General features: G+C 70.7%; 38 protein-coding genes and 1 pseudogene (2 of these 39 cut by a window edge). 19 read left to right on the forward strand and 20 right to left on the reverse strand.

The window, feature by feature from the left end:
• The 4 genes from ABT381_RS01285 to ABT381_RS01300 form a co-directional block, all read left to right on the forward strand.
• Window positions 1–9,239, forward strand: the 3' portion of a protein-coding gene (locus tag ABT381_RS01285; protein WP_351586302.1) for a type I polyketide synthase. The gene continues 4,594 nt to the left of window position 1, outside the view; 9,239 of the gene's 13,833 nt are visible here — the last part of the coding sequence; the start codon falls outside the window, past its left edge; the stop codon is at window positions 9,237–9,239.
• A gap of 51 nt (window positions 9,240–9,290) precedes the next feature.
• Complete coding sequence (locus ABT381_RS01290) at window positions 9,291–12,512, forward strand: type I polyketide synthase (RefSeq protein ID WP_351586304.1); 3,222 nt, start codon at window positions 9,291–9,293, stop codon at window positions 12,510–12,512.
• A 79-nt stretch (window positions 12,513–12,591) separates the two neighbouring features.
• Window positions 12,592–19,215: a type I polyketide synthase gene (locus tag ABT381_RS01295; RefSeq protein ID WP_502965694.1), complete on the forward strand. Its 6,624-nt coding sequence runs from the start codon at window positions 12,592–12,594 to the stop codon at window positions 19,213–19,215.
• Window positions 19,216–19,253: 38 nt separating this feature from the next.
• Entirely contained in the window at window positions 19,254–19,733 is a 480-nt protein-coding gene (locus tag ABT381_RS01300) for a pyridoxamine 5'-phosphate oxidase family protein (protein WP_351586308.1), read from the forward strand.
• Window positions 19,734–19,775: 42 nt separating this feature from the next.
• On the opposite strand, the gene ABT381_RS01305 is transcribed toward ABT381_RS01300, so the two are convergent.
• From ABT381_RS01305 to ABT381_RS01360, 12 genes are all read right to left on the reverse strand, one after another.
• Window positions 19,776–21,098 (reverse strand): MFS transporter, encoded by a 1,323-nt coding sequence (locus tag ABT381_RS01305; protein ID WP_351586310.1) that lies wholly within the window; start codon window positions 21,096–21,098, stop codon window positions 19,776–19,778.
• Window positions 21,099–21,211: 113 nt separating this feature from the next.
• Window positions 21,212–21,808, reverse strand: a complete 597-nt coding sequence (gene ectA, locus ABT381_RS01310; protein ID WP_351586312.1) for a diaminobutyrate acetyltransferase — start codon at window positions 21,806–21,808, stop codon at window positions 21,212–21,214.
• A 3-nt stretch (window positions 21,809–21,811) separates the two neighbouring features.
• Window positions 21,812–22,216: an ectoine synthase gene (locus ABT381_RS01315; RefSeq protein ID WP_351586314.1), complete on the reverse strand. Its 405-nt coding sequence runs from the start codon at window positions 22,214–22,216 to the stop codon at window positions 21,812–21,814.
• Between the two features lie 76 nt (window positions 22,217–22,292).
• A complete protein-coding gene (gene ectB, locus ABT381_RS01320; protein ID WP_351586316.1) occupies window positions 22,293–23,555 on the reverse strand; it encodes a diaminobutyrate--2-oxoglutarate transaminase in 1,263 nt (420 codons plus the stop codon).
• On the reverse strand, window positions 23,552–23,815 hold the full coding sequence (locus tag ABT381_RS01325; RefSeq protein ID WP_351586318.1) for a phosphopantetheine-binding protein: 264 nt from the start codon (window positions 23,813–23,815) through the stop codon (window positions 23,552–23,554). The genes ectB and ABT381_RS01325 overlap by 4 nt, the downstream gene beginning before the upstream one ends.
• Window positions 23,816–23,873: 58 nt before the next feature.
• Window positions 23,874–25,421 (reverse strand): class I adenylate-forming enzyme family protein, encoded by a 1,548-nt coding sequence (locus ABT381_RS01330; RefSeq protein ID WP_351586320.1) that lies wholly within the window; start codon window positions 25,419–25,421, stop codon window positions 23,874–23,876.
• The gene (locus ABT381_RS01335) at window positions 25,421–26,404 is read right to left on the reverse strand and encodes a holo-ACP synthase (RefSeq protein ID WP_351586322.1); all 984 of its coding nucleotides are present in this window, start codon (window positions 26,402–26,404) and stop codon (window positions 25,421–25,423) included. Before ABT381_RS01335 ends, ABT381_RS01330 begins: the two co-directional genes overlap by 1 nt.
• Window positions 26,401–27,702 carry a type III PLP-dependent enzyme gene (locus tag ABT381_RS01340; protein WP_351586324.1) on the reverse strand — a complete coding sequence of 434 codons (1,302 nt, stop codon included), beginning with the start codon at window positions 27,700–27,702 and terminating at the stop codon, window positions 26,401–26,403. Before ABT381_RS01340 ends, ABT381_RS01335 begins: the two co-directional genes overlap by 4 nt.
• Window positions 27,703–27,786: 84 nt before the next feature.
• Window positions 27,787–28,047: a hypothetical protein gene (locus ABT381_RS01345; protein WP_351586326.1), complete on the reverse strand. Its 261-nt coding sequence runs from the start codon at window positions 28,045–28,047 to the stop codon at window positions 27,787–27,789.
• A gap of 133 nt (window positions 28,048–28,180) precedes the next feature.
• On the reverse strand, window positions 28,181–28,495 hold the full coding sequence (locus ABT381_RS01350; RefSeq protein WP_351586328.1) for a hypothetical protein: 315 nt from the start codon (window positions 28,493–28,495) through the stop codon (window positions 28,181–28,183).
• Window positions 28,496–28,669: 174 nt separating this feature from the next.
• Window positions 28,670–29,587, reverse strand: coding sequence for a helix-turn-helix transcriptional regulator (locus tag ABT381_RS01355; protein ID WP_351586330.1), 918 nt, complete (start codon window positions 29,585–29,587; stop codon window positions 28,670–28,672).
• A gap of 679 nt (window positions 29,588–30,266) precedes the next feature.
• Window positions 30,267–30,644: an ArsR/SmtB family transcription factor gene (locus ABT381_RS01360; protein WP_351586332.1), complete on the reverse strand. Its 378-nt coding sequence runs from the start codon at window positions 30,642–30,644 to the stop codon at window positions 30,267–30,269.
• Between the two features lie 215 nt (window positions 30,645–30,859).
• On the opposite strand from ABT381_RS01360, the gene ABT381_RS01365 reads away from it, so the two are divergent.
• Window positions 30,860–31,174 carry an ArsR/SmtB family transcription factor gene (locus ABT381_RS01365; RefSeq protein ID WP_351586334.1) on the forward strand — a complete coding sequence of 105 codons (315 nt, stop codon included), beginning with the start codon at window positions 30,860–30,862 and terminating at the stop codon, window positions 31,172–31,174.
• On the forward strand, window positions 31,171–32,265 hold the full coding sequence (gene arsB / locus ABT381_RS01370; RefSeq protein WP_351586336.1) for an ACR3 family arsenite efflux transporter: 1,095 nt from the start codon (window positions 31,171–31,173) through the stop codon (window positions 32,263–32,265). Before ABT381_RS01365 ends, arsB begins: the two co-directional genes overlap by 4 nt.
• A 146-nt stretch (window positions 32,266–32,411) precedes the next feature.
• Here arsB and ABT381_RS01375 read toward each other — a convergent pair whose 3' ends face one another.
• Window positions 32,412–33,158 (reverse strand): phosphotransferase family protein, encoded by a 747-nt coding sequence (locus ABT381_RS01375; protein ID WP_351586338.1) that lies wholly within the window; start codon window positions 33,156–33,158, stop codon window positions 32,412–32,414.
• An 89-nt stretch (window positions 33,159–33,247) separates the two neighbouring features.
• Window positions 33,248–34,222: an alpha/beta fold hydrolase gene (locus tag ABT381_RS01380; RefSeq protein ID WP_351586340.1), complete on the reverse strand. Its 975-nt coding sequence runs from the start codon at window positions 34,220–34,222 to the stop codon at window positions 33,248–33,250.
• Window positions 34,223–34,659: 437 nt separating this feature from the next.
• Between ABT381_RS01380 and ABT381_RS01385 the strand changes: the two genes are divergently transcribed.
• From ABT381_RS01385 to ABT381_RS01405, 5 genes and pseudogenes are all read left to right on the forward strand, one after another.
• Entirely contained in the window at window positions 34,660–35,322 is a 663-nt protein-coding gene (locus tag ABT381_RS01385) for a UdgX family uracil-DNA binding protein (RefSeq protein ID WP_351586342.1), read from the forward strand.
• Window positions 35,323–35,614: 292 nt separating this feature from the next.
• Window positions 35,615–37,066 (forward strand): C4-dicarboxylate transporter DctA, encoded by a 1,452-nt coding sequence (dctA, locus tag ABT381_RS01390; RefSeq protein WP_351586480.1) that lies wholly within the window; start codon window positions 35,615–35,617, stop codon window positions 37,064–37,066.
• Window positions 37,063–37,272 (forward strand): annotated as a pseudogene (locus ABT381_RS01395) (glycerate kinase); the annotation flags it as partial. The gene dctA and the pseudogene ABT381_RS01395, both read left to right, overlap by 4 nt.
• 69 nt (window positions 37,273–37,341) lie before the next feature.
• Complete coding sequence (locus ABT381_RS01400; protein ID WP_351586344.1) at window positions 37,342–38,268, forward strand: LysR family transcriptional regulator; 927 nt, start codon at window positions 37,342–37,344, stop codon at window positions 38,266–38,268.
• A 210-nt stretch (window positions 38,269–38,478) separates the two neighbouring features.
• Window positions 38,479–39,561 carry a tartrate dehydrogenase gene (locus tag ABT381_RS01405; protein ID WP_351586346.1) on the forward strand — a complete coding sequence of 361 codons (1,083 nt, stop codon included), beginning with the start codon at window positions 38,479–38,481 and terminating at the stop codon, window positions 39,559–39,561.
• A gap of 62 nt (window positions 39,562–39,623) precedes the next feature.
• Here the strand turns inward: ABT381_RS01405 and ABT381_RS01410 are convergent, their stop codons facing one another.
• Window positions 39,624–40,451 (reverse strand): alpha/beta fold hydrolase, encoded by an 828-nt coding sequence (locus ABT381_RS01410; RefSeq protein WP_351586348.1) that lies wholly within the window; start codon window positions 40,449–40,451, stop codon window positions 39,624–39,626.
• 69 nt (window positions 40,452–40,520) lie between these two features.
• Here ABT381_RS01410 and ABT381_RS01415 point away from each other — a divergent pair, with 69 nt between their 5' ends.
• Entirely contained in the window at window positions 40,521–40,976 is a 456-nt protein-coding gene (locus ABT381_RS01415) for a MarR family winged helix-turn-helix transcriptional regulator (protein ID WP_351586350.1), read from the forward strand.
• A 127-nt stretch (window positions 40,977–41,103) separates the two neighbouring features.
• A complete protein-coding gene (locus ABT381_RS01420; RefSeq protein WP_351586352.1) occupies window positions 41,104–41,511 on the forward strand; it encodes a hypothetical protein in 408 nt (135 codons plus the stop codon).
• A 65-nt stretch (window positions 41,512–41,576) separates the two neighbouring features.
• Here the strand turns inward: ABT381_RS01420 and ABT381_RS01425 are convergent, their stop codons facing one another.
• The 3 genes from ABT381_RS01425 to ABT381_RS01435 all read right to left on the reverse strand — a co-directional run bounded on the left by ABT381_RS01425 (window position 41,577) and on the right by ABT381_RS01435 (window position 45,241).
• Window positions 41,577–42,290: a DUF305 domain-containing protein gene (locus tag ABT381_RS01425; protein ID WP_351586354.1), complete on the reverse strand. Its 714-nt coding sequence runs from the start codon at window positions 42,288–42,290 to the stop codon at window positions 41,577–41,579.
• A gap of 85 nt (window positions 42,291–42,375) precedes the next feature.
• Window positions 42,376–42,822, reverse strand: a complete 447-nt coding sequence (locus ABT381_RS01430; RefSeq protein ID WP_351586356.1) for a DUF6153 family protein — start codon at window positions 42,820–42,822, stop codon at window positions 42,376–42,378.
• A 112-nt stretch (window positions 42,823–42,934) separates the two neighbouring features.
• Window positions 42,935–45,241, reverse strand: coding sequence for a heavy metal translocating P-type ATPase (locus ABT381_RS01435; protein WP_351586357.1), 2,307 nt, complete (start codon window positions 45,239–45,241; stop codon window positions 42,935–42,937).
• Between the two features lie 188 nt (window positions 45,242–45,429).
• Between ABT381_RS01435 and ABT381_RS01440 the strand changes: the two genes are divergently transcribed.
• The 4 genes from ABT381_RS01440 (at window position 45,430) to ABT381_RS01455 (ending at window position 52,893) form a co-directional block, all read left to right on the forward strand.
• Window positions 45,430–46,368, forward strand: coding sequence for a DUF8832 domain-containing protein (locus tag ABT381_RS01440; protein WP_351586358.1), 939 nt, complete (start codon window positions 45,430–45,432; stop codon window positions 46,366–46,368).
• A 155-nt stretch (window positions 46,369–46,523) separates the two neighbouring features.
• Complete coding sequence (locus ABT381_RS01445) at window positions 46,524–46,997, forward strand: hypothetical protein (RefSeq protein ID WP_351586360.1); 474 nt, start codon at window positions 46,524–46,526, stop codon at window positions 46,995–46,997.
• 94 nt (window positions 46,998–47,091) lie between these two features.
• On the forward strand, window positions 47,092–51,795 hold the full coding sequence (locus ABT381_RS01450) for a cation-translocating P-type ATPase (protein WP_351586362.1): 4,704 nt from the start codon (window positions 47,092–47,094) through the stop codon (window positions 51,793–51,795).
• Between the two features lie 111 nt (window positions 51,796–51,906).
• Window positions 51,907–52,893, forward strand: coding sequence for a phytoene/squalene synthase family protein (locus ABT381_RS01455; RefSeq protein WP_351586364.1), 987 nt, complete (start codon window positions 51,907–51,909; stop codon window positions 52,891–52,893).
• Between the two features lie 78 nt (window positions 52,894–52,971).
• Here ABT381_RS01455 and ABT381_RS01460 read toward each other — a convergent pair whose 3' ends face one another.
• Window positions 52,972–54,429 carry an aromatic amino acid ammonia-lyase gene (locus ABT381_RS01460; protein ID WP_351586366.1) on the reverse strand — a complete coding sequence of 486 codons (1,458 nt, stop codon included), beginning with the start codon at window positions 54,427–54,429 and terminating at the stop codon, window positions 52,972–52,974.
• Window positions 54,430–54,602: 173 nt separating this feature from the next.
• Between ABT381_RS01460 and ABT381_RS01465 the strand changes: the two genes are divergently transcribed.
• A complete protein-coding gene (locus ABT381_RS01465; RefSeq protein WP_351586368.1) occupies window positions 54,603–56,015 on the forward strand; it encodes an MFS transporter in 1,413 nt (470 codons plus the stop codon).
• A gap of 62 nt (window positions 56,016–56,077) precedes the next feature.
• Here ABT381_RS01465 and ABT381_RS01470 read toward each other — a convergent pair whose 3' ends face one another.
• Complete coding sequence (locus ABT381_RS01470) at window positions 56,078–57,259, reverse strand: phytanoyl-CoA dioxygenase family protein (protein ID WP_351586482.1); 1,182 nt, start codon at window positions 57,257–57,259, stop codon at window positions 56,078–56,080.
• 174 nt (window positions 57,260–57,433) lie between these two features.
• On the opposite strand from ABT381_RS01470, the gene ABT381_RS01475 reads away from it, so the two are divergent.
• On the forward strand, window positions 57,434–57,671 hold the 5' end (the start) of the coding sequence (locus ABT381_RS01475; RefSeq protein ID WP_351586370.1) for a LacI family DNA-binding transcriptional regulator. The gene runs 797 nt beyond the window's last position; the window shows 238 of its 1,035 coding nt (coding positions 1–238); its start codon is at window positions 57,434–57,436; its stop codon lies beyond the right edge, outside the window.

A 57,671-nucleotide genomic window follows, 5' to 3' on the forward strand; every position in this document is an offset into this window, starting at 1 on the left:
CGCCGCACGTGGTGACCGGCACGGCAGGCACCGGCCGTACCGCGTTCCTGTTCACCGGCCAGGGCGCGCAGCGCGCCGGCATGGGCCGCGAACTGTACGCCGCACACCCGGTGTTCGCCGCCGCGCTCGACGAGGTGTGTGCCGCGCTCGACCCGTATCTGAACCGGCCCCTGCGCGAGGTCCTGTTCGCCGGCGAGGACAGCGCCGACGGCCGGCTGCTGCACCGTACGGCCTACACGCAGCCCGCGCTGTTCGCCGTCGAGACGGCTCTGTTCCGGCTGCTCGGCCACCACGGCCTGACGCCCGACCTGCTCGCCGGGCACTCCATCGGCGAGGTCGCCGCCGCCCACGCGGCCGGTGTGTTCTCCCTGGCCGACGCCGCGCGGCTGGTCGCCGCCCGCGGCCGGCTGATGGAGTCCGCACGCAGCGGGGGCGCGATGTTCGCGATCGAGGCGGAGGAGTCCGAACTCGCCGACGAACTGGAGCAGGCCGCCGGTCGCCTGGCGCTCGCCGCCGTCAACGGCCCCGACTCCGTCGTCGTCTCCGGAGATGAGGAAGCCGCCGAGGAGCTTGCCGAACGATGGCGCTCACGCGGCCGCAGAACCCGAAGACTCCAGGTCAGCCATGCATTCCACTCGCCGCACATGGACGACGTACTGGGGGAGTTCCGCACCGTCGCGGCGGGTCTGACCTTCCACGCCCCACGCATCCCCGTGGTCTCCACGGTCACCGGCGAACTCGCCGCCACCGACGAGCTGACCTCGCCCGACTACTGGGCCCAGCAGATCCGCAGGCCCGTGCGGTTCCTCGATGCCGCGCGCACCCTGGAGCGGCACGGCGCCACCGTGTACGTCGAGACCGGACCGGACGCCGTGCTCGCGCCGCTCACGCGCGCCGCGCTGGCCGACGCGGAAGCGACCGTCGTCCCGCTGCTGCGGGCCGGCCGCCCCGAGCCCGAGACGCTGGCCGCCGGGATCGCGGGCGCCTGGGCGGGCGGGGCGCCGCTGGACGCCGCGCCGTTCCACCCCGGGGCCCACCGCGTCGACCTGCCGACATACGCCTTCCAGCGGCAGCACTACTGGCTCGCGCCGCACCGGCCCGCCGACGCGCGCGGCCTCGGCCTCGACCCGGCGGGCCACCCGCTGCTGAGCGCCGCGGTGGAGGTCGCCGGGCACGACGGCCTGATGCTCACCGGCCGGCTCTCCGCGGCCGACCACCCCTGGCTGACCGATCACGCCATCGGTGGCACCGTCCTGTTGCCCGCGACCGCCTTCCTCGAACTCGCCCTGGTCGCGGCGGGCCACTACGGCATCGAACGGATCGACGAACTGACCCTGGAGGCGCCACTGGCGCTGTCCGCGCAGGGCGCCGTACGCGTGCAGGTCGCCGTGGGCGCCCCGGACGCCACCGGGGCACGGCCCGTCGAGATCCACACCTGCCCCGACGGCGGCCCCGGGGGCGAGGGAGAGCGGACGTGGACACGGCACGCCTCGGGCTCCCTCGGCGGCCCTGCCGCACCCGCCGGGCCCGACCTGCGGCAGTGGCCGCCGGCGGGCGCCGACGAGGCCGAGCTGGACGGCATCTACGAGGAGCTCGCGGGTCTCGGCTATGAATATGGCCCGGCGTTCCAGGGCCTGACCGGACTGTGGCGCACGGGCGACGAGCTGTACGCCGAGGTGACCCTGCCCGGCGAACAGCACCCGGAGGCGGGCCGGTACGGACTGCACCCCGCCCTCTTCGACGCGCTCCTCCACCCCCTGGTGCTGCACGCCGCGGAAGCGGCGGGCACCTCGGCGGCCGACAGCATCCGGCTCCCGTTCTCGTGGACGGGCACGTCGCTGTACGCGACCGGGGCCGGGACGCTGCGGGTGCGGATCGCGCGGATCGCGCCCGACACCTTCACCCTGTACGCCGCGGACGCCACCGGAGAGCCCGTCGTGACGGTGGACTCGCTGAGTCTGCGCCCGGTCGCCAGGGACCGGCTCGCGCCGGTGCCCACTGAGCACCACGACGCGCTGTACGACGTGGAGTGGACGGCCGTCGCGACGCCCGTCGTGGACCCCCTGCGGGTGGCCGAGGTGCCCCATGCGGACCTGAGTGCCGTCGAGGCGACCGATGCCGAGGTGGTGTGCGTACGGGCCGACGCGCTGGTCCCCGCGGCGGCGGACGACGCGGCCGCCGCCCACCGGACCACCGCGGCCGTCCTGCGCCTCGTCCAGGACTTCCTCGCCGACGAGCGGTTCGCCACCGCCCGGCTCGTAATCCTCACTCGGGGCGCGGTGGCCACCACCCCCGGCGAGGACATCGCCTCGCTCGCCACGTCCCCGCTGTGGGGCCTGGCCCGTACGGTGCAGTCCGAGCACCCGGACCGCATCGTCCTGCTCGACACCGACACCGACACCGACACCGACACCGACGCTGCCGCCGCTTCGCGGCTGCTCGCCGCCGCCGTGGCTGCCGGAGAACCTCATATCGCGCTGCGCGACGGGGTGTTCAAGGTGCCCCGCCTGAAGCGTGCCGTACGCGAGGACGTCCCGGGCCCCTTCGCCGGCGACCGGGCCGAGCCGGTGCTGATCACGGGCGGCACCGGCGGCCTCGGCGCGCTGTTCGCCCGGCACCTGGTGGCCGAGCACGGAGTGCGCGCTCTGGTACTGGTGAGCCGACGCGGCCCGGACGCCCCGGGAGCATCCGAACTACGGGACATACTGGCCGAGTTGGGCGCTTCCGTGACGGTGGCGGCCTGTGATGTGGCGGACCGGGAGGCGCTCGCGGGGCTGCTCGACCGGGTGGGCCCGCTCTCGGGTGTCGTCCACACGGCCGGTGTGCTGGACGACGCGACCATCGAAGGCCTCACGGCCGAGCGGCTCGCGGCCGTACTCCGCCCCAAGGTGGACGCGGCCTGGCATCTGCACGAACTGACCCGGGACATGGACCTGACGGCCTTCGTCCTGTTCTCCTCCGTCTCCGGATTGCTCGGCACGGCGGGGCAGAGCAATTACGCCGCGGCCAACGCCTTCCTGGACGCGCTCGCCGCCCACCGCAGGGCGGCCGGCCTGCCCGCGACCTCGCTGGCCTGGGGCCTGTGGGACGCCACCCACGGCATGGGCGGCACGCTCGGCGACGCCGATCTGGCCCGCTGGGCACGGGCCGGATTCCGTCCGCTCACTCCGGAGCAGGGCCTCGTCCTGTTCGACGCCGCGCTCGCCGCTCCGCTCGCGCTGCGCGTCCCCGCGGCCCTCGACCCGCGGGCCGTGCTCGCCGCCGACGGCGAGCCCCCGGCGCTGCTGCGCGGTCTCGTCCGTACCCGCCCCCGGCGCGCCGCCGCGAGTGCCGCCACGGCACACACCGGCGGCACCACCTGGGCCGAGCGGACCGCTGCGCTCCCCGAGGAACAGCGGCGCGAGGCGGTCCTCGATCTCGTACGCGGCACCGTGGCCGGTGTCCTCGGCCATGCCGACCCGCACCGCCTCGACCCGAAGCGCGCCTTCAACGAGATCGGCTTCGACTCGCTCGCCGGTGTGGAGCTGCGCAACCGCCTGAACGCCGCCACCGGTCTCCGGCTGCCCGCCACCGTCGTCTTCGACCACCCCTCGCCCGAGGCCGTCGTGGACCACCTGCTGTCCCGGGTCACGGCCGACGCCACCCCGGCGAAGCGCCGGACGGCGCACGCCGTCGCCCAGCTGAACGAGCCGATCGCGATCGTCGGGATGGCCTGCCGCTATCCCGGCGGAGTGTCCTCGCCCGACGACCTGTGGCGCCTGGTGGCGGACGGCGCGGACGGCATCACCGGGTTCCCGGACAACCGTGGCTGGGACCTGGACGCGCTGTACGACCCGGACCCCGAGCACACCGGTACCTCGTATGTGCGCCACGGCGGCTTCCTGCACGACGCCGACCGGTTCGACCGGGAATTCTTCGGCATCTCGCCCCGCGAGGCCACCGCGATCGACCCCCAGCACCGGCTGCTCCTCGAAACGGCCTGGGAGACCTTCGAGCACGCCGGCATCGACCCCACCGGGCTGCGTGGCTCGCGCACCGGCGTGTTCACCGGCGCGATGTACGACGACTATGTCTCCCGCCTCGCGGCGGCCCCCGAGGAGTACGAGGGCTTCCTGCTGGCGGGCAACCTCTCCAGCGTCGTATCGGGCCGGCTCTCGTACACGTACGGATTCGAGGGCCCGGCCGTCACCGTGGACACCGCGTGCTCCTCGTCCCTGGTGGCCCTGCACCTGGCGGCGAACGCGCTGCGCAACGGCGAGTGCGATCTCGCCCTCGCCGGCGGCGTCACCGTCATGGCCGGTCCGCACGTCTTCATCGAATTCTCCCGGCAGCGCGGACTGTCGCCCGACGGCCGCTGCAAGTCCTTCTCGGCCGGCGCCGACGGCACCGGCTGGTCGGAGGGCGTCGGCCTGCTCCTGGTGGAGCGGCTGTCGGACGCCCGACGCAACGGGCACCGCGTGCTCGCCGTCGTCCGCGGCAGCGCGGTCAACCAGGACGGTGCGAGCAATGGTCTGACGGCACCGAACGGACCCTCGCAGGAACGGGTGATCCGGCAGGCGCTGGCCGCGGCCGACCTCGAACCGGCGGAGGTGGACGCGGTGGAAGCACACGGCACCGGAACGCGCCTCGGTGACCCCATAGAAGCCCAGGCGCTGCTGGCGACCTACGGTCAGGAACGCGAACAGCCGCTGCTGCTCGGGTCGTTGAAGTCCAACATCGGGCATTCACAGGCGGCGGCCGGCGTCGGCGGTGTGATCAAAATGGTGCAGGCCATGCACCACGGCGTCCTGCCGAAGACCCTGCATGCGGACGAGCCGTCGCCGCACGTGGACTGGACCGCGGGCGCCGTGGAACTGCTCACCGAGCAGACCGCGTGGCCGAGCGTCGGCCGACCCCGGCGGGCCGGTGTGTCCTCGTTCGGCATCAGCGGCACCAACGCCCACGTGATCATCGAGGAGGCCGCCGCCGAAGAAACGCCGGCCACGGCACCGGAGCCGATCGCCCCCGCGCCCTTCGTGCTCTCCGCGCGCGGCGAGGACGCCCTGCGCGCCCAGGCCGGGCGCCTGCGAGAGCATCTGAGCACACACCCGGGGCAGAGCCTCGCGGACACCGGCTGGTCGCTGGCCACCACCCGAGCCCGCCACGACCGACGGGCCGTCGTCGTGGCCACGACCCGGGACGAACTCCTGGACGCCATGGACGCACTGGCCCGAGGCGAGACCACCCCGGCCGTCCAGCGCGCCGGCTCCGCCCCGCGTGGCAAAACCGCCTTCCTGCTGACCGGGCAGGGCTCGCAACGCATCGGCATGGGCCGCGAGTTGTACGAAACGTCGCCGGTGTTCGCCGCCGCGCTCGACGAGGTGTGCCGCCACTTGGACCGCGAACTCCTGCGGCCCCTGAAGTCCGTGCTCTTCGCGCCCGAAGGGGCACCCTCGGCGGCGCTGCTCGACCAGACGGCCTTCACCCAGGCCGCCCTGTTCGCCCTGGAGACCGCCCTGTTCCGGCTGGCCGAACACTACGGCCTGACCCCGGACTTCCTGCTCGGCCACTCGGTGGGCGAGGTCACCGCGGCCCATCTCGCGGGCGTACTCGACCTGCCGGACGCCTGCGTCCTGGTCGCCGAGCGCGGCCGGCTGATGCAGGCCGCACGGGAAGGCGGCGCGATGGCGGCCGTCGGGGCCGCCGAGGACGAGGTCCGCGCCGCGCTCGCCGGACACGGTGAACGGGTGACCGTCGCGGGCGTCAACGGCCCCCGCTCCACCGTGATTTCGGGTGACGCGGACGCCGTGGAAGAGCTGGCCGCGTACTGGAAGGAGCGGGGCGCGCGGACCAAACGGCTGCCGGTCAGCCACGCCTTCCACTCGCCGCACATGGACGACGTACTGGCGGAGTTCCGAGCCGTCGCCGAGGGCCTCACCTTCCATGAGCCGCGCATTCCGATCGTCTCCAACGTCACCGGCGAGCTCGCCGGCAGCGACGAGCTGGCCTCGCCCGACTACTGGGCGCGGCACATCCGCGAGGCGGTCCGCTTCCTGGACGGAGTGCGACTCCTCGAAGCCCGCGGCGTGACCGAATGGGTCGAACTGGGCCCCGACGGAGTGCTGAGTGCGCTGGTCACCGAGTCCCTGACCGTCGACCCCGGCACGGTCGTGCCCCTGCTGCGCAAGGGCCGCCCCGAGGACCGCACAATCGCCGCGGCCCTCGGCCGGCTCGCCGCCCGCGGCGCCGCACTGCGCTGGGACACCGTCTTCCCCGGCGCCCGCAGGGCCGAGCTGCCGGGGTACGCCTTCCAGCGGCAGCGGTACTGGCTCGAAGCGCCCGCGACGGTCGGCGACGCCGCCGGCTTCGGGCTCGCGGCGGCGGACCACCCGCTGCTCGGCGCCACCACCTCGCTCGCCGACCGCGACGAGCACGTCCTCACCGGCCGCCTGGCGCGCGGCACGCACCCCTGGCTGACCGAGCACACCGTCGCCGGGACCGTGCTGGTGCCCGGCACCGGACTGCTCGAACTCGCCCTGCGCGCCGGGGAACAGCTCGGCGTCACCACCGTCGACGAGCTGACCCTGGCCGCGCCCCTCGTACTGCCCGAACGTGGCGGCGTACACCTCCAGGTGCACATCGGCGCCGAGGAAGCCGACGGCGGCCGTGCCGTCCGCATCCACTCGCGGCCCGACGGCGACCCGGCACAGGACGAGGACTGGACCCTGAACGCCCACGGCACCCTGCGCGCCGAGAGCGGCACCACGCGCGGCGACGACCTCACGGTCTGGCCGCCGGCCGGCGCCGTCGAGACCGATCTGACCGGTGTGTACGAACGGCTCGCGGAGCGGGGATACGAGTACGGTCCCGCGTTCCGGAACCTGCGCAGGCTGTGGGTCGCCGGTGAGGACCTCTGCGCGGAGGTCGCCCTCGCCGACGGACAGCGCACCGAAGCCGCCCGCTTCGTCCTCCACCCCGCGCTGCTCGACGCCGCGCTGCACCCGCTGCTGCCCGGTGTCGTCAGGCAGGAGGGGGCCGCGCTGCTGCCGTTCGCCTGGGCGGGGGCCACCGTGCACGCCACCGGCGCTTCGGTGCTGCGCGTCCGGCTCGCCGGGGCCGTCGTGCCCGGAGCCGGGGGCGACCGCACCACCACGGTCGCGCTCAGCGTGGCCGACGCCACCGGCGCGCCCGTCGCCACCATCGAGGAACTGACCCTGCGCCCGCTCAACACCGACACCCTGCGCACGGCGGGTGGCACCGACGCCGACGGGCTGCTGCGGGTCGAGTGGGCCCCGCTGCCCGAGGGCGACGCGAGCAGGGATCTCCCGACAGGCGGTGGGGCCGTGGACCTGTCGGCCTGGGCGCTGGTCGGCCCGGCGGCCGGCCTTGGGACCGTCACCGAGCGGATCCGGGCATACGAGGACCTGGCCGCGCTCGCCCGCGCCATGGACGAGGGGGCGCCCGCGCCCGCCGTGCTCCTTGTGCCGCGGATGGCCGACTCCGGCCGCCCGGCCGCCGGACCGGGAGCCGGGCCGCTGACGGCGGCGCTTCCGGAGGCGACCCGCGAGGCAGCGCAGGAAGCGCTCGGGCAGGCACAGGCATGGCTCGGGGACGACCGGTTCGCCGGTACCCGCCTCGTGGTCGTGACACGGGGTGCCGTCGCCACCGCACCCGGCGAGGACGTGCCCGACCTCGCGCACGCCCCGCTGTGGGGACTGCTGCGCTCGGCACAGACCGAGAACCCGGGGCGCGTCCAACTCGTGGACACCGACGCCGGCACCGAAGCCACCGGCACGGCAGCCGCCGACCTGCTCGTACGCGCCGTGGCCGCCGCCGAGCCGCAGACGGCGATACGGGCGGGCGCGCTGCTGGTGCCACGCCTCGTCAAAGCAGTGGCACCGCAGCCGCCGACCGCCCCCGACACCGGGTCCCCGTGGGGCGACGGCACCGTCCTGGTCACCGGCGCCACGGGCGCGCTGGGCGGCGTACTCGCCCGGCACCTGGTGTCCGAGCACGGAGTGCGCGATCTGGTACTGGTGAGCCGACGCGGCCCGGATGCCCCGGGAGCGCCCGAACTACGGGACACGCTGGCCGAGTTGGGCGCTTCCGTAACGACGGTGGCCTGTGATGTGGCGGACCGGGAGGCGCTCGCGGGGCTGCTCGACCGGGTGGGCCCGCTCTCGGGTGTCGTCCACACGGCAGGTGTGCTGGACGACGCGACGATCGAGGGCCTGACGGCCGAGCGGCTCGCGGCCGTACTCCGTCCCAAGGTGGACGCGGCCTGGCATCTGCACGAGCTGACCCAGGAGATGGACCTCAAGGCGTTCGTCCTGTACTCGTCCGTCGCCGGGCTCCTCGGCACGGCGGGCCAGGCCAACTACGCCGCGGCCAACGCCTTCCTGGACGCGCTCGCCGCCCACCGCAGGTCGGCCGGCCTGCCCGCCACCTCACTCGGCTGGGGCCTGTGGGCCGAGACCAGCGCCCTCACCGGCCGGCTGTCCGACACCGATCTGCGCCGGCTCGCCCGTTCCGGCCTGCTGCCACTGGCCACCGACGACGCCATGGCCCTCTTCGACGCCGCCCTGGCGGCCGACGAGAGCGGGCTCGCCGTCACCAGGCTGGACACCAGGGCGCTGCGCAGCCTGGGCGACCAGGTGCCGCCGATGCTGCGTGGCCTGGTCGGTACGGCACCGAAGCGCCGGGCCGGCTCGGCAGCCGGCGCGGGCCGCAACGCCGACGAGTACAAAGGCCCCGGCCTCGCCGAACGACTCGCAGCCCTGCCTCCGGCCGAACGGGACCGCACGCTGGTGGACCTGGTGCGCGGCAAGGTGGCCGCGGTGCTCGGCCACAGCGATCACACCGCGATCGACGCCGACCGGGCGGTCCAGGAACTCGGCTTCGACTCACTGACCGCCGTCGAACTGCGCAACCAGCTCGGTGTCGCCACCGGCCTCCGGCTGCCCACCACGCTCGTCTTCGACCACCCGACCCCCAGGACGCTCGCGAAGTACCTGGCCGAACAGCTCGCGGTGGACGAGATCGCCCCCGACGAGCCGGTGCTCGCGGAACTGGCCCGGCTCAAGACGGCCATCGAGGCCGTCGCGGCCGACGAGTCCGCACACGGCCGGGTCACCGCGCGGCTGCGCGAACTCCTCGACGCTGCGGACAGCGCGGCCGGGGCCACCGCCGAGGATGAGGACGACGACCTGGAGACCGCCACGGACGAGGAGTTGTTCGCCCTCGTCGACAGTCTCGACTGATCCGCCGCCGACCAGGCCGACCACCATACGAATTACGGGAGTTGACAGAACATGGCGGGCGAGGACAAGCTCCGCGACTATCTCAAGAAGGCCGTCGCCGAGGCCCGTGACGTGCGCAGGCAGCTGCGGGAGATCGAGGAAAAGCGGCGCGAGCCGATCGCGATCGTGGGCATGGCGTGCCGCTATCCCGGCGGTGTCGCGTCCCCCGACGACCTCTGGCGCTTGGTCGCCGACGGCACGGACGCGGTGTCCGGGTTCCCGGACAACCGCGGCTGGGACCTGGACGCGCTGTACGACCCGGACCCCGAGCGCACGGGAACCTCGTACGGGCGCGAAGGCGGCTTCCTGCACGATGCCGACCGGTTCGACCCCGCCTTTTTCGGCATGTCGCCGCGCGAGGCCACGGCGATCGATCCCCAGCAGCGGCTGCTCCTGGAGACCACCTGGGAGGCGTTCGAGCACGCCGGCATCGACCCCACAGGGCTGCGCGGCTCCCGCACCGGCGTGTTCACGGGGCTGATGTACAACGATTACGGCTCCCGCCCGCATCTGCCCCCGGAGGACTTCGAGGGCTACCTCTTCAGCGGCAGCGCGGGCAGCATCGCCGCCGGCCGGCTCTCGTACACGTACGGATTCGAGGGCCCGGCCGTCACGGTGGACACGGCGTGCTCCTCATCGTTGGTGGCCCTGCACCTGGCGGCGAACGCGCTGCGCAACGGCGAGTGCGATCTCGCCCTCGCCGGCGGTGTCACCGTCATGTCGACGCCGGTTGCCTTCGTCGAGTTCTCCCGGCTCAGAGGCCTGTCGCCCGACGGCCGCTGCAAGTCCTTCTCGGCCGACGCCGACGGTGTCGGCTGGTCGGAGGGGGCCGGTCTGCTTCTGGTGGAGCGGCTGTCGGACGCCCGGCGCAATGGGCACCGCGTGCTCGCGGTGGTGCGGGGCAGTGCGGTCAATCAGGACGGTGCGAGCAATGGTCTGACGGCGCCGAACGGTCCGTCGCAGGAGCGGGTGATCCGGCAGGCACTGGCCGCGGCGGGGCTGGAGCCGGGCGAGGTGGACGCGGTGGAGGCGCATGGCACCGGTACGCGTCTCGGTGACCCGATCGAGGCCCAGGCACTGCTGGCGACCTACGGCCAGGAACGTGAACAGCCGTTGCTGCTCGGGTCGTTGAAGTCCAACATCGGGCATTCGCAGGCGGCGGCCGGTGTGGGTGGTGTGATCAAGATGGTGCAGGCCATGCACCACGGCGTCCTGCCGAAGACCCTGTACGCGGACGTGCCATCGCCGCACGTGGACTGGACCGTGGGCGCCGTGGAACTGCTCACCGAGCAGGCCGCGTGGCCCGCCACCGATCGGCCTCGTCGCGCCGGTGTCTCCTCTTTCGGCTTCGGGGGCACCAACGCGCACGTGATCATCGAGGAAGCCCAGGCCGAGGCCCACGCCGTGGCCGAGGACGCCACTCCCGTGCCGGAGCCGTCGGCCGTCCCCGCGCTGCCCTGGATCCTGTCCGCGCGCACCCCGCAGGCGCTCACCGCGCAGGCCGGGCGGCTGCACGCGTTCACCGGACGCGACGACGCCCCGAGCCCGCTGGACGTCGCGTACTCGCTGGCCACCACCCGCGCCGCCTTCGAACACCGGGCCGTGGTCGTGAGCAACGGTGCCAACCAACTCCGCGCAGGGCTCGACCTGTTGGACCTTGTCGCCCGGTCGGACGGCGCTCTCGGCTTTGTGTTCTCGGGTCAGGGTGCGCAGCGGGCGGGGATGGGGCGTGAGCTTTATGCGTCCTATCCGGTGTTTGCCCGTGCTCTGGACGAGGTGTGCGAGGTCTTGGACCCGCTGCTCAGCCGGCCGTTGAAGGAGGTGTTGTTTGCGGCTGCGGGATCGTCCGAGGCGGGTTTGCTGGGGGAGACCGGATTTACTCAGCCGGCGTTGTTCGCGTTTGAGGTGGCATTGTTCCGGCTGGTGGGGTCCTGGGGTGTGGTGCCGGGGTTTGTGGCGGGGCATTCGGTGGGGGAGTTGGCCGCTGCTCATGTGGCGGGTGTGTTGAGCCTGGTGGATGCGACTCGTTTGGTGGTGGCGCGTGCGGGGCTGATGCAGGCGTTGCCGCGGGGCGGAGCGATGGTCGCGGTGGAGGCGACCGAGTCCGAGGTGGCCGCTGCGCTCACGGCGTACGAGGGCGTTGTGGGGATCGCTGCGGTCAACGGGCCGCGAGCAGTCGTGATTTCGGGCGCCGAGGCATCCGTTGCGGATGTCGTGAAGCGGTTCATCGGTGACGGTCGCAGGGTGCGGCGTCTTGAGGTGTCGCATGCGTTCCACTCCCCGTTGATGGACGGGATGCTGGAGGAGTTCCGTACGGTTGCCAAGGAGATTCGGTACGAGGTGCCGTCGATTCCCGTGGTGTCCACGGTGACCGGTCGTCTCGCCGCCGGAGACGATTTGCGGACGGCGGACTACTGGGTGAATCAAGTCCGCCAGGCCGTCCGCTACGCCGACGCCGTCACCACCCTGGAAGCCGAAGGCGTCACCACGCTCCTGGAGATCGGCCCCGGCGGTGTGCTCACCGCCCTCGCCGCCCAGGCCGTACGCGACCCCGACGCCCTGGTTGCCACGGCCGCGGTCCGCGACGGCAGGCCCGAGGCGGAAGCCCTGGTCGGAGCGGTCGGCACACTGTACGCGCGCGGGGTCCCCGTCGACTGGGAGGCCTTCTTCGCCGGCTCCGGTGCGCGCCGGGTGCCGCTGCCCACGTACGCCTTCCGGCGCAAGCGGTACTGGCTGGACCAGGTGACGCCCGGGAACGGAGCGGGCGAGCGGCGGGCCCCGGCGAGTGACGATCAAGAAGAGGACGCCGGCGAGCCGGTCTCCTTGGCCGACCGGCTCGCGGAACTCACCGAGGCGCAGCAGGAGCGGTATGTGCTCACCACCGTGACCACGTTGGTGGCGGCGGTGCTCAAGCACACCGACACCGGCGCCATAGCCCCCGACCGCCCCTTCCAGGAACTGGGCCTCGACTCGCTCACCGGCGTCGAACTGCGCAATCGCCTCGGTGCGGCCACGGGCCTCCGGCTGCCGGCCACGGTGGTCTTCGACCACCCGACCCCGGCCGCCCTCGCCGCCTTCGTACGGACCGAGGCCGCACCCCGGCCGGCCGACCCGGCCCGTTCGGGCGGGACGCCCGGCAGCGATGCCGACGAGGTGGCGGATCTGCTCGCGGCCGCGTCGGCGGAGGAGATCTTCGACTTCATCGACACCCAGCTCGGAAGGGCCGCGGACTGACGCCGCCGCAACCGTCTCGCCAGCCCCGTTCAGCATGGATGCAGTACCGAGGAGAGATTGATTCCGCATGTCCGCTGACATGTCCAATGACCACAAGCCGGACCGGACCGACGACCGCGCCGAAGGCCGGACCAAGGAACAGAAGCTGGTCGACTACCTGAAGTGGGTGACCACGGACCTGCGGAAGGCACGTGAGCGGATCACCGAACTCGAATCCGCCGCGGCCGAACCGGTCGCGATCGTCGGCATGGCGTGCCGCTTCCCCGGCGGTGTCGCGTCCCCCGAGGACCTGTGGCGTCTGGTCGCCGACGGCACCGACGCGATCAGCGCGTTCCCCGACGACCGCGGCTGGGATCTCGACGCCCTGTACAGCCCCGACGCGGACGAGCCCGGCACCTCGTACACCCGCGAGGGCGGCTTCCTGGACGGCGCGGCACTGTTCGACGCCGATTTCTTCGGCATCTCGCCGCGCGAGGCCCGGGCCATGGACCCGCAGCAGCGGGTCCTTCTGGAGACGGCGTGGGAGGCGCTGGAGGACGCGGGCATCGACCCGGCGTCGCTCAAGGGCACCCGTACGGGAGTGTTCGCGGGCATCGTGGAACAGAGCTATCTCGGGCTCGAAGGGCCCGAGGAGTTCGAGGGCTATCTGATGACCGGCAAACTCGGCAGCGTGGCCTCCGGCCGCATCGCCTACACCCTCGGCCTGGAGGGCCCGGCCCTCTCGGTAAACACCGCGTGCTCGTCCTCGCTCGTCGCCCTGCACCTGGCCGTCGACTCGGTACGCCGTGGGGAGTCCACCCTGGCCCTTGCGGGCGGTGCGACGGTCACCGCGACGCCGGGCGGGTTCGTCGATTTCTCCCGCCAGAAAGGGCTCGCGCCCGACGGCCGTATCAAGTCGTTCGCGGCTGCGGCCGACGGCACTGCCTGGTCGGAGGGCGTGGGCCTGCTGGTCGTGGAGCGGCTGTCGGACGCCCGGCGCAATGGGCACCGGGTGTTTGCGGTGGTGCGGGGCAGTGCGGTGAATCAGGACGGTGCGAGCAATGGTCTGACGGCGCCGAACGGTCCGTCGCAGGAGCGGGTGATCCGGCAGGCACTGTCCGCGGCGGGGCTGGAGCCGGGCGAGGTGGACGCGGTGGAGGCGCATGGCACCGGTACGCGTCTCGGTGACCCCATAGAAGCCCAGGCGCTGCTGGCGACCTACGGTCAGGATCGCGAACGCCCCTTGTTCCTCGGGTCGTTGAAGTCCAACCTCGGACACACGGTCGCCGCGGCGGGCGTCGGCGGTGTGATCAAGATGGTGCAGGCGATGCGGCACGGCGTGCTGCCCAGGACCCTGCACATCGACCGGCCCACTCCCATGGTCGACTGGGAGTCCGGGGCCGTGGAACTGCTCGCCGAGGCACGCCCCTGGCCGACGCGTGACGAGGGCCCCCGCCGCGCCGCCGTCTCCGCCTTCGGTGTCAGCGGCACCAACGCCCATGTGATCCTCGAAGCCCCCGAGGAACAGCCCGAGCCGGCCGCGCGGGAACCGGAGCACGCGCTCCCCGTCGTACCGTGGTTCCTCTCCGCTCGCGGCACGGAGGCCCTGCGTGCTCAGGCCGAGCGGCTGCACGACCACCTGGCCGCGCACCCCGAGCAGACCGCCGCGGACATCGCCTACTCCCTGGCCACCACGCGCACCCGGCACACCCACCGGACCGCGCTCGTCGGCGCCGACCGCACGGAACTCGCCGACGCGGTGCGGAAGGCATCCGACGATCCGGCGTCCGTGTCCCTCGTCACCACAGGCGGCTCCGCCACCGGCGCGCTCGGCTTTGTGTTCTCGGGTCAGGGTGCGCAGCGGGCGGGGATGGGGCGGGAGCTCTATGCGTCCTATCCGGTGTTTGCCCGTGCTCTGGACGAGGTCTGCGAGGTCTTGGATCCGCTGCTCGGCCGGCCGTTGAAGGAGGTGTTGTTTGCGGCTGCGGGATCGTCCGAGGCGGGTTTGCTGGGGGAGACGGGATTTACTCAGCCGGCGTTGTTCGCGTTTGAGGTGGCGTTGTTCCGGTTGGTGGGGTCCTGGGGTGTGGTGCCGGGGTTTGTGGCGGGGCATTCGGTGGGGGAGTTGGCCGCTGCTCATGTGGCGGGTGTGTTGAGTCTGGTGGATGCGGGTCGTTTGGTGGTGGCGCGTGCGGGGTTGATGCAGGCGTTGCCGCGGGGCGGGGCGATGGTCGCCGTGGAGGCGACCGAAGCGGAAGCGTTCGACGCGATCGGGGACCGTACGGACGAGATGAGCATCGCGGCGGTCAACGGGCCGCGTGCGGTGGTGGTTTCGGGTGACGGGGCCGCGGTGGCGGAGGTGGAGAAGCGGTTCACCGATGACGGTCGCAGGGTGCGGCGTCTTGAGGTCTCGCATGCGTTCCACTCCCCGTTGATGGACGGGATGCTGGAGGAGTTCCGTGCGGTCGCCAAGGAGATTCGGTACGAGGCGCCGTCGATCCCTGTGGTGTCCACCGTGACCGGTCGTCTCGCCGCAGGAGAGGATCTGCGGACGGCGGACTACTGGGTGAATCAAGTCCGCCAGGCCGTCCGCTACGCCGACGCCGTCACCACCCTGCACGAGCAAGGCGTCAGGACCCTCGCGGAGATCGGCCCCGACGGAGTGCTCACCGCCCTCGCCCAAGGCGTACTCGCCGACCGCCCGGACACCGCGGTCCAGGCGCTGCAACGCCGCGACCGGCCCGAGGCCCGCACCCTGGTGGACGGCCTCGGCAAGCTGCACAACCAGGGCGTACGCGTCGACTGGGAGGCGTTCTTCGCCGGCTCCGGCGCGCGCCGGGTGCCCCTGCCCACGTACGCCTTCCAGCACACGCGGTACTGGGTGGACGCGGGCGCGGAGCACAGGGACGCCGGCGGTCTCGGCCTCGACACCACCGATCACCCCCTCGTCGGCGCCGCTCTCCTCCTCGGGGACGGCGACGAGGCGATGTTCACCGCCCGCTTGTCGGCCCGTACCGCCGGTCTGTCGGCCGCCCACACCATCGCCGGTGAAACCGTCGTACCGAACACGGTCCTGACCGAACTCGCCATCCACGCGGGCGACGAGACCGGATGCACCGTCATCGACGAACTGACCGTCGACGAGCAGCTGGTGCTGCCCGCGACCGGTGCCCTTCAGCTTCACCTACGCGTCGGCGCGCCGGACGCGCTCGGGCACCGTCCCCTCTCCATTCACTCCCGTCCCGACGCCACCGGTGCCTCCTGGGTCCGCCATGCGCGCGGGCGTATGAGCGACGCGCCACTGGCGCCGCCGCCTCTTCGGCCGACAAGCGGCCGGCCGACAACCGGCCGCTCGGCATCCGACCGGCCGGAACAGTGGCCGCCCGCCGACGCCACACGCATCGGGGCCGACAACGTGTACGCACGTCTCGCGGCCGCGGGATCGGTGTACGGACCGGCGCTCCAGGGCCTGACCGAGGTGTGGCAGCGCGAGGACGAACTCTTCGCCGAGGTGCGCCTCGCCGACGAAGCAGCCCCGGACAGGAACGGGTACGGCATCCATCCGGCCTTGCTGGAGGCGGCCCTGCAGCCGCTGTACGCCACCGGTCTGCCCGGCACGCCGCTCACGGCCGCCCACTGGGACGGAGTACGACTCCACGCCACCGGTGCCGACACGCTGCGCGTCCACATCACCCCGGCCGGCACCGCGGACGCCGTGTCCCCCACCACCGACATCGCACGCGTCGACGCTCCTGGTGCAGGCACCTACAGAGTGCGACTCACCGACCCGACCGGACGGCCCGTCGCCGACATCGACGCCGTGACCGTCCGCCCCGTCGACGTGGCCGCGCTGCCGGCCGCGCGCTCCCGCTGTCATGACGCCCTCCACCACGTCGGCTGGTCCGCCCGGCGGATGCCCCCGGCCCCCGCCATGCACTGGGTCACGCTCGGCTCGGACGGCTACCCGGACGTGCCGTCCGTGGCCGCCGCCGTGGCCGCGGGGACGCGGATCGATGCCGTGCGTGTCCACCTCGCGAGCGGGCCGGGCGCCCCGGCGGACGCGGTCAGGGACACCGTCGGACGCGCCCTCGCCCTGGCGCAGCAGTGGCTGGCGGAGGACTCGCTGTCCGACGTACCGCTGGCCGTCGTGACCACCGGAGCCGTCGCCGCCGACGAGGGAGAGGACATCACCGACCCGGCCGCGGCCGCCGCCTGGGGACTGCTGCGGTCCGCGCAATCGGAGGCGCCCGGTCGGATCGTCCTGGTCGATACGGAAGCCGACGGCGTCGACACGGAAGCCGACGGCTCCGGCCTCGGCGACGTGCTGTCCGCAGTGGTCGCCTCGGGTGAGCCACAGGCGGCGGTGCGCGGCGCCGCCCCGGGCGTCCGGGTGCCGCGGCTGGTCCGCGAGCGCCGGGACGCATCCGGAACGGCACCGGCCTGGGACGCCGACGGCACGGTCCTGGTGACCGGCGGCACGGGCTCGTTGGGCGGCCTCTTCGCCCGGCACCTGGTGGCCTCGTACGGCGTGCGGCAGCTGCTCCTGGTCAGCAGGCGCGGCCCGGACGCCCCGGGCGCCGACGCGCTGCGTGCCGAGCTGTCGGCCCTGGGCGCGTCGGTGACCATCGCCGCATGCGATGTCTCCGACCGCACGGCCCTCGCCGCACTCCTCACCTCGATACCGGCGGCGCACCCGCTGCGGGCCGTCATCCACACCGCCGGTGTGCTCGACGACGGTGTCATCACCGCGCAGAACCCGCAGCGGCTCGACGCCGTGCTGCGCCCGAAGGCCGACGCGGCCTGGGCGCTGCACGAGCTGACGCGGGACGCCGACCTGACGGCATTCGTACTGTTCTCCTCCGTGGCCGCCGCCATCGGAGGTCCCGGACAGGCCAACTACGCGGCGGCCAACGCCCATCTGGACGCGCTGGCCCAGCATCGCGCCGCCCTGGGGCTGCCCGCCACGTCCATCGCCTGGGGCCTGTGGGCACAGTCGACGGGCCTGACCGGCGACCTGACCGAAACGGACCTCAAGCGGATCGCCCGCAGCGGATTCCTCCCGGTCGCTCAGGAGCAGGGCCCGGCCCTGTTCGACCTGGCCCTGCGCGGCGGCCGGGCGTACACAGTGGCCACCCCGCTCGACCTGTCCGCCGTACGGCAGCAGGCCACCGTCCCGGCGCTCTTGCGCGGACTGGTGAAGACCCCGGTGCGCGGCACGGCTCGCGGCACGGCCGATACGGGCCCCGCGCTCGCCGACCGGCTCGCGGGCCTGAGCGAGCAGGAGCAGCACGCCTTGGTCCTGGACGCCCTCATGGGGGAGGTCGCCCGGGTGCTCGGCCGCGGCGACGCCACCGGAATCGACCCCGGACGTCCGTTGCAACAGAGCGGCTTCGACTCGCTGACGTCGGTGGAGCTGCGTAACCGCATCGCCACGGTGAGCGGTCTGAGCCTGCCGGCGACCGTGGTCTTCGACCACCCGACTCCCCGGGACCTGGCCGCACACCTGCGGGCCGAACTCCTCTCCTCCGGCGGCGAGGACGCGGGCGTACCGGACACCACCGACCACGCAGCCGACATCAGGCTCGCCGCCGACATCCGCCCCGCCGCCCAGGTCGTACGCACCGTGGCCAACCCGGACGAGGTGCTGCTCACCGGAGCGAGCGGGTTCCTCGGCGCCTTCTTGCTGCGCGACCTGATGCGTACCACCACCGCCCGGATCCACTGCCTGGTACGGGGCGCGGACGAACAAACCGCCCGCGCGCGACTGCGCGAAAGCCTTGAGTGGTACCGCGTCTGGGAAGCGATGGACGAGAGCAGGCTCCACGTGGTCGTCGGCGATCTCGCCGAGGAGCGCCTGGGCCTGACCGAGGAGACCTTCGACACGCTCTCCCGCACGGTCGACGTGGTCTACCACGCGGGCGCCACCGTCCACTGGCTGCACCCGTACCGGGCGCTGCGCCCGGCGAACGTGTCCGGCACGGAGGAGATCCTGCGGCTCGCGGCCCGCCACCGCACGGTTCCGGTGCACTACGTCTCGACGGTGGGCGTGTTCAACGGCCCGGTCACGCCTGGCGTCCCGCTCCAGGTGACCGATCCGACCGGGCCCGCCGACGCGCTGCCCAGCGGCTATCTCCAGAGCAAGTGGGTCGCCGAACAGGTCATCGGCATCGCCCGCGACCGGGGCCTGCCCGTGTCCGTGTACCGGGTCGACGTGGTATCCGGTGATCAGCACAACGGAGCCTGCCAGACGCGCGACTTCGTCTGGCTCACCCTCAAGGGCCTCCTGCAGGCGGGTGCGGTACCGGCCGGTGCCGAGGGCCGTTTCCACCTTCTGCCGGTCGACTACGTCAGCGCCGCGATCCTGGCCGTCTCCACCCGGGAGGAAGCCGCCGGCAACACCTTCCACCTGTTCAACCGCAGCTCGCTCAGCCTGACGGACTGTGTGACGTACCTACGCGAACTGGGCTACCAGCTCGACGAGTTGGACCGTCCTCTGTGGAGCGCGGCGGTACACGCCGACCGGGACAACGCCCTGCTCCCGCTTCTCCACGCCTTCGAGATGATGACCTCGGACACCGACGCCTTCTATCCGCCCATCGACACCGCCGAAACCGACGCGGCTCTCGCCGGCACGGGAATCGAGTGTCCGCCACTGACCCGCGAACTCCTCGCCACCTACGTCGACTTCTTCGTCCACGAGGGCCACTTCCCGCCCGTGCGTTGATCTTTCACCGATCCCCCTATGAATCCCGAGGTGCCGCGATGGGCGCTGCAAAGGTCCGTTCGTTCTCCGAGCTCGAAGCCACCTTCATGGAATACATCCAGGACATCGTCTACTGCACGATGACCACCGTGGACCACAAGGCCCGGCCCCGGGCCCGCGTCGTGCAGCCCATCTGGGAAGTGGCGGACGGAGTCCCCATCGGCTGGCTGGCGACGTACCGTACCCCGGTCAAGATCGCCCACCTGGCGAACAACCCGCACACGACGTACTCGTACTGGAACCCCCGGCAGAACGCCGTCTTCGTCGACAGCGTCTCCGCCTGGGTGTCCGACCAGGGGACCAAGGCGCGCGTCTGGGACCTCTACCGGCAGAACAGCCCGGCAGGCGTCGGATACGACCCACACACCTTCTGGCCCCAGGGCCCGACCGCCCCCCAGTACCACCTACTGCGCATCACCCCTTGGCGCATACAGGTGCTGCGCGGCGCGGACCTGAGCAGCCGCATCTGGACGGACTGACCCCGGCCCTGAGCCGGTACCGCCAGTTCTGGTGGTACCGGCTCAGGCGGCCGGCCGCCTGACGGTCAGGGGCCGCCTGACGGTCAAGGAGATGAGAGCGGCCATGGCGCACAGCACGCCCACGGCGACCCACACCATGTCGTACGAGCCGAACGCGTCACGCGCCACGCCGCCGAGGAAGGCGATGAGGGCCGCGCCCACCTGGTGGGCGGCGTTGACCCAGCCGAAAACAATGGCGCTGTCCTCGTCGTAGAAGTCGCGGCAGAGGGCGAGGACCGGGGGGACCGTGGCCAGGTCCAGCAGGCCGAAGAGGACGACGAAGAACATCATCGCCGGCTGGACGGTGGCCGACATCATCATGGGCAGGAAGCAGAGCAGGACACCGCGCAGCGCGAAGTAGGCGGCCAGCAGGCGCCGGGCGTCGTAGCGGTCGGTCAGCCAGCCGGAGGCGACGGTGCCACCGACGTTGAAGACGCCGATGGCCGCGAGGAGGGAGGCCGCGACGGTCGCCTGCATGCCGTGGTCGTGCGCGGCGGGGGTGAAGTGCGTCCACATGATGCCGTTGGTCGAGGCGCCGCAGATCGCGAAGGCGGAGGCGAGCAGCCAGAACGGGGTGGTCTTGGCGGCGTCGCGGAGGACGACGATCGCACGACGGGCGGCACCGGGGACCGGTGCGGGCTTCGGGGTGAACTCCTCGGCGCCGTACGCCTTCAGGTTCACGTCCGCCGGGTGGTCGCGCAGGAGCAGCCAGACCAGCGGGCCGACGACCAGGGCGCCGAGTGCGAGGGAGACGTTGGCCGGCCGCCAGTGGTAGGTGTCGATGACCCAGGCGAGCAGCGGCAGGAAAATCATCTGGCCGAAGACGCTGGTCGAGGCGAGGACGCCGGTGACCAGGCCGCGCCGCTTCACGAACCATCGGTTGGTGACCGTCGCCGCGAAGGCCATCGCCATGGAGCCGGTGCCCAGGCCCACGAGGAGACCCCAGAAGAGGGTGAGTTGCCAGGCGGCGGTCATGACCGTGGTCGCCAGCGCGCCCACCGCGATGACCGTCAGCGCGCAGGCCACGACGCGGCGGATGCCGAAGCGGTCCATCAGGGCGGCGGCGAACGGTGCGGTGAGCCCGTACAGCACCATGTTCACCGAGGCGGCGAAGCCGATCGAGCCGCGGGACCAGTCGAATTCCTTGTGCAGCGGCTCGACCAGGAGGCCCGGCATCGTGGAGAACGCGCCCGCGACGATGATGGTGAGGCCGGCTACCGCCGCGACCCACCAGGCCCGGTGAACGCGGGGCGCTTCACGGGCAGTCGGGGAAGTTTCGGAGCTCTGCGTCTGTGTCTGCGTTTGCGTCGTCTGCGTCTGCGTCATGGAGGCAATCCTGTGGAGGGTGATGGCTCGGGTGCGTGTGCGGTACGGCTGCGGACCGTACCGCACACGCACCCAGGTCAGCCGAGGAGGGGCAGGTCAGCGCCGTGTCGGGGTCAGTCGGCCGACAAGGGGCCGATGCGGTAGAGGACTTCGTCGTGGTGGGCGTCGTCCGGGCCGTCCGCAGCGCTCGGCAGCAGGTTGCTGGGAAAGAGCACGCTCGTCTCGACCTCGGCGGCGTACTTCTTGGCGATCTTCTTCAGGACCATGATGATCGCCTTGTTCTCGGCGGACACCGTGGCTTCGACGAACCGGGCGCCCTTGGCCACTTGCTCGACGACGACCTGCTCGAAGATCTTCACGCCGAGGAAGGGGATGCCGTGGCGCGGGGTGACAGCGGTCTGCCAGGCGAAGTACGTGTCCGGCTCGTCGGGCCGTCGATAGCCGGTGAGGAATCCGACGATCTCGTCGTCCACGGTGGCGACCAGGGAGCAGTCGGCGAAGTCGCGGAACCAAAGCGTGTAGTAATAGGGGCTGTTGGAGTCGAGTCCCGGAGTGTTCTCGACCAGCTCCCATACGGCCGGCCCGTCCTCGATCCGCGGGCGGCGGAAGACGGCCTGCTTCTTGGCGGCCGGGGCGGTCGGGGCGGCGGGGTCGGTGTGCGGGGCGGCGGTGCGCTCGGTGTCGATGCGCTCGGGTGCGGTGAGAGTCATGGTTCAGGCCGCCTCGTCCTCGGTCAGGAGCGGGTACACACCGTTCTCGTCGTGGTCCTCGCGGCCGGTGACCGGCGGGTTGAAGACGCAGACGAAGCGGGAGTCGGACTTGGCGCGCAGGGTGTGCCGCTCGTGTCCGTTGAGGAGGTACATCACGCCCGGCGTGATCCAGTGCTTCTCACCGGTCTCGTCGTTGGTCAGCTCCGTCTCGCCCTCGACGCAGAGCACGGCCTCGATGTGGTTGGCGTAGTGCATCGACGTGGTGGTGCCGGCGTAGACGGTGGTCTCGTGCAGCGAGAAACCGACCTTCTCCTTGGCGAGTACGATGCGCTTGCTCTCCCAGGTGCCCTTCTTGCCCTTGACGTGGCGGTCGGTGTTCTCGATTTCCTCGAAGGAGCGAACGATCATGGTGCGTTGATGCCTTTCTCTGTGCCTGTACTTCGGTGTTCGTGGTGTGCGTTGTGTGTACGTGTGCGGTGCCGGGTCAGGCCGTTTCGCGGACGGCCCGTTCGAGGGTGCGCAGCCCCTCGTCCAGCTCGTCCGGCGAGATGGTCAGCGCCGGCAGGAGCTTGACCACCTGGCTCTCCGCGCCGGAGGTTTCGATGAGCAGGCCGAGGTCGAAGGCGCGGCGTGCGATGCGCGTCGCGCGGCCCTTGTCGGCGAACTCCAGACCCCAGACCATCCCGCGGCCGCGATAGCCCGAGCCGCTGTTGCGGGTGGAGATGTCCCGCAGCGCCGACTCGATCTCCTCGCCGTGCACGGAGGTCTGCTTCTCCAGGAGGCTGTCGGTCCAGTACGTGTCCAGGGTGGCGGCGGCGGTGACGAAGGCGGGGTTGTTGCCGCGGAAGGTGCCGTTGTGCTCGCCCGGCTCCCAGACGTCCAGCTCGGGCTTGAAGAGCGTGAGCGCGAGCGGCAGGCCGTAGCCGCTGATGGACTTGGAGACCGTGACGATGTCCGGCACGATGCCCGCCTCCTCGAAGGAGAAGAAGGCACCGGTGCGGCCACAACCCATCTGGATGTCGTCGACGATCAGCAGCATGTCACGGCGCTTGCACAGATCCGCGAGGGCGCGCAGCCATTCGGCGCGGGCGACGTTGATGCCGCCCTCGCCCTGGACCGTCTCGACGATCACGGCCGCCGGGGCGTTGAGACCCGATCCCCGGTCCTCCAGCAGCCGCTCGAACCAGACGAAGTCCGCCAGCTGCCCGTCGAGGTAGCCGTCGAAGGGCATCGGGGTGCCGTGCACGAGCGGGATGCCGGCGCCGGCCCGCTTGAAGGCGTTGCCGGTGACGGCGAGCGAGCCGAGCGACATGCCGTGGAAGGCGTTGGTGAAGGACACGATCGACTCGCGGCCCTTGACCTTGCGGGCCAGCTTCAGCGCGGCCTCGACCGCGTTGGTGCCCGTCGGGCCCGGGAACATGACCTTGTAGGGCAGGTCGCGCGGCCGCAGGATGACGTTCTGGAAGGACTCCAGGAAGGCCCGCTTGGCCGTGGTGGACATGTCCAGGCCGTGGGTGACGCCGTCCCGCTCGATGTAGTCGATCAGCGCGCGTTTCAGGACCGGGTTGTTGTGGCCGTAGTTCAGCGACCCGGCGCCGGCGAAGAAGTCGAGGTAGGCGTGGCCGTCCTCGTCGTACATGCGGCTGCCCTGCGCCCGGTCGAAGACGGTGGGCCAGCTGCGGCAGTAGCTCCGCACCTCGGACTCGACGGTTTCGAAGACGCTCAGATCCGGCTGGGTGATGGTCATACCGCGGCCTCGGCGAGCCGCGTGGAGAGGACGAAGTCGGTGAAGGTATCCACGGAGACGAAGTCGTCCGCGTCCAGGTCCTCCGGATCGACGACCAGCCCGATGGAGTCCTCGAGCGACATCAGCATCTCGAGCATGGTGGTCGAGTCCAGGTGCAGGTCGTCGAAGAGCTTCACGTCGCCCTTCAGCCCGGTGACGGGGCGCTCCAGCACCTCGGTCAGGGCCTGCTCAAGGGCGGTGATGACGTTCTGGCGGTCCATGAGATGTCCTTAGGGATAGGGATTTTGACGGCGTGTTGAGTACTTCGTTGAATGCTGGTCAGAGAGCAGGGCGCCACTGGAGGACATCGGTGAGCGTCCCCGTGGAGGCTTGTTCGACCAGCTCGGCGAGCTTCTTCCGGTCGACCTTGCCGTTGCCGTTCGTGGGCAGGGCGTCGAGCCGTACGCAACGCCGCGGGATCTTGAAGGGTTCGATCTGTTCACGCATGTGCTCGCGCACTTCGTCGGCCGTGATGTCGGCGACCACCGCGAGCAGTGCGGACTTCTTGCCCTGCGGAGGCAGCACGGCCGCCGACGTCACGCCCTCGACACGGGTCGCGGCGGCCTCGACCTCGGTGGCGCTGAGCCGGAAGCCCCGCTCCTTGTAGAGGTCGTCCCGGCGGCCGGCGAAGTACAGGTAGCCCTGGTCGTCCTGCCAGCCGTAGTCGCCCGTGCGCAGCTCGGGGAAGAGCCCCTCGGCGCGCGGGAAGCGCTCGGCGTTCAGTTCGGGGCGGCGCCAGTAACCGGCCATCACATTCGGGCCGCGTACGACGAACTGGCCGATCTCGCCCGGAGGCAGCCGCTTCCCGTCGTCGTCGATCACGAAGACCTCGGTGCCGGGCAGCGGCAGACCGCACGAACCCGGGTGTTCCAGGTCGCCGTCCGGAGGCATGATCGCGGTCCGCTTGCACTCGGTGAGGCCGTACATGACCTGGATGCGCAAGTTGGGCAGGGCCTCACGCAGGCTCTTCATGGTGCTGTCGTTCAGCGCGGCACCCGTGTTGGTGAGCAGGCGCAGCTTGCTCAGCTTGCCGGGACTGCGGCGGACCAGCCAGGCCAGCCGGTCGGAGACCGAGGGGACACCGGGCAGGACCGTCGCGCCGGCCGCCTCAAGGCTGCGGAGGAGCGGTGGGCCGACTTCGGCGACCGTGCCCAGGTGCAGATGGGCACCGCTGAGAGCGGCGAGGTACACCTGGTAGAGGCCGTAGTCGAAGGAGAGCGGCAGCGGGCAGTAAACGACATCATCGCTGCGGTAGTTGAGGCAGGCATGGATCGCCGAGGCCGCGAAGACCACCTGCTCATGGGTGCTGACCACGGCCTTGGGCAGTGCCGTCGTCCCGGAGGTGTAGATCAGGCTGATCGGGTCGACGGCGAGGGTGCCGGGCCGCTGCGGCAGCGGGGCGGCGTCCGTACGGGCATCGAGCGCGGGCCGCAGGACATCCTCCAGCAGCAGCGACCTCACGCCGTGGGCCGTGGCGGTGCCGAGGGCGTCCGGGTCGTCGGAGACCAGGAGCGCGGGTTCGCAGTCCGTGAGCACGTGCTCCAGCGGACCGCCGCGTACCTGCTCGTGCAGGATGCTGTAGACGGCTCCGAGGCGCGATGCCGCGTACACCAGGACCGTGATGCCGACACCGTCGGAAGCGGTCACGACCATACGGTCGCCTCGGCTCAGCCCTTCCCGGTGGAGGCGGCCGGCCAGCCGGACGCTCGCCTCGGCCAGCTCTCCGTAGGTGAGGTTGACGCCCTGGCTCGTCAGAGCGGGGGAGTCCGGGCCGCGCTCGGCGGCCTGGTCGAGCAGGTCGTGCAGGAGGTGGGGGGTGGGGGCCATCACGACTCCTTGAGGGCGGCGGCCTTGGCCGGCAGGGCGGCCGACTCGGCCGGGATCTTGGCGGTCTTGGCGTCCTTGGCGGTCTTCTTGCCGTTCTTCTTGGGCGGCGGGACCACCGTCGTGGCGGTGGCCGTGCACAGGAGCTGCGGTTCGTCGAGGACGTCGGCGGCGCTGGGGCCCGAGTCGGGGCGGGCCGCGATGACCTTGTACGCCTGCAGCTCGACCACCCTGCGCAGCCTGGTCCTCCGGACGAGCCGCCCGCTGGCCTCGACGTAGTCGCCCGGCGCCACCGGAGCGGTGAAGCGGATGCCGGAATACTCCGAGAGCAGTCCCTCGTCGCCGTCCGTACGTACGGTGATCTCGGTGACGAGGTCTCCGAAGAGCCGGAGGATGCGGGCGCCGTCGACCAGGCCGCCGCCGTAGTGGGCCTCTTCCTGACCGATGCGTACGCGCAGGAAGGCCGTGATCTCGGGTTCCTCGCCGTTGTCCGCCGGGGACATGATGACGAGCTCCTTTCTGTCGGTGCTGAGCGCCGGAGTGGTGACGGGGCCGGCGGTGGTTACGTGGTCTGCGGTGGTTACGGGGTCTGCGTCCATGGCGGAGGGCATGCTGATCGCAACCGCCGCCACGACGTTCTGCTTGTGGGTGATGGACAGCGCGATCTCCGACGTCGCCAGCTTGGCGGCGCGTCCGCGGAGCCGGACGACCGGTGCTCCGTCGTCGTCGCGGTCCACATAGATCTCGCGGGGGGCGACGCCCTGGAGCATGCCGGTGCCGAGGACCTTGAGAATGGCTTCCTTGGCGGCGAATCTGCCGGCCAGGAACTCCAGGCGGCGTTCCGCTCCCATCGCCTCGGCGCGGGCGGTCTCTTCGGGGGCGTAGCTGAAGCGCAGGAACCAAGGCCTGGTGAGCAGCCGACTGAGCTCGCCGTGTTCCAGTACGTCGAGCCCGATTCTGGCCGCGTGGTGTGCGGTGCGACTCAAGGCGATTCGTCTGATCCGTGAGACGCGCCGAAGTCGATGAGGTGCTGCTTGGACAGCAGGTCCTCGGTGGTGTCGCGCTCCCGTACGAGGCGGGCGCGGCCGCGGTGGACCATGACCTCGGCCGGATAGCCGTGGCTGAGGAAGAGGCCGGGAGACGCGGTCGGTCCGTACGCTCCGGAGCGCTCGACGCCCAGCAGGTCGCCCGGCTTCACCTCGGGCAGCTCGACCTTCTTGGCCACGACGTCATTGGGGGTGCACAGCGGGCCGGTCAGGGAGTAGCGGCGGGCGGGCGGGTCGGTGGGTCGGTTGAGGTGGCGCACGGGGAAGTTGCGCTTGACGAAGCTGCCGACGCCGACGGCCGCCATGTGGTGATTGGTGCCGCCGTCCGCGACGACGAACGCCTCGCCCATGGACTCCTTCACGTACCGGGCGCGTACGACATAGGTGCCGGCCATGGCGGTGAGGTAACGGCCGAGCTCCATGATCAGGCGGCATTTCGGGTTGCGTTCGGCGAAGGGCGCGACCGCTTCGCGCATCCCCTCGCCCAAGGCGCCGATATCGAGGTCCGTCTCGTTGTCGAAGTAGGCGACTCCGAGGCCGCCGCCGAAGTCCACGGTCTCCAGCGGGAATCCGAGCTGTCCTGCCAAGTCCTCGGCGGTCGCCAGAATCTGGCGAGTGTTGTGGACGACGTCCTCGTGATGGAGGAAGCGCGTGCCCATGTAAGCGTGCACGCCCTTCACACGTACGTGCCGAAGTTCCGCCAAGGCACTCTTGGACCGCCTGAGTTCCGCCTCATCGATGCCGAACTGGCGTGGCTTGCCGCCCATCGCGAGCCCGGAACCCTTGGTGCCGAAGGCGGGGTTGACCCGGAGCAGCACAGGGCATTCGCCGCCTCCGCGCTCCGCCATCAGCGCGTCCAGCTGCCGGAGTTCGTCGAGCGATTCGACGACCACCGCATGAATCCCGGCGTCCAGGCAGGCCGTGAGCTCCCGCAGATCCTTGCCGGGGCCGAGGAAGATGATGTCCTCGGCTGCGGCGCCCGCTTTCAGCGCGGTGGTGAGTTCGACGTACGAGGAGACCTCGGCGCCGGCGCCCTGGGAGTTGAGGAACCCGCAGACGCTGATGTTCGGATTGGCCTTCAAGGAGAAGAAGATGTCGACCGGATCGGGGAGCTGGCCGCGCAGTTCGCAGTAGGTCTGCTCCAGGACATCGGCGTCGTAGACGAACAGGGGGGTACCGAACTCTTCGGCGAGGGCAGAGACCGAGTTGCCCTGGATCCGGACTTCCTCAGCACTCATGCTGCGTCCTTTCTGGCGGTTCTTGCTGATGCGCCGGAGTGTCCGGCAGAGGCGGTCGGGGCGAGCGAGCGTGACTCGCGGGGCTTACTGCCAGCCGGGCTCCGCACTGGCGGCAACGAGCTGCCAGCCCGGCTCGTCCGCAGCGCCGGCGGCGAACTGCCAACCGGGCTCGTCCGAGGACTGAGAGGCGAACTGCCAACCGGGCTCGTCCGAGGACTGAGAGGTGAGCTGCGTGGAATTCTTCTGCTCGACCGGAGCGTCGTTCTGCGCGGAATTCTGAATGGCGAATCCAAGAGCGGCGACAAAGACACCGGCGGCCACATTGTGAAGAATTCGCTTGCTCATCTCTACTGCCCTTTCTCCGGGGGGTTCGTTTTCGTTCTGAGAAAGAGCTTGCCGTCGCCCGGAAGCCTGCGGAAGAGGAAACAAGTGGACCGAAGTGGCCTTGGCCCATTCAGGCCCGGAACCGGACCCCGAGCTAGCTGTCCACGCCCGGCCACAGCATGTGGGGCATCAGCAGCGGAACCTCGGCACGCCTCAGTTCCCAGTCGGACAGCGCGGGTTGAGCCTCGACCGCGCGCCGCCAGACCCGCTCGGCCGCCGCTTCCGCCGCGTCGAGGCCGGTGGCGCGCAGATAGAACCCGATGACCGGAAGCGGCCGGGCGTCGGAATGCACAACGACGTGCTCAAGGGCATCTTCGCCGGTGGCGCAGGCGGCGATGATGCGGCCTGTGTCCGGGGGCAACGTATTCCCGGGTGGCTGCGGTTCAAGTGCGAGGTGAACGAGATACATACGCCGAGGGTGAGGCCTCCGGCACACTGTCACTACAGGTGACCGCAGGCCGTTTTATGCCGCGTCCTGAACCGGCCAGAGAACGACCGCGGAAACGCCCCCGGGAAAGACCGCGGCCCGGCTGCCTCCGGGTTTCCGGTGACAGTCGGGCCGCAGGTCCGCTCGCCGCCCTGTTCAGTCCGAGACGAGCCCCAGCTGGGCGGCGCGCACGCCGGCCTGGAAGCGGCTGCGTGCGTCGAGATGGTTCATGAGGGCGGTGGAGATACGCCGGGCCGTACGGGCCGAGACGCCGAGCCGCTTGGCGATTGTCTCGTCGGTATAGCCCAGCGCGAGCATCCTCAGTGTCTCCAGCTGCTGAGTGGTCAGCTCCTCATCCTCCGACGGTTCGGAAGAGGAGCCCAGCGGCTCGGCGTTGCTCCAGGTGGTCTCGAACAGTGAGCACAGAGTGGTGAGGATGCCCGGTGCCCGCAGGACGGTGGCGCCCACCGCCGTGTCGTCGCTGTTCGTCGCGATGATGGCGATACGGCGGTCCGCGATGATCATCCGGTTGGGCAGGGTGGGTACGGTGCGTACCTGTGCGCCGACGGAGGTGAGCCAGTCGGCATGGGCGACGGTGGCGGGATCGTTGCGGATGCTGTCGAGGTAGAGCGTCCGCATCTTGACGCCCCGGTCGATCAACTGCTCCGTGAGCGGCCGAGAGTTGCGCATATTGGCTGCCGTCTGCGCACCCCCTGGGGCAAAGCCCAGCATCTCCTCCTCGACCTCTCGGTTCATCGCGGACAGATGGTCCCGGATGGCGTCGATGCCTTCGAGATGCTCCACGTCGGCCCCGGACCCACCGGATTCCCGTTCGGTGAACTCCGAGATGAGCCTGACGGCCGCGGCCCTGCTCTCCTCCACGCGCTGCTGCTGGGCCGCGAGTTCGGCCTGCTGCTGGGCGAGCAGGATCTCCATGCCCAGGTGCGGACTGACGGCGTGCATGTGCTGCGGGTCGTCGGCCGAGGGGCGTATCAGCGCCATCTCGCTCAACTGGTCCAGCGCCGTGCGTACCTGTTGGTCGGTGAGGCCCAGCCGGGTACAGAGTTCCGCCACTCCGTCGTTGGGGTGGGACAGCATCCCTCGGTAAACAGATTCAGTGATGGCGTTCATTCCCAGAACGTCAAGCATGAGTTTTTCCATCTCCGTTGGGCGTTTTGTGCGGGCGCGACGGCACATTCGTGGCAACGGGGGGCGGATCCCCGGAGATGTGTACCAGCCGGTCCCTACCGACGGCGGGCGCGGCGCACCAATCGCATGCGAGGTCTCCTCGGTCTTTAATGCCTCAAGCACGCGCCCCCCTTGTCTCATTATGCGAGATAATCCAGCATCGCATGAGTGACGCTCGATATCCGCAGCTCGCGGCCTTGAGGATATCCAGCTTCGCGCTTCCTGGGCAGATCTTGCCTCCGGTGGCCGGAAGCGGCCTCGACGCCAATCGGTGGCGGGCCGGTGCCGGGAGCGGTTGATGTAACGGGCCTCACCTTCCGCCAGGTCCGCGGGCGTCAGGAAACTGATGCACATCAGGGCAGGAAAGCCCGAAGAGTTCGGATTGAGGGCAAATTCCTTCGATGCGCTCTGTACCGAATGCAACGTCCGTCATATGGCGGGAAGTTGGCGTCTCAGCCCCGTAGTGGCCTTTATCAAAGCACTCGCCGGCAACTCGCTAATACTCGCCGACTACTCGCCGAGTATTCGCCGACCGCATTCAAGGACCCGCTGCCTCCTGCTGCTCTCAGGCCCGCGCGCACACGAGAGTGCAGAGGAGGTCGGCGCGGTCAGGGCGGACCGAGTACCACATCCACGTTCCGTACCGACGCCGTGCGACCAGCCCGGCGTCCGCGAGGACCTTCAGGTGATAGCTGATGGTGGGCTGGGCCTGTTCCAAAGGCGCGGCGAGATCGCAGACACAGGCCTCACCGTCCGGCGCGGCCAGCAGCAGGCTCAGCATCTGGAGCCGGGTCGGATCCGCGACCGCCTTGAGCGTCTTGGCGAGCTGCTCGGCTTCCGGGCGCGGCATGGGATCCACGCCGAGCGGAGGGCCGCAGGTGAATTCCTCGCCCTCGATCAACGGTAGCTGCGGCCTCGACTCGCCATCGGTTCCATCGCGCATGTGCCCACTCTAGGAACGCGTGACGTCACTCGGTCAGGCGGGGATGCCGCAACACCCGCATCAGCCGCAGGTGTTGACGGGCATTCAGCTTCCCAGCGATTCTCGGACGTCAGGTTCTCGCTTGTCGCGCGGGGTGACAGTGCGGGGTGGTATCAGCACAGAATGGTATCAGCGCAGAATGGTGTCAGCACCCACTGATGTGACAACATCAGCGCATGATGACGTCAGCCGATACCGACCTGATCCGAGTCCTCGCCGATCCGCTCAGGTTGAAGATCGTGCAACTGCTCGCAAGGGAAACGCTGTGTACGACCCACCTGGTGGCGGAGACCGGCGCCCGGCAGACCAACCTCTCCAATCACCTGAAGGTGCTCAGAGAGGCAGGAGTGGTGGATACCGAGCCGTGCGGCCGCTTCACCTACTACAAGCTGCGTCCTGACGTCATCGACCACCTGGCCGGTCAGTTCGCGGAGCTGGCCGCGTCCGCCCGTACGACCGTCGACAGTGCGCGAAAGAGGCCCTGCCCGTGACCAGGACAGCACCCCCATCCACTACCGAGGTGACCAGCACCGAGGAAGTGGGGGTCGTCGGCAAGCTCTCGACACTCGACCGCTTCCTCGCCGGGTGGATCCTGGCGGCCATGGCCATCGGCCTCGGCCTGGGACGGGCCATCCCCGGGCTGGGCGACGCACTCAGCGAGGTCGAGATCGGCGGCATCTCGCTCCCGATCGCCCTCGGCCTGCTGATCATGATGTACCCGGTCCTCGCCAAGGTCCGCTACGACAAGCTGGACACGGTCACCGGCGACACGAAGCTCATGGTGTCGTCGCTGGTCATCAACTGGCTCGTCGGGCCGGCCGTGATGTTTGCGCTGGCCTGGGTCTTCCTGCCGGACCTGCCCGAGTACCGCACCGGCCTCATCGTCGTCGGCCTGGCGCGCTGCATCGCCATGGTGATCATCTGGAACGACCTGGCCTGTGGCGACCGCGAGGCCGCCGCCGTCCTCGTCGCCCTGAACTCGATCTTCCAGGTCGTCGCCTTCGGCCTGCTCGGCTGGTTCTACCTCGACCTGCTGCCGCGGTGGCTGGGCCTGGGCAACGGGCAGGGCCTGGACGTCCCGGTCTGGCACATCGCCCTCAACGTGATCGTCTTCCTCGGCGTCCCCCTGCTCGCCGGTTTCCTCACCCGCCGCATCGGCGAGAAGAAGCTCGGCCGGGACCGGTACGAGTCCCGCTTCCTGCCGAAGATCGGCCCGTGGGCGCTGTACGGCCTGCTCTTCACGATCGTCGTCCTCTTCGCCCTGCAGGGGAAGACGATCACTTCACAGCCGTTGGACGTGGTCCGGATCGCGTTGCCGCTGCTGGTGTACTTCGCCGTGATGTTCTTCGGCACGTTCCTCCTCGGCAAGGGCCTGGGCCTCGCGTACGATCGCACCGCCACCCTGGCTTTCACCGCGGCGGGCAACAACTTCGAGCTGGCCATCGCGGTCGCCATCGCCACCTTCGGCGTCACCTCCGGCGAGGCACTGTCGGGCGTCGTCGGCCCACTCATCGAGGTACCGGTGCTGGTGGCGCTGGTATACGTCTCGCTGGCCTGGCGCAAGAAGTTCACCATGCGGTGACGCGGTGACGCGGCGTGCGGATGCGGTGGTGACCGGCGGCGGCCAGGCCGGGACAGGCCGGGCCAGGCCGGGCCTGGTCGGGACAGGCCGGGCCTTCGGCCCGGGTCGGGCTGGCCGTCGGCAAGGACCGGCGCACCACCGACCTCTCACATCCGGGATCTCAGCACGTCGATCTCACAGCCCGGCGCGGTCGGGTCGAAGCCGTGCTCGACCAGCCAGCGAACTCCCAGCAGGCTTCGCAACGACCACCACGCGCGGATCACGTCGAGGTCGACGTCGGTGCCGTAGCCGGCGATGACGTCGCCGAGGTGCTTCTCGTGTCCGAGCGTGAGGGTGGCGAGGTCGTACAGGGCATCGCCCTGGCCCGCCTCGGACCAGTCGATGATGCCGGTGATCTCGTCGCCGTCGACGAACACGTGGGCAATCTGCAGGTCGCCGTGCGTGAACGCCGGAGGACACGGCCGGAGCGCGGCCTCGGCGACCTGGCGGTTGCGGGTGACCAGGTCGGCGGGCAGGACGCCGTTCGCCACGAGCCACTCGCACTCGCCGTCGAGGTCCGCCGCCAGCTCGTCGAGGTCCCGACCGGCCCGGCCGGGCCGGGGCGGCAACGGTGCGTCGTGGAGCTTCCGGAGGGCGGCGCCCGCCGCGGCCCACGCCGCCGGGGACGCGGTCGACGGCTCGCCGAGGCGGCCGAGCGCCGCCCCCGGGACCGCGGCGATCGCGAGCACGGGAGGCTTGCGCCACAGGACCTCCGGGGTCGGGACCGGCGCCAGGGCCATCGCCTCGACCTCGACGTCGATGCGCGCCTGATCGGTGTCCACCTTCAGAAACACGTCGCCGACGCGCAGGGTAGCGCGCTCGGAATGGGCGACGACGACCTTGACCTCATTCATGGCGACCAATATCCCGGATGACCGTCCACGTCGCCCACCACTTTTTGGGAGTCCTATTGGGAACCCTATGGGGAGTCCTATAGGGAATCCTAAGTGCGCGCACCGATCCAGGACATCACCTTGTTCTTGATGCCGGGCGCGTTGAGGAGGGCGCCGCCGTGGGCATCTCCCGGCACCGTTTCGACGGTGACGCCATTGGCGGGCATGTCGTGGTCGACTTCCTCGGCGCGTTCGAGGTCGGTGGAGTGGGTGACGGGGATGAAGTCGTTTTCGGAGTGGAGGAGGTACATGGGGGCGTCGTTGGCGCCGGAGGCGCGGTTCTTGACGACGGTGTCCTTCCATGTGCCCCAGCAGCTCGGGTGCATGGAGGTGCCGACGTCCGCGGGGTCCGGGTAGCAGCGCGTCAGGACGGTGGCGTTGTCGCGGACCTTTCGTTCCTTTGCGGTGCTGGTGGTGTGGTTGCCGTCGTTCCAGGCGCGGTAGGGGGAGGCGACGGGGGAGAGGCCGACGACGCCCTTGACGCGGGTTTTTCCCGAGCCGTACGTCGCGACGGCGGTGCCGATCTGACCGCCGGCGGACGATCCCACGATGACGATGCGGTTCGGATCGAGGTCGAAGCGGGCCGCGTTGGATTTGATCCAGGCGAGGGCGGAGAGGGCGTCGTTACGTTGCGCCGGCCAGGGGGCGTCGAAGTTGAGGCGGTAGTCCACGGAGAAGGTGGCGTAGCCGGCGTCGGCGAAGGTGCGGGACCAGGTGGCCCAGCCGGAGTCCTCGTACCAGTAACCGCCGTGGAGGATGACGACGCCGGGTTGGGTGCCGCTGGTGGGCTTCCAGTAGGCGTCCAGCTTCTGGCGGGTGTGCGAGCCGTAGGCGTAGGTGGCTTCGCTGCGGGATGTCGCCGCCTCGCGGCCTGTCGTCTGAGCCCTGGCACCAGCGCTGCCGGTGCCGCTGCCGCTGCCGGTGCCGCTGCCGGTGCCGGTGGCCTGGCTGCGGCCCGTATCGATCGTCAGGAGTGCCGCGATGAGCGCGGTACAGAACGCTAAATACATCAGGTAACGACGCATGGAAACTTGCCCTCCACCACAGTGAGCAGGCACCCGTGATCCTGGGCGCACGCTCGTGGAAGCGAGCAGCGCGGACAGAGCGTGGGGGGCACTCGAACGCCTGCCTTATTCGAGCGAGCGGAACTATAGCCGGGTGAAGAAGCGGTATGTCAACGCTCACGGGGTGGAATGGGCGACTTCTACTCTCTTCTCCTGGGAGAAGAAGACTTCCCATCATTGAGCCTGACATCGTCACCTTTGGCGTCTCAATTTCTGCGTGGCCTGACGGAAACGCCTGGCGCCCGTAGCCCCCGGTGGTGCCTGTGCGGCGAGGGGCGGTCGATTCGGTGCGGGCGTGTCCGACTGCGGTGGCGGCGAAACCCGGCGAAAATGGTCTGGAGCAGGGCGTAGTGCACCAGCACCAGTGGTGGACTGAAGCGACTCAGGAGACGACGCCGATGACCGGAAGCGACAGTGACTCCGCCGGGCAGGAGCACGACGCCACCCCGTACCTGCCCCGGCGCGGGGGGCTCGCCGCTTATCGGCGTGCCGCGGCGGATTGCCAGGGCTGCCCGCTGTTCCGGGAGGCCACACAGACCGTCTTCGGAGCGGGCAGTACCTCGGCACGCATCATGCTCGTCGGCGAGCAGCCGGGCGATCAGGAGGATCGCCAGGGCGAGCCGTTCGTCGGGCCGGCCGGCGGTCTTTTGCACAAAGCGCTGCGGGAAGCCGCCATCGACGTTGATCAGGCGTATGTCACCAACGCGGTGAAGCACTTCAAGTTCACCACCGCGACGCGGGGCAAGCGGCGAATCCACAAGCCGCCGAGCTTGCGGGAGATGACGGCCTGTCGTCCCTGGTTGAATGCCGAGCTGCGCCTGGTCGAGCCGGAGGTCGTGGTGGCGCTCGGGGCGACCGCGGGTAAGGCGCTGCTGGGGCCGTCGTTCCGGGTGACGAAGGACCGGGGCACCCTCATCGCTCTCCCTCAGGAAATGGGGTTCGTCGTCGCGACGCTCCACCCGTCGGCGATCCTGCGGTCCGAGGACCGCGAGGCGTCGTACGCGGGGCTGGTATCGGACCTGCGTATCGCGGCCGACGTATTGGCCGGCAATCGCCAGTAGCCAGTAGCCAGTCACCACGCATCGCCGACCACGCATCACCCACCACGCAACAGGCCGCGTCGCTTGCTCGCGGTCATATAGGCCGGGCCTATACGGGGCATCGATTTTTGGTCGTGGACCCTGTGCAGTGTGACCGGGTTCACTGTGGCTGCCAGTTTGCGTGGCGCTGATCGGGCTCGGCGTCACGTGGGTCGCGGCTTCACCTGCCGGGCGCGCGATATGCGGAGCCAACGCACGGCAGTTGCTGGGAACACGCCAGGCCGGACCCTCTTCGCGCCTGGAGGAGGTTGCAATGACGCAGACCCCAGCGCCTGCCGCAGTGGTCGGTGGCACGCCGGCGAAACCGTGGTGGCGGCAGTTGTACGTGCAGGTGCTGCTGGCGATCGTCAGCGGAATCCTGCTGGGCTGGCGATGGCCGGATCTTGCCACCTCGATGGAGCCGATCGGCACCACCTTCATCGCGGCGATGAAGATGCTCATCGGGCCGATCGTGTTCTTGACCATCATTGGGGGGATCGCGGGGGTCGCGGATCTGAAGAAGGTCGGCCTGACCGGCATCAAGGCCCTGACGTACTTTCAGGTGGGCACCATCGTCGCGCTGGTGACGGGTCTGATCGCCATCAACGTCTTCCGCCTCGGCGACGGAGTGCACGCCGACCCGTCCACGATCAGCACGTCGGGCGAGGCCGACCAGTACATCAAGAGCGGTGAGCATCAGCACTGGTGGGAATTCCTGACCAACCTGGTGCCGCACAGTGTCTTCGGTGCGTTCGTCGAGGGCGACATCCTGCAGGTCATCTTTCTTGCCGTGATCTTCGGTATCGCGCTCAAAAGCGTGGGGAAGATCGGCGAGCCGATCATCGCGAGCGTGCACCGGCTGACCGAAGTGGTGTTCAAGGTACTGGCCTTCATCATGAAGGCCGCGCCACTGGGTGCGTTCGGCGCGATGTCCTACGCCATCGGGAAGTTCGGGCTCTCCACCCTGACCAGCCTCGGCTCGCTGATAGCGCTGTTCTACGTCACGTCGATCCTGTTCGTCGTGGTGGTGCTGGGCACGGTCCTGGCCGCCTTTGTGAAGCTGAACATCTTCCAGCTGTTCCGTTACTTCAAGGACGAGTTCTTTCTGGTACTGGGCACCTCGACGGCCGAGCCCGCGCTCCCCGGCCTGATGCGCAAGCTGCAGTTCATGGGCGTGGAGAAGTCCACGGTCGGGCTCGTCGTACCGACCGGCTACAGCTTCAATCTCGACGGTGCGGCCATCTACCTCTCCCTGGCCACCCTCTACATAGCCCAGGCCACGGACACGCCGTTGTCGATCGGGCAGCAGCTGGGCCTGCTCGCGGTGATGCTGCTGACGTCGAAGGGGGCCGCGGGCGTGGCGGGTGGCGGCTTCATCGCGTTGACCGCGACACTGTCGACGGTGGGCCACGTGCCGGCCGCCGGCATCATGCTGATCTTCGGCATCGACAAGTTCATGTCGGAGTGCCGGGCGTTGGTCAACTTCTACGGCAACGCGGTCGCCACGTTGTTCGTCGCCAAGTGGGAGAAGAACCTCGACCTGGAACGGGCCCGGGCGGTGCTCGCCGGGCGCGACGCACCCGCTTCCGACCAGGCGATCGCCGCGGCCGAGGCCCCGAGCGTGGCGGAGAGCCCAAGTGCGGACGAGGAGCCCGGGGGTACCCCGGCGGCCGTCCGCGGTGCCGTCGCGGACCGGTCCCAGGGAGCTGAGGTGGCGCCGCGATGACCACCGTCCTGATCGCCCCGGACAAGTTCAAGGGCTCGCTCACCGCCGAGGAGGTCGCCGCCGCGCTCGAAACCGGCCTGCGATCCAAGGCTCCGGACATCCGAGTACACCGGCTGCCGCTCGCAGACGGTGGCGAGGGCAGCGTGGCAGCCGCCCGCGCCGCCGGGTTCACCACCCGCGATGTCACGGTCACCGGCCCGCCCGGCGCGGGAGGCCGGTTGCTGCCTGGCCGATAGGCTGCGCCTGTCGAACATGTTTCCGCCTTTGGAGGGGTCATGGACGCCAGGCAGCTCGAATACTTCCTCGCCATAGTCGAGCACGGCGGCTTCAGCAAGGCCGCCGCGGCGTTGCATGTGGCCCAGCCGTCGCTGTCCCAGTCGATGGCCAACCTCGAGGCGGACCTCGGGGTCGCACTCTTTCACCGGGTGGGCCGCGGGGTCGTCCTCAGCGAGGCAGGCGCCGAACTGCTCGGCCCCAGCCGCCGGGTCCTGCGCGACATGGCAGCAGTACGGGACACCGCCGCTTCGCTGTCCGGACTGCACCGGGGAACCGTGGAAGTGGCGTCCATGCCCTCCCCGGGCATCGAGCCGCTGAGCACCCTCATCCACCGCTTCGCCGAGCTGCACCCGGGCGTGACGGTGAGCACGCAGGCCGCCTTCACCCCCGAAGAGGTCGTGTCCCTGGTACGCAGCGGTGCATGCGAGCTGGGCCTGCTGGGATCGGCCGCTCCCGTAAAGGTCGCCGGTGTGGACGTGCTGCCCGTTGAGGAGCAGCCGTTCGTGGTCGTTGCTCCACCGGACGGTACGTACCGGGACGGCGTCGCCGTGCGCCCGGGCGATCTGGCCGGGCAGAAGCTCATCGCCTCCCGCACCGGCAGTCTGATGCGCAGCATCGTCGACGACATCACCGCCGGCGGCACGGGCACCGAGATCGTCACGGTCGTCGACCACCGGACCTCGATCCTCCCGCTCGTCCTGACCGGGGTCGGCGTCGCGGTGCTGCCGTCGTCGTGGACGCGACTGGCACGACGCTGCGGAGCGGTCGTCGCGCCGATCGAAAACACCGCCTACCTTCATGTCGCCATGATCAGTCTGCCCGCCCATCTCACTCCCGGAGCACGCTCGTTCCTGCACCTGACGGAGTCACTCGCCCGCCAACGCACGCAGACACAGCCAGAACCCACCGACTCCCCTCAGCCATAACCCATCGCCTCCGAGCTGAGCCACAACTCGTCGACTCCACTCAGCCATAACCCATCGACTCCGCTGAGCCAGAACTCAGGGCCAGAACTCATCGATGCCACCTATAGGTCGCATCGGAAGCACGTCTTGGACGGGTTCCCGCCCCGCTGTGTTGACTCGTGAACGAGGAAAGATCGAAAGATCCCCGTCCAGCTCACGCAGGAGGCACCCGTGACCACGCCCCGAACATTCCGCATCGCCGCCATCCCCGCCGACGGCGTGGGCGCCGAGGTGGTCGCCGCAGGCCGTGCCGTACTGGACGCCTTGGCCGAGGACTCCCACGGCGCCTTCGCCTTCGACTGGGAGGAGTTCCCCTGGGGCTGCGACTACTACGCCAAGACCGGCAAGATGATCGACGACGACGGACTCGACCGGCTCAAGGACTTCGACGCCCTCTACTTCGGCGCGGTCGGCTGGCCCACCGTCCCCGACCACATCAGCCTGTGGGGACTGCGCCTGAAGATCTGTCAGTCCTTCGACCAGTGGGCCAACGTCCGCCCGGTGCACTTCCTGCCCGGCGTCCAGAGCCCCCTGCGCAAGGCCGATGACACCGCTCTCGACTGGGTCGTCGTACGCGAGAACAGCGAGGGTGAGTACGCGGGGCTCGGCGGCCGCAACCTCTCCGGTCGCGGGCCCGGGGGTGAAGTCGCCATCCAGTCCGCGCTGTTCACCGAAGTGGGCTGCGAACGCATCATGCGCTTCGCCTTCGACCTGGCCCGTACCCGCGACCGGCGCAAGGTCTCCAGCGTCACCAAGAGCAACGCACAGCAGTACGGCATGGTCCTCTGGGACGATGTCTTCAAGCGCGTCGCCCAGGACTACCCGGACGTGGAGACCGAAAGCGTACTGGTCGACGCGATGTCGGCGAAGTTCGTCCTGAAGCCCGAGGACCTCTCCGTCGTCGTCGCCTCCAACCTCAACGCCGACATCCTCTCCGACCTTGGCAGCGCCCTGGCCGGCAGCCTCGGCCTCGCCGCCAGCGCGAACCTCAACCCCGAACGCCGTTTCCCCAGCATGTTCGAGCCCGTCCACGGCTCCGCACCCGACATCGCCGGGCAGGGCCTCGCCAACCCCATTGGGGCCGTCGGCAGCGCCGCCCTCATGCTCGACCACTTCGGCCTGCCCGAACAGGCCGCCCGGCTGAACGAGGCGATCCGGGCCACCACCGCCGCCGGCATCCTCACCCGCGACGTCGGTGGCACCGCCTCCACCGAAGACGTCACCAAGGCCCTCATCGCCCACCTGGCCGACTAGGGCGCTTCGTTGAGACCAGGTTGGAGGCATCCATCCTGCTGAACAGTTCCGTCCGGGGGCCGTCAGTTGAGGAATTCCGCCAGCCGGTTGTTCAGCTGTTCCGGTGCGGTGAGTGGCAGGGAGTGGTGGGTGGCCCCCGGGAGCACTGCCACCTCGCCCTGTGGGAGTACTCGGCGGGCTCGGTCGGCCACGTGGTGGGCGTTGTGGGCGCGGCTGTGCTCGGCGAGCAGGACCAGTACGGGCATGCGGAGGTCGGCCGCCCGGGGGCGGCCGCCGGCGATGAGCTTACGGCTGGGAACGGTGGTGGCCAGGGCATAGAGGCGCTGCCAGGTCTCGTCCGGATGGGTATGTGCCGTCTCCCAGGCCAGGAAGGAGCGGGCACGGTCCTGGCTGGGGCGGAGGAGAGTGGGCAGCGCCCGCAGCAGGTAGCCGGGGCGGAAGCCGGCGAAGACCTGAGTGGGGTCGACGAGGGCGAGGCGGGTAACCCGTTTTGGTGCGTGCAAGGCGTATCTGACGGCCAGCCAGGCACCGTAGGAGTGGCCGCACAGATGCGTGCCGGCGAGCCCGAGCCCGTCCAGCAGGGCGTCCAGCCAGGCGGTCAGGTCATCGGCGTTCTTCAGGGGGGTGCCGCGGCGTTCGGTGCGGCCGGCGTCGCCCATCAGGTCAACCGCGTGGACCCGGTAGCGCTGACCGAGAACTGCCGCGTTGGCGAACCAGACCAGACCGGTGGCCAGGCCGCCGGGCAGCAGCACCAGCGGACTGCCGTCGGCCGGTCCGTACACATGGACCCGGGTGCGCCCGTACGGGGTGTCGACGTCGTGCTCCTCAGTGAACTTCGGCCAGCGGACGCGGAGTTCGTCGTAGGCGAGGTTGAAGGCGGCCAGGGACACTGGGCATTCCTCTCGTTCAGCGATACTCTCGTTGAGCGAGATGTTACGTCGGAGTCCCCAGGAGTGTGCATGGACGATCAGAACCCAACGATGGGGCTGGTCCACTTGTTGCGTGCGGTCACCGTGGAGTTCGACCTGCTCGGTGCCGAGTTCGCCGCGCGCCACGGGTTGCACCCCACCGACGTGCGCGCGCTGATCCACCTGCTGGACGCGGCACGGGACGGCACCCCCGCAACGCCAGGATGGCTCGGCCGGCAGCTGTGTCTGAACTCGGCCGGGACCACTGCGCTGGTCGACCGGCTGGAGCGGCTCGGACTGGTCCGGCGCAGCAGGGACACCGCTGATCGGCGACGCGTGCTGCTGGAGGTGGAGGACAAGGCCACAGAACTGGGCTGGGCCTTCTTCGGACCAGTGATCGGTGAGGTGGTGGCGGTCGCGGAGGACTTCGCGACGGGCGAGCTGGAGACGGTGCGTCGCTTCCTGACCTCGGTGTTGCAGTCCACCCAGCAGATGCGATCGGTCTGACAGGCGTCCACGGTCAGGTGTCCACGGTGCGGCACCGTGACGGTTCCGGCGATGTCGAGTGGGACGCGGCGCCTCGGGTGCCACCACGACCGATCGACTGCCCCACAGCAGAAGAGGAGACCGTGGCATGGCCACTCAGGTGTCGACGACGGCGAACGCGCAGCGCAATTCCTTATTACTGCGGGTGGCGATCGGCCTGCAGACCCTGACCATATTTCTGCAGGCGGTCTCCGCCGGACTACTGCTGACCTGGGCCTATGGAGAGACGCTGCACAGCGTCGGAGCCCGTGTGATGTACGGGGCGACGATGCTGTACGTACTCGCGGCACTCCTGGCGTGGAAGCCGGGCGGCGGCTCGCCGTGGCCTGTCTGGCACGCGTCAGGCTTCCTCGTACTCGCCTCGGCCCAGGTCGTGCTCGGCATCGCCCACGTCCCTGAGCTCCACCTGCCCCTGGGCGTGCTGATGTTCGGTCTGAGTGTGCTGGCGCTCGTCCGAGCCGTCCCCGGCGTCGGGCAACGCGCAGCCGTGCCATGACGCCGGGGAAGGAGCGGCCGCGCCCCCCTCGGCGAAGGGAGTGCGGCCGCTGTGCGGCGAGTGGGTCAGAGGCGGTCGAGGATCTTGTTCATGCGCTCGACCTCGGCCTTCTGGTTCTTCACCACGTCGTCGGCGAGCTTCTTGGCCGTGGCGTTCTTGCCGTTCTTCTGCTCGTCCTCGGCCATGTCGATCGCACCGTTGTGATGGTCGATCATCATCTTCACGAACATCGTGTCGAAGTCCGTGCCCGTGGCGGCCTTCAGCTCATCCATGTCCTTGGCGGACATCATCCCGGACATCCCGGAGCCGTCCGAGGATCCGGAGCCGTGGTCCATCCCGGGCATGCTGGAGCTGTCCGAGCCGGAGCCGTGGTCCATGCCGGGCATGCTGCTGCTCGACTCGGGCTTGCCCCACGCCTTGAGCCAGGACCGCATCTTCTCGATCTCCGGGCCCTGGGCCTTCTCGATCTCCGTCGCCAGGTCCTTGACCTGCGGGTCCTTGGCGCGCCCGTCGGCGAGCTCGGACATGGCCACGGCCTGCTGGTGGTGCGGGATCATCAGCTGCGCGAACTTCACGTCCGCGTTGTTGAACGCACCCGGGGCGGGGTTGTCCCCGGCGCTCCGGGTGGCCGACGCCGATGCCTTGGCCCCGTGGTGCTCCGGGGTGCTCGTGTCGTTGTTACCGCACGCGGCGAGCACCAGCCCGGCGGTGGCAACGACGCCGACCAGGGCGACACGGCGGGCTCGGGGACGGCGCATGCTGCGCTTGATGGCGGTCATGTCGAAAAACCTCGTGTCTGTGTGTTCTGCGGAGTGGGCGAACGAGAGACGCGGGCAGTGGGAAACGCCCGCGGTGGCGTTCGGCCTAAATCCGCAGGACAGACAGGTGAGCGAGGTCCGGTGGTCTGGGCGGCGGTGCATTGGGCCGCAGCGCGGCCAGGACCTCGGCGCGAAGCCGTACCAACCAGTCCTCCCGGCGCGCCAGCGCCGCCCGGAGGAGGCCGAGGAGAATGCCGGCACCGAGCACGGCCACGCACAGAGACGTCATGTCCATCCCCGCTCCCGGGGCGTTGGAGGACGTCTTGGTGTTGTGTTCCGAAGCGTGCGCGGCAGCCGTGACGTACTGAGGTGAGACCGTACCGGCGGCGTCGTTGCCGGCGTTGCCGTGAGTGGTCATGGCGGGCGCGTGAGCCGCGGCCCCCATGGCCGGGCCGGAGGTGTCACGGGGATGGCCCACCGTGTGCATCACGAAGACGCCCAGCGCGAGCACGACGACGAGCAGCAGATGCCCCCAGGCACCGGCCGTCTGCATTCGCCGATTCACACTCACAACAACCTCCGCGGTCGACAATACCGAAGCGAGCCCGCTCGCCGAACGACAGGTCGTCCTGCTTCGCTCAGTGGTCTGCTCAGTGGCCTCCGTGTCAGTGGTCCGCCGCTTGGAATCCGCGCAGTCGCAGGCTGTTGCCGACGACGAAGACCGAGGAGAAGGCCATGGCCGCGCCGGCGATCATCGGGTTGAGCAGGCCGGAGGCGGCGAGGGGCAGGGCCGCGACGTTGTAGGCGAAGGCCCAGAAGAGGTTGGACTTGATGGTGCCGAGGGTGCGGCGGGAGAGGCGGATGGCGTCGGCGGCGGCGCGCAGGTCGCCGCGTACGAGGGTGAGGTCGCCGGCCTCGATGGCGGCGTCGGTACCGGTGCCCATCGCGAGCCCGAGGTCGGCCTGGGCGAGGGCCGCGGCGTCGTTCACGCCATCGCCGACCATGGCCACCGACCGGCCCTCCGCCTGGAGGCGCTTGATGACGTCGACCTTGTCCTGGGGGAGTACTTCGGCGATCACCTCGTCGATGCCGACCTCCGCGGCGACGGTCCTCGCGACGGCCTCGTTGTCACCGGTGAGGAGGATGGGCGTCAGGCCGAGGGCGCGCAGTCGCCGGATGGCCTCCGGGCTGGTGTCCTTCACAGCGTCGGCGACCTCCAGGACGGCGCGTGCTTCGCCGTCCCAGGCCACCGCGATGGCCGTACGGCCGGCCGCCTCGGCTGCCGCCTTCGCACGCTCCAGATCGGCCGGCAGTTTGATCGCCCACTCGGCGAGCAGCTTCTCGCGGCCGACGAGGACGGCATGGCCGTCGACGACGCCTTGGACACCGAGTCCCGCGATGTTCGTGAAGTCCTCGGGAGTGGGGAGGGCGCCGACCTTGGCGCTCGCTCCGGCGGCGACGGCCTGCGCGATCGGGTGCTCGGACGCGTGCTCCAACGCGCCTGCCAGCCGCAGTACTTCGGTTTCGTCCGTGCCGGTTGCGGCGTGCGTGGCGAGCAGTGTCATGCGTCCCGTGGTCACCGTGCCGGTCTTGTCCAGCACGATGGTGTCGACCTTGCGGGTCGTCTCCAGCACTTCCGGGCCCTTGATCAGGATGCCGAGCTGGGCTCCACGGCCGGTGCCGACCATCAGCGCGGTCGGCGTCGCGAGGCCGAGGGCGCAGGGGCAGGCGATGATCAGTACGGCGACGGCGGCGGTGAACGCGGCCGTCAGGCCCGCGCCGTTGCCCAGCCAGAAGCCGAGGGTGGCCAGCGCGAGGGCGATCACGATCGGCACGAAGACCGCGGAGATCTTGTCGGCGAGGCGCTGGGCGGCGGCCTTGCCGTTCTGCGCGTCCTCCACCAGCTTCGCCATTCGGGCGAGCTGGGTGTCGGCGCCGACGCGGGTGGCCTCGACGACGAGCCGGCCGCCGGCGTTGAGAGTGGCGCCGGTGACGTTGTCGCCGACCGTGACCTCCACCGGTACCGACTCGCCGGTCAGCATCGAGGCGTCCACGGCGGACGCGCCCTCGACCACCGCGCCGTCCGTGGCGATCTTCTCGCCGGGCCGCACCAGGAAGCGGTCGCCGACCTCCAACTCGGCCGTGGGCAGGGTCACTTCCCGTCCGTCGCGCAGTACGGTGACTTCCTTGGCGCCGAGTTCGAGCAGCGCCTTCAGGGCGGCGCCCGCCTTGCGCTTGGAGCGGGCTTCGAAGTAGCGCCCGGCGAGGATGAACGCGGTGACGCCGGCGGCGGCTTCGAGGTAGATGTTGCCCGCGCCGTCGGTGCGGGCGATGGTCAGCTCGAAGGGGTGCGTCATGCCGGGCGTGCCGGCCGTACCGAAGAACAGCGCCCACAGCGACCACAGGAACGCCGCCGTCGTGCCGACGGAGATCAGCGTGTCCATCGTGGCGGCGCCGTGCTTGGCGTTGGTCCAGGCGGCGCGGTGGAAGGGCCAGGCGGCGTACGTGACGACGGGTGCGGCCAGGGTCAGTGAGAGCCACTGCCAGTACTCGATCTGCAGCGCCGGGACCATCGCCATGGCGATCACGGGGACGGCGAGCGCGGCGGCGGTGATCAGGCGCTGGCGCAGCGGCCGGAGTGCGTCGTCCGACTCGTGGCCGTCTTCGGCCAAGCCCCCGGACTCACCCGGCGTCCGGGCCGGCGGGGCGGGCTCCTGAGCGGTGTACCCAGTGGCCTCCACCGTGGCGATCAGGTCGCTGACGGCGACGTCCGTACCGCGGTAGCTGACCTTGGCCTTCTCGGTGGCGTAGTTGACGGTCGCCTCGACGCCTTCCATGCGGTTGAGCTTCTTCTCGATCCGCGCGGCGCAGGAGGCGCAGGTCATGCCGCCGATGGCGAGCTCGACTTCGGCGGCGCCGGAGGGGTTGCCGGAGCGGGTGCCGGGACCGGTGTCGGGGCTGGTGGTGGTCATGTCTGTTCCTCCTGTAGAAGGGTCGCTACGGCCGACCATACCCCCCGGGGGTATTGCCTGGCGTGATTCATGTATACCCCCGGCCCGTATGTATGGCAAGGTCGGGATCACGCTTGACCTAGTACCCCCCGGGGGTATGGTGAGGGCGATTGGTCGCCGTCGGGCGGCCCAGGAGAAGGGGATGCGTCATGCACACCGGACTGAAGGTCGGCGCCTTCGCCGCCGCGCTCGCCGCGACGTTCGGCACGGCATACGGAGTGGGAAGCGCGGTGCACCCCGTCGTCTCCGATCCCGCTGCCGCGCAGCACGGCCACGGGGGAGATGCCGCCGAGCACGGCGCGGCCACGCCTGGCGGTCTGCAGGTCGCCGAGCGCGGCTACACGCTCGACCTGAAGACCCCTGAGCTCAAGGCCAAGGCCCGCGCCGAGCTGCGGTTCGCCGTTGTCCGGGACAGCACCGGCCGCCCAGTGACCGCGTACCGGCGCGCACACGGCAAGGAACTGCACCTCATCGTCGCCTCACGCGACCTGACCGTGTACCGGCACCTCCACCCGACCCGCGCCGCGGACGGCACCTGGTCCACGCCCGCCGAACTGCCCAAGGCCGGCGGCTACCGGGTCTTCGCCGACTTCACCCCGAAGGGCGAGAAGGAGGGCCTGACCCTCGGCTCGGACCTCGCCGTGACCGGCTCTTATGAACCGGCCGAGCTGCCGGAACGCGCCACCACCGCGACCGTCGACGGCTATCAGGTCAGCCTCGACGGCGAGTTGACCCCGACCAAGCCGAGCGAACTCACGCTGCGCGTGACGAAGAACGGCAAGCCGGTGCGGGATCTCCAGCCGTACCTGGGCGCGTACGGCCACCTCGTCGCCCTGCGCGCGGGCGACCTGGCGTACCTCCACGTCCACCCCAACGGCGAGCCGGGCGACGGGGAGACGAAGCCCGGGCCGGAGGTCTCGTTCACCGCGACCGCGCCGAGCAAGGGCGCGTACCGCCTCTTCCTGGACTTCCAGCACCGGGGCACGGTCCGCACGGCGGCCTTCACCGTCCGCACGGCGGCCTTCACCGTCCACGCGGACGACAGCCGAGCCACCGGTGCCGGCGACGACGCCGCTGACCACGCGTGACCCACCGCGCCAGGACCGGCTGTCCAGCGGCGGCAAGCCAGGCGCGTGCGTATGCCGCCGATATTCACCCTCATCGGTGAGAGGTGTGATTGGTCGGTGGCCTTTGGGGAACCAGGAGGCAGGCAAAGCAGACAAAGGCAGTCACCGGAGGCGGTATGAGCGAGGAGCAGTCGTCGTCGGCAGGCAGGCTTCCGGGACCGCTTCGCGCGTTCTCGCCGGACCACCTGCGGCAGGTGCCGGGTGTCAAAGAGGTGACGAAGGCGGCCGAGGGCGCGCTGAACGCGGTGGGCGTGGTGTCACCGCGCGGGCGACGCGTCGCGGCGTACACCGGCGTGGGGCTGCTCGGCGTGGCCGGTGTCATCGAGTGGCCGATCGCGGTGGCCGGCGCGGCTGCGGTGTGGCTGACACAGCCCCGTCCCGAAGAGGACGGACAGGGCGGCCAGACCCAGAGCAAGTCCCAGAGCAAGGCCCAGAGCAGGGCCAAGCCCCAAGCCAAGCCCCAGCCCAAGCCCAAGCCCCAAGCCAAGGCGACGGGGAAGGCGGCGGCGGCGACGAGTGGTGGGCGGTCGCGTTCCGCTTCTGGTGCGCAGGCGGCGAAGCGGCAGTCAGCGCGGGGAACGGCCTCCTGACCGTGGGTCTTTTCCAGGGGGTGGTCGGCGGCACGACGTCCGTACCTCTGGAGGCGCGTGCCCGTGTGCGTGGGATGTTCGATGAGGGTGGGACATGGTTCTTGGGTTACTGACCCGCTTGCCCGCGGCCGGACTGGGCGCAGCCCTGTCCGCGCCCGGCTACGTCGCCCGTGGGCTGGAGGCGTGCGCCACGGTGGCCGGAGACGCCCTTGACGTCGGCTTGCGCGCGGCGTCGGACGGTGCGGCGGCGGTGGCGGACACCACCGTCCACGTGGCTCACGTGGCGCGCAACGCGCTGCCCGGTGGGACGGAGGAATGGCGGGCCGGCTCACGGGTGCACCTGGCGTTGGAGCCGTCCTCCGACGCCCGGGTACGGCGTGCGGGCGGAGTGGAGGCGGTGGCCAAGAAGGTGGCCACCGCGCTCGCGGAACGTCCGGACGTACTGCTCGCCTACTGGGACGGCGGCCTGGCGCGGCTGGTGGTCACCGCCTCACAGGACGCGGCCACCGACCGTGTGGTGAAGAAGGCCACAGAGCTGGCCGAGCGGTACGGGCTGACCCATGCGGCCGCGCCGTTGCACGAGTTCGCGCACCCGGAGGGCACCACGGCGGTGCGGGTCGCCGCGACGGCGCTGGCGATGGACGCCGTCGGCGTGGCGGCGGCGATGGCCGGGCGCGCGTGGCGAGTACCGCGCTCGTCCAGGGTGGTGACGGCGGGTGTGACGCTGCTGCGGGAGAACCCGCGGTTCCGGGCACTGCTGAACAGCCGGCTCGGTGCGGCGGGAGCGGACCTGGCGCTCGCCGCGGCGAACGCCGCGGTTCAAGGCGCGGGGCAGTCCCCCACCTCGTTGGTCCTGGACGGAGTGCTGCGCGCGGGACAGTTGGTGGAGAGCGTGGCACGGGCGGCCGTCTTCGACGCCGCCCACGACCGGGTGTGCGCGCCGGAACGCTGCGGCATGACGAAGCGGGAGGTGGCCCGGCCGCCGCTGCGTCCGACCGCGGCGCAGCAGTACGCGGCCCATGCCGCCACCGGCAGCATGCTGGGCGCCGCTGCGACGCTGTTGCTCAGGCGGAATCTCGATGAGGCGGCGGAGGCGGTGCTGTCGGGTTCCCCGAAGGCCGCCCGGTACGGCCCGGTGGCCTTCTCCACGGCCCTGGGCAGTGCTCTCGCGCGCTCGGGCGTACTGGTCCGTGACCCCGAGCGGCTGAAACAACTGCAACTGGTGGACACGGTGGTGTTGCATCCCAGCGCCCTGCGCGGCAGCAGGCGCACACTCTGCGAGGTGCATCCCAGTGCGGAGGGCTGGGACCACGACCGACTGTGGCGGGCTGCCGCCGCGGCCCTGAGCCGAGGAGAGACCGCGGCCCTGAGCCGAGGAGAGACCGCGGCCCTGAGCCGAGGAGAGGCTGCGATCCCGAGCCCGGGGGAGAGCGACGAGGGGCTCGACGGAGAGAGCGACGAAGCGCTCGACGGGGAGAGCGACGACACGCGTGAGGTGGAGCTGCGTCCAGTACCGGGCGAGCCCTCGGCCGAGACGACCGAGACGGGCATGATGATCGCCTCGGTCGGCGGGCGGGACGTCGGCACGGTGACGATCGGCTGGGAACCGGACCCGCTGACCGAATCCGTACTGGACGCGGCCCGGCAGGCGGACCAGTACACCATCGTGGTGGACGACCCGGCGCTGGGCGACTTCGCCGCCCTGGCCGACGAGGTCGTCTCCTCCGAATACCCGCTGGCCGACCACGTAAGGAGCCGGCAGGCAGACGGGCATGCGGTGCTGACCGTCGCGCGAGTACCGGCCCCGCACCCGCACGATGCGGAAGGCCACGCCGAGGAGGACGAGGAGCTGCAGACCGGGCTGCTGAGCAGCGACGTGGCGGTGGCCCTCACCGACGACGACAGCGCCGTCGTGTGGGACGCGGATGTACTGGCCTTCGGTGGCCTGAAGGACGTGTGGCGGCTGCTGGTGGCCGTTCCCGCGGCACGGTCCGTGGGCCGGCAGTCGCAGATACTCGCCCGGGCGGGCGCGGCACTGTCCGGTCTGCTGGTCGCCACGGGCGCCCAACGGCGCGGGCTGGCCTTCCTCACCGGCTCGCAGCACGCCCCGGTCAACGCCGCGGCCATGGGAGCACTCGCGGCCGGGTGGTGGGCGGCCCTCGGCGTGGCCGCCACATCGGCCCCGCAGCCCCGGCCCCGCGTACCGTGGCACGCCCTGGAACCCGACGAGGCGGTGGCCCGGCTCGAAAGTGGCCGCCCCGGTACCCCCACACCACTGGCCGGTGCGGTGACGACGACCCGGGCCGCGGCCGCACGGGTGACGGGCCACCCCGTCTTCGCACCGGCCCGCTGGTCGGTACGGCTCGCGGGCGCGGTACGGGCCGAACTGGACGACCCCCTCACCCCCGTTCTCGCGGTCGGCGCGGCAGCCTCCGCCATCGTGGGATCGGCCGTCGACGCGACCCTCGTCGTCGGGGCGATGGGCATGAACGCGCTGGTCGGCGGCGTGCAGCGGCAACGCGCCGAACAGGCACTGACCGCACTGGCCAGGGGCCAGAAGCAGCAGGCCCGACGCGCCGACAGCCGCGACGACGACGCGCCCGCCACGGTCGACGCGACACGGCTGGTGCCGGGCGACGTGATCAAACTGGACGTGGGCGACGTGGTCCCCGCCGATGCGCGCCTGCTGGAGCTGACCGGCCTGGAGGTCGACGAGTCCTCGCTGACCGGCGAGTCCCTCCCCACCACCAAACAGCTCACCGCGACCCCGCGGGCAGCCATCCCCGATCGCCGGTGCATGGTCTTCGAGGGCACCACCGTGGTCGCCGGCCAGGCCACCGCCGTCGTGGTGGACACGGGGGAGCACACCGAAGCCGGCCGGGCCGTCACGCTCGCCTCCCGCACGCCACCGGCCGCCGGCGTCCAGGGGCGCCTGCAGGAACTCACCCGCAAGGCACTCCCGCTCACCTTCGCGGGCGGGGCCGCGGTCACCGGGCTCTCCCTGCTCCGGGGCCGTCCGATCCGCCAGGCCGTCGGCGGCGGTGTGGCCGTCGCGGTCGCGGCCGTCCCCGAGGGACTTCCCCTGGTGGCCACGGTGGCGCAGCTGGCAGCCGCCCGCCGGCTGACCCGCCGCGGCATTCTGGTACGTACTCCCCGGGCCCTGGAGGCCCTCGGGCGGGTGGACACGGTGTGCTTCGACAAGACCGGCACGCTGACCGAGAACCGGCTGCGCGTGGTCCGTCTCACCACCGCCGACGGCACCGTGTGCGAGCCGCACGACGAGGAAGCCGTCGACGTCCTGCGGCTGGCGGGGCGTGCCTGCCCGCAGGAAACCGAGGACACCGCCGGCCGGCAGGCGCACGCCACCGACGAAGCCGTACTGGCCGCCGCCCCCGCCGATCCCGAGTGGAACCCCACCGCCGGCCTGCCCTTCGAAGCCAGCCGCGGCTACACCGCCGCCATCGGCGAGAACGGGGCCGGGGATCGCCTGCTCGTGGTCAAGGGAGCACCCGAAACCGTCCTGGACGCCTGCGAGGGCCTCCCGGCGGAGGCGACCGAGTGGGCCCAGTCCCTCGCCGGTGAGGGACTGCGCGTCCTCGCCGTCGCCACCCGCCGCCGCAAAGCGGTCAGCGCACCGGACGTACTCGTCAACGAACCGCTGGAGAAACTCGAGTTCGCGGGATTCGTGGCACTCGCCGACGCCCCGCGCCCGGGCTCGGCCCCCATGATCCAAGGGCTGCGGGAGGCAGGGGCAAAGCCGGTCATGCTGACCGGTGACCACCCCCATACCGCTCGCGCGGTCGCCCTGGCGCTGGGCTGGCCGGACGACACCAAGGTGGTCACCGGTGAGGAGCTCGCGGCCTCGGACCGGGCGGGCGGTGCCCGCCTGCTGCGCGACGCGGGGGTCGTCGCCCGGGTCGCTCCCGAGCAGAAGCTCCAGGTGGTCGAGGCGTTGCGGGCCGCGGGCAGGGTGGTGGCGATGGTCGGGGACGGCGCCAACGACGCCGCGGCCATCCGGGCAGCGCATGTCGGTGTCGGTCTCGCCGCCCGTGGCTCGGCCGCCGCCCGTAACGCCGCCGACCTGGTCCTGACCGACCCGGACCTGTCCGTACTGGTCGACGCCGTCACGGAAGGACGGGCGCTGTGGCGCAGCGTCGCGGACGCCATCAGCATCCTGATCGGAGGCAACGCCGGCGAGGTCGGCTTCACCGTGCTCGGCACCCTGATCTCCGGAGCGTCGCCGCTGTCCACCCGGCAGCTGCTGCTCGTCAACCTGCTGACCGACATGTTCCCCGCGATGGCCGTGGCCGTCACACCCCCGGACGACCAGCTCACCGAGGAGTCCGAGTCCGCCACCGGGGGCAGCGCACCGGTCGGTATCAGCGCCCTGGGAGCTCCGCTGCTGCGCCAGATCCGTCAGCGGGGTGTGGTGACCGCGTTGGGTGCCACCGTCGCCTGGCTGATCGGCCGCTTCACGCCCGGCACCGCGCGCCGTACCAGCACCATGGCCCTGTGCGGTGTCGTCGGCGCCCAGCTCACCCAGACCCTCACCGGCCGCCACCGCAGCCCACTGCTGTGGGCGACCACGCTCGGCTCCGCCGCCGCCCTGATGGCCGTCGTACAGACCCCCGGCCTCAGCCACTTCTTCGGCTGCACCCCGCTGGGGCCCGTGGCCTTGGCGGGCGTGGCCGCCGCCATCGCCACCACCGCAGCAGGGCCGCGCGTCATGCCGCCCATCGAACGGCTCCTCACCCGCATCCAGAGCCGACTGCGCCCGGCGACGCCCGCGACCGCGTAGCCCCGCACGAGGGCCACCGGCCGGGCCGCTCGGCCGTCCACCCTCCGCACTCACCGGTAGTCTCGGCGTCTTGTCTGTTACTCATGGTGTTTTCGGTGCTGGAGGGTATGCGTGCGAGTGTGGCGACGTTGTATGGACGCGGCCGAGGTGCGGGGGAGTGAAGCGCGCACCGACTATCTCAAGGTCGCGCAGTTCATGCAGCGCAGGGAGCCGGCCGGCTACGCGGCGGTGCGGCTGCTGACACCCGCGTACTTCCAGCCCCACGTGCTGGCCGGTTACGCGTTCGCGGCGTTCACCGACGACCTCTGCGACCGGGGCACGGTGCCGGAGCGGACCCGGCGCTTCGACGCCTGGGCGGGGCAGATCCGGGCGGCGCTGGACTCCGGCACCGCCCGGCATCCGCTGCTGCGCGCGTTCCTGTACACGTCCGCACTGCGGGACCTGCCCCGCCACTGGATCGAGTCCTACCTGGACGGCGCGCGGATCGACCTGGACTTCCCGGGGTTCGCCACGGAGGCCGACTACCAGGCGTACGTGGACCGGCTCACGTGGCCCTTCCTCATGATCACGACGGGGCTGGCGCAGCCGGGCGGCGGCACACCGGAGTTCGCGCAGAGCTGCCGGCTGGTCGCCGACGCGGGCCAGCGCACCGACATCCTGACGGATCTGGCCGAGGACCTGCGGGACGGACGGCTCTACCTGCCCCTTGACGCACTCGAGCGCCACGGTGTCGACCGCGCCGACCTCGTCGCGGGGCGGGACGTCCCCGGCGTCCGGGCGCTGCTCTCCGACGCCGCCGACAAGGCGCACGGCACGCTCCGCGAGGCGACCCGGCTGCTGGACGAACTCCCCGAGGAGTACGGGCCGCTGGTGCGGTTCGTACTGGGCCTGCACCATCAGCGGCTGGAGACGGTGGTGGCCATGGGGGCCGCTGCCACCCGGCGGCCGGCCCGGGACAATCCGGTGGCCTGCCTGCGCCTGCTGGCCAGTGCGCGGCGGCCGCACGGCGACCGGCGGCCCGCGCCGCGGCACCAGCCCGCGCCGCAGCACCGGCCAGTGGGCGGCGGCGCGACGGACGGTGAGCGCATCGCGGCCTGACCGATACGTCCGAGCGTCGGCTCTCGGCGCCAGGCGCCCGGCGCTCGGCGCCCGGCGCTCGTCACGATGTTCGTACCGTCAGCGGTCCGCGAACTCCTCGATCAGCGCCTCGGCCTGGGTGATCTCGTCGCTGAGTGGGTGGTCCTCCGCCACGTGCGGCAGGCGTTCGGCGGCCATGGTGAAGGCGTCGGTCACCGGAGCCGGGGGGAGGTCGGCCCCGGACATTCGCAACGCCCGTACCGCGCCGATGAGTTCGCAGGCCAAGACGGCGCGGTAGGCCGACACCGCCGAGGTGGTACTGCGGGCGGCCTGGGTGGAGAAGCTGGCGTGGTCCTCCAAGCCGCGCGAGATCACCGCGGTGCCGAGGGTGACCGGCGCCGCGGCGTGCCGGAGCTGGCCGAGCGCGTCGTGCGCCACGTATTCGAGGATCATGATGCCGGAGCTGCCCGCCGGGCCGGCCGCCAGGAACGGCGGCAGCCCGGTGAGGTCCGGCTCGACCAGGTCGCTCAGGCGCGCCGCCGACAGTTCCGCGGCGTGGTGCAGGGCGGCGCGCAGGCCGTCCAGGGCGAGCGCAAGGTAGGCGGTGGAGAACTGGCCGTGGTGGTGGACCTGTTCGCCGTCGATGTCGATCAGTGGGTTCTCGGCCGCGGCGTTGATGTCGATGGCGAGGACGCGTTCCAGCGCGTCACCCGCGTCCAGCGCGGGCCCGTGCACCTGCGGGAAGGCCCGCAGCCCGAAGGGGTCCTGCAGCCGCCGCCCGGCGGGCGGATCGTCGTCGAGGCGGAGCAGGCGCCGCATCTCGGCGGCGCAGTGCAGCGACCCGTGGTGCGGCCGCGCGGCGTGCACCACCTCGGAGAACGCCTCCGGTGAGCCGCCCAGCGCGCAGTAGGACAGCGCGGTGATCACATGGCTCGCCCGCAGCAGCCGCCGCAGCTCGTGCCAGGCCAGTACCGACTCCGCGAGCGTGACGGCGTTGCTGGAGATGAACGCGAGGGCGTCGCCCGGGCTGACCGGCACCGGGTCCAGGCCCTTGCCGGTCCAGGGCCGCTCGCCGGCGAGCGTCAGGGCGATCTCGGCGAGTGTGGTGAGGTCGCCGGTGCCGATGGCGCCGCGGGCGTGCACGGAGGGCAGGGCGTCCTGGTGCAGCGCCGACTCCAGGGCGCGCAGCAGTCGGGGGTGCACACCGCTGCCCGCCGCGGCCAGCTGGTTGAGGCGGATCACCAGGGCACCGCGGACGACGTCGTCGGGCAGCGGATCGCCGCTGCCGCCCGCGTGACTGCGCAGCAGCCGCAGTCCGTGCTGGTCGACGGCGTCCGGGGTGACGACGGCGTGCCGGTTGGCGCCGACGCCGGTGGTCCGTCCGTACACCGCGCGTTTCGCGCCACTGTCCCGGGCGATCTCGTATGCCCGCCCGGCGCGCTTGAGCGCCTCGTCGTCCAGGTCCACCGTCGCGCCGCGGCGGGCGGCCCGGACGACGTCGGCGCAGCGCAGGTTCGTACCGGTGATGCGGATCGGGATCGGAGTGCTGTCGGGCATGAATCTCCCTCTTGACAGAGAACTATTCATCTCACAGGCTGCATGAAACCTTCCATTCTTCAACTTGGCAAGAGCAGTTGATGCAGGTGGCACCTAGTAACCTGCGCCCTCCTCCCCGCCTGACACCGTCGACAGGCGCGGCTGTCCCTTCCGATCGGAGAGCTTGTCGAGCCATGCCAGAAGACCGGACCCTTTTCCCTCCCGCCGATGCCGCCACTTCTCCTCCCGCCGATACCGCCGATACCGCCGATCCCGCCACGGCCGGGCGCCCGCCCGGCGACGCCCACCCCGACACCTTCGACGACGTACCGCTCAACCGCTTCCACCTCAAGATCACCGCGCTGACGTTCGGGGCGAACTTCTCCGACGGCTACCAACTGGGCATCATCGGCATCGCACTCACCGCGATCGCCCCGCAGATGCATCTCGACTCCTGGTGGCAGGGGCTGATGGGCGCCTCGGCGCTCCTCGGGGTCTTCGCCGGCAGCATCGTGATCGGCTGGGCCGCCGACCGGATCGGCCGGCAGCGGCTCTACATGCTCGACTTCCTGCTGATCGCCGTCGCGTCCGTCCTGCAGTTCTTCGTCAACGGCCCGGTCGAACTGCTCGTCCTGCGGCTGCTGATCGGTTTCGGCATCGGTGCCGATTACGCGCTCGGCCCCACCCTCGTCGCCGAATTCGTGCCCCGCCGCTACCGAGGCGGCCTGCTGGCCTCGCTGACCTGCCTGTGGACCGTCGGCTACATCGCCGCGTTCTTCTTCGGCACGTACCTGATCGGCCTCGGCGGCGACTCCTGGCGCTGGCTGCTCGCCAGCAGCGCACTGCCGGCGATCGCGGTACTGCTGCTGCGGATCGGTACGCCCGAATCGCCGCGCTGGCTGCTCAGCAAGGGGCGGACCGCCGAGGCCCGGCAGGTGGTCGCCCGCTTCATCAGCGGCCACGTCGACTTCGACGCCTTCGCGGCACAGCAGCACGCCACCCGGCGCGCTGCGTCCTACCGGGAGCTGTTCGGCGCCGAGCACTGGCGCAACACCGCGTTCGGAATGCTCTTCTACAACTGCCAGGTCATTCCGTACTTCGCGATCTACACCTTCCTCCCGCTGGTACTGGTCAAGATCCAGCTGGACGGCGGGGACTTTCTCAGCGAGGCCCTGCTCAACGCGTTCCTGCTGCTGGGCGGGATCGCCGGACTGTGGTTCGTGGCCAAGCTGACCCGGCGGCGGCTCACCATCGGCTCGTTCGTCGTCCTCGCACTGTCCCTGGCGCCGATGGGCATCTGGCCGGACGCCCCGGCCATGGTGCTGTTCCCGCTGTTCCTCGTCTTCACCTTCACCATGTCGGCGGCGACCAACCTCGATCAGGTCTACCCGCCCGAGCTGTTCCCCACCGAACTGCGCAGCTCCGGGGTCGGCCTGCTGAACGGCATGAGCCGCATCGGCTCCGCCGTCGGTACCTTCCTGCTGCCGGTCAGCCTCGGCTCCCTCGGCTTCGCCCCGACGATGGTGGCCCTCACCGCCGTCCTGGTCATCGGCGCGGTCGTCTCCGCACTGTGGGCCCCCGAGACGAGCGGGGCGGCACTGGACTGACCCGCCCGCCCGGAAGCCTTGGTGCGGTGCGGTGCGGTGCGGTGCTGCTGCCGCCTGCCGGGTCAATTGGGCAGGCGGCGCTTCGCGGCCGCCCGCAGTTCCTCGCGGAGCCGGTCCGGGGCCCAGCCCTCGGTGACCGCCTGCCACAGGATGTCCGCCTGGGAGGGCGGAGCAAGGCCGTCGACCGGTGGGTCGAGGTCCAGGTCGGTGGGGAAGGGGTAGCCCTCGGCGCTCGCGGCGATCACCCGCAGCAGCCACTCCTCGTCGGCTCCGGCGGCCTTGCGCTCCCGCAGCACCGGATACACCGCATTGACCACCGCCTCCCGGTCGACGGTCTCCATCGCGCGGCCGAAGGCGGAGGAGACCTGCAGCAGGTTGGCCATGCGCTTGATGCCGGTGGAGTGGTTGCGGCCCGCGGCGTGGAAGAGGGCGGGGTTGAAGAACACCGCGTCGCCCTTGGCCAGCGGGAGTTGGATGTGGTGCTCCTCGAAGTACGCGATGAACTCCGGGCGACGCCAGGCGAGATAGCCGGGCGCGTACTTCTGGGAGTACGGGAGGTAGCGCGTCGGCCCGGACTCCACCGGCATGTCGCAGTGGGCCACCGCGCCCTGCAAGGTCAGTACGGGGGAGAGCCGGTGCACATGGGCCGGGTACCGGGCGGCGCGTTCCTCGGTGAGGAAGCCGAGGTGGTAGTCGCGGTGCATCTGCTGGGCCGCGCCGCCCGGGTTGACCACGTTGATCTGGGAGGTGACCTGGTAGGCCGGGCCGAGCCACGCCTCGGCGGTCAGCGCCAGCATGTCGTTGGCGTAGTAGTCGGCGAACGCCTCCGGCTGCCGTACGGCCATCTTGTCCAGCGCGCTCCAGACCCGGTCGTTGGCGCCGGGCTCGGCGAAGTGGTCGCCGCGGGACGCGCCCGTCGCACGCTCCTCCTCGATCAGTGCGGTGAAGGCGTCGGACGCCCGGTCCACCACGGCGAGGTCGGCGAACGCCCGTTGGAGGACCACGATGCCGGGGCCTTCCAGAAGGGCCCGTACCAGCTCCTCCTGCACGGTCCGGCGCCCCTCCGGGGTGCCCGCGAGCGCACGGAGCCGGACGCTGTCGTAGAGGGGGACGTTCTGCTCGACCCGCTCGGCCGAGGGGTGGTCGCGGGGGTCGGTGCGCTGCCCGACCAGCGAGCGGAACGCATCGAGGGAGCAGTCGTCCGCGCTCAGCCACGTACGTGATGCCGCGTCGGCGAGGGACATCGATTCGGCATCAGTGAGGGACACCCCGGATCCTTTCGCCGTACTTGCCCTTCTGACAGTCTGGTCAGCTCAGGACCGTCATTCAATCCGCAAAAAGCCATCAAAAACCCCTCACGCATAACCCCTCACCCATAACCCTTCACCCATAACCCCTCATCAACTTATGGAAAAGTCATGCGACACCCCTACCCGATCAGGGAGATCGCCCGGCAGGCCGGGCTGAGCGAGGCCACCGTCGACCGGGTCCTCAACAGCCGGGGCGGCGTACGGGAGAGCACCGTCATGGAGGTGCACCAGGCGATCAAGGACCTGGACCGGCAGCGGACCCAGGTACGCATCGGCGGCCGCACCTTCATGATCGACATAGTGATGCAGGCACCGGAGCGCTTCTCCACGGCCGTACGCAACGCAC

The sequence above is a fragment of the Streptomyces sp. NPDC000151 genome (assembly GCF_040301705.1).
Classification (GTDB): Bacteria; Actinomycetota; Actinomycetes; order Streptomycetales; family Streptomycetaceae; genus Streptomyces.

Coding starts and splice junctions, on each gene's coding strand:
- ABT381_RS01290 (WP_351586304.1), top strand. CDS start 9,291: ATGGCGGGCGAGGACAAGCTCCGCGACTATCTCAAGAAGGCCGTCGCC.
- ABT381_RS01295 (WP_502965694.1), top strand. CDS start 12,592: ATGTCCAATGACCACAAGCCGGACCGGACCGACGACCGCGCCGAAGGC.
- ABT381_RS01300 (WP_351586308.1), top strand. CDS start 19,254: ATGGGCGCTGCAAAGGTCCGTTCGTTCTCCGAGCTCGAAGCCACCTTC.
- ABT381_RS01305 (WP_351586310.1), bottom strand. CDS start 21,098: ATGACGCAGACGCAGACGACGCAAACGCAGACACAGACGCAGAGCTCC.
- ectA (WP_351586312.1), bottom strand. CDS start 21,808: ATGACTCTCACCGCACCCGAGCGCATCGACACCGAGCGCACCGCCGCC.
- ABT381_RS01315 (WP_351586314.1), bottom strand. CDS start 22,216: ATGATCGTTCGCTCCTTCGAGGAAATCGAGAACACCGACCGCCACGTC.
- ectB (WP_351586316.1), bottom strand. CDS start 23,555: ATGACCATCACCCAGCCGGATCTGAGCGTCTTCGAAACCGTCGAGTCC.
- ABT381_RS01325 (WP_351586318.1), bottom strand. CDS start 23,815: ATGGACCGCCAGAACGTCATCACCGCCCTTGAGCAGGCCCTGACCGAG.
- ABT381_RS01330 (WP_351586320.1), bottom strand. CDS start 25,421: ATGGCCCCCACCCCCCACCTCCTGCACGACCTGCTCGACCAGGCCGCC.
- ABT381_RS01340 (WP_351586324.1), bottom strand. CDS start 27,702: ATGAGTGCTGAGGAAGTCCGGATCCAGGGCAACTCGGTCTCTGCCCTC.
- ABT381_RS01345 (WP_351586326.1), bottom strand. CDS start 28,047: ATGAGCAAGCGAATTCTTCACAATGTGGCCGCCGGTGTCTTTGTCGCC.
- ABT381_RS01350 (WP_351586328.1), bottom strand. CDS start 28,495: ATGTATCTCGTTCACCTCGCACTTGAACCGCAGCCACCCGGGAATACG.
- ABT381_RS01360 (WP_351586332.1), bottom strand. CDS start 30,644: ATGCGCGATGGAACCGATGGCGAGTCGAGGCCGCAGCTACCGTTGATC.
- ABT381_RS01365 (WP_351586334.1), top strand. CDS start 30,860: ATGATGACGTCAGCCGATACCGACCTGATCCGAGTCCTCGCCGATCCG.
- ABT381_RS01375 (WP_351586338.1), bottom strand. CDS start 33,158: ATGAATGAGGTCAAGGTCGTCGTCGCCCATTCCGAGCGCGCTACCCTG.
- ABT381_RS01380 (WP_351586340.1), bottom strand. CDS start 34,222: ATGCGTCGTTACCTGATGTATTTAGCGTTCTGTACCGCGCTCATCGCG.
- ABT381_RS01385 (WP_351586342.1), top strand. CDS start 34,660: ATGACCGGAAGCGACAGTGACTCCGCCGGGCAGGAGCACGACGCCACC.
- dctA (WP_351586480.1), top strand. CDS start 35,615: ATGACGCAGACCCCAGCGCCTGCCGCAGTGGTCGGTGGCACGCCGGCG.
- ABT381_RS01400 (WP_351586344.1), top strand. CDS start 37,342: ATGGACGCCAGGCAGCTCGAATACTTCCTCGCCATAGTCGAGCACGGC.
- ABT381_RS01415 (WP_351586350.1), top strand. CDS start 40,521: ATGGACGATCAGAACCCAACGATGGGGCTGGTCCACTTGTTGCGTGCG.
- ABT381_RS01420 (WP_351586352.1), top strand. CDS start 41,104: ATGGCCACTCAGGTGTCGACGACGGCGAACGCGCAGCGCAATTCCTTA.
- ABT381_RS01425 (WP_351586354.1), bottom strand. CDS start 42,290: ATGACCGCCATCAAGCGCAGCATGCGCCGTCCCCGAGCCCGCCGTGTC.
- ABT381_RS01430 (WP_351586356.1), bottom strand. CDS start 42,822: ATGCAGACGGCCGGTGCCTGGGGGCATCTGCTGCTCGTCGTCGTGCTC.
- ABT381_RS01435 (WP_351586357.1), bottom strand. CDS start 45,241: ATGACCACCACCAGCCCCGACACCGGTCCCGGCACCCGCTCCGGCAAC.
- ABT381_RS01440 (WP_351586358.1), top strand. CDS start 45,430: ATGCACACCGGACTGAAGGTCGGCGCCTTCGCCGCCGCGCTCGCCGCG.
- ABT381_RS01445 (WP_351586360.1), top strand. CDS start 46,524: ATGAGCGAGGAGCAGTCGTCGTCGGCAGGCAGGCTTCCGGGACCGCTT.
- ABT381_RS01450 (WP_351586362.1), top strand. CDS start 47,092: ATGGTTCTTGGGTTACTGACCCGCTTGCCCGCGGCCGGACTGGGCGCA.
- ABT381_RS01460 (WP_351586366.1), bottom strand. CDS start 54,429: ATGCCCGACAGCACTCCGATCCCGATCCGCATCACCGGTACGAACCTG.
- ABT381_RS01465 (WP_351586368.1), top strand. CDS start 54,603: ATGCCAGAAGACCGGACCCTTTTCCCTCCCGCCGATGCCGCCACTTCT.
- ABT381_RS01470 (WP_351586482.1), bottom strand. CDS start 57,259: ATGTCCCTCGCCGACGCGGCATCACGTACGTGGCTGAGCGCGGACGAC.